The 57,671-nt window shown below is 66.0% G+C and carries 53 protein-coding genes, 1 tRNA gene and 2 pseudogenes (1 of these 56 running past the window's edge); 31 read left to right on the forward strand and 25 right to left on the reverse strand.

Translation table 11 applies throughout. The annotated features are described in order from the left end of the window. Positions 1-31 precede the first annotated feature (31 nt). Complete coding sequence (locus A5673_RS28110) at positions 32-241, forward strand: CoA transferase (protein ID WP_068226913.1); 210 nt, start codon at positions 32-34, stop codon at positions 239-241. Further along, a pseudogene (locus A5673_RS29830) lies at positions 238-558 on the forward strand (VOC family protein); the annotation flags it as partial. The gene A5673_RS28110 and the pseudogene A5673_RS29830, both read left to right, overlap by 4 nt. 93 nt (positions 559-651) lie before the next feature. Here the strand turns inward: A5673_RS29830 and A5673_RS29835 are convergent. Then, positions 652-1,665: pseudogene (locus A5673_RS29835) on the reverse strand (CoA transferase); the annotation flags it as partial. Beyond that, positions 1,641-2,876 (reverse strand): CaiB/BaiF CoA-transferase family protein, encoded by a 1,236-nt coding sequence (locus tag A5673_RS04190; protein ID WP_068227395.1) that lies wholly within the window; start codon positions 2,874-2,876, stop codon positions 1,641-1,643. The gene A5673_RS04190 and the pseudogene A5673_RS29835, both read right to left, overlap by 25 nt. A 111-nt stretch (positions 2,877-2,987) precedes the next feature. Here A5673_RS04190 and A5673_RS04195 point away from each other — a divergent pair, with 111 nt between their 5' ends. From A5673_RS04195 to A5673_RS04210, 4 genes are all read left to right on the forward strand, one after another. Then, positions 2,988-4,190: a cytochrome P450 gene (locus A5673_RS04195; RefSeq protein ID WP_231970875.1), complete on the forward strand. Its 1,203-nt coding sequence runs from the start codon at positions 2,988-2,990 to the stop codon at positions 4,188-4,190. A gap of 11 nt (positions 4,191-4,201) precedes the next feature. Beyond that, entirely contained in the window at positions 4,202-5,422 is a 1,221-nt protein-coding gene (locus A5673_RS04200; RefSeq protein ID WP_068227399.1) for a CaiB/BaiF CoA-transferase family protein, read from the forward strand. A 53-nt stretch (positions 5,423-5,475) separates the two neighbouring features. Further along, positions 5,476-6,333, forward strand: a complete 858-nt coding sequence (locus tag A5673_RS04205) for a mycofactocin-coupled SDR family oxidoreductase (RefSeq protein WP_068227401.1) — start codon at positions 5,476-5,478, stop codon at positions 6,331-6,333. A 64-nt stretch (positions 6,334-6,397) separates the two neighbouring features. Further along, positions 6,398-7,687, forward strand: coding sequence for a phosphotransferase family protein (locus tag A5673_RS04210; RefSeq protein WP_197518283.1), 1,290 nt, complete (start codon positions 6,398-6,400; stop codon positions 7,685-7,687). 18 nt (positions 7,688-7,705) lie between these two features. Here A5673_RS04210 and A5673_RS04215 read toward each other — a convergent pair whose 3' ends face one another. Next, positions 7,706-8,920, reverse strand: a complete 1,215-nt coding sequence (locus tag A5673_RS04215; RefSeq protein ID WP_068227405.1) for a cytochrome P450 — start codon at positions 8,918-8,920, stop codon at positions 7,706-7,708. A gap of 183 nt (positions 8,921-9,103) precedes the next feature. Between A5673_RS04215 and A5673_RS04220 the strand changes: the two genes are divergently transcribed. Next, positions 9,104-9,658: a TetR/AcrR family transcriptional regulator gene (locus A5673_RS04220; RefSeq protein WP_068227407.1), complete on the forward strand. Its 555-nt coding sequence runs from the start codon at positions 9,104-9,106 to the stop codon at positions 9,656-9,658. An 8-nt stretch (positions 9,659-9,666) separates the two neighbouring features. On the opposite strand, the gene A5673_RS04225 is transcribed toward A5673_RS04220, so the two are convergent. Genes A5673_RS04225 through A5673_RS04255 form a run of 7 tightly spaced genes read right to left on the reverse strand, consistent with a single transcriptional unit; the run spans position 9,667 to position 17,186 of the window. Further along, positions 9,667-10,785, reverse strand: a complete 1,119-nt coding sequence (locus A5673_RS04225) for a thiolase family protein (protein ID WP_068227409.1) — start codon at positions 10,783-10,785, stop codon at positions 9,667-9,669. Beyond that, positions 10,785-11,012 carry a hypothetical protein gene (locus tag A5673_RS04230; protein WP_068227411.1) on the reverse strand — a complete coding sequence of 76 codons (228 nt, stop codon included), beginning with the start codon at positions 11,010-11,012 and terminating at the stop codon, positions 10,785-10,787. The genes A5673_RS04225 and A5673_RS04230 overlap by 1 nt, the downstream gene beginning before the upstream one ends. Then, entirely contained in the window at positions 11,002-13,101 is a 2,100-nt protein-coding gene (locus A5673_RS04235) for a CoA transferase (protein ID WP_068227413.1), read from the reverse strand. Before A5673_RS04235 ends, A5673_RS04230 begins: the two co-directional genes overlap by 11 nt. A 32-nt stretch (positions 13,102-13,133) precedes the next feature. After that, on the reverse strand, positions 13,134-14,219 hold the full coding sequence (locus A5673_RS04240) for an acyl-CoA dehydrogenase family protein (protein ID WP_068227414.1): 1,086 nt from the start codon (positions 14,217-14,219) through the stop codon (positions 13,134-13,136). Next, the gene (locus A5673_RS04245) at positions 14,209-15,405 is read right to left on the reverse strand and encodes an acyl-CoA dehydrogenase family protein (RefSeq protein ID WP_068227416.1); all 1,197 of its coding nucleotides are present in this window, start codon (positions 15,403-15,405) and stop codon (positions 14,209-14,211) included. Before A5673_RS04245 ends, A5673_RS04240 begins: the two co-directional genes overlap by 11 nt. After that, positions 15,402-16,721 carry an amidohydrolase family protein gene (locus A5673_RS04250; protein ID WP_082958533.1) on the reverse strand — a complete coding sequence of 440 codons (1,320 nt, stop codon included), beginning with the start codon at positions 16,719-16,721 and terminating at the stop codon, positions 15,402-15,404. Before A5673_RS04250 ends, A5673_RS04245 begins: the two co-directional genes overlap by 4 nt. A 33-nt stretch (positions 16,722-16,754) precedes the next feature. Beyond that, on the reverse strand, positions 16,755-17,186 hold the full coding sequence (locus tag A5673_RS04255; RefSeq protein ID WP_068227418.1) for an SRPBCC family protein: 432 nt from the start codon (positions 17,184-17,186) through the stop codon (positions 16,755-16,757). Positions 17,187-17,262: 76 nt separating this feature from the next. Here A5673_RS04255 and A5673_RS04260 point away from each other — a divergent pair, with 76 nt between their 5' ends. The 13 genes from A5673_RS04260 (at position 17,263) to A5673_RS04320 (ending at position 31,037) form a co-directional block, all read left to right on the forward strand. Further along, entirely contained in the window at positions 17,263-18,159 is an 897-nt protein-coding gene (locus tag A5673_RS04260; protein WP_068227420.1) for an enoyl-CoA hydratase/isomerase family protein, read from the forward strand. A gap of 75 nt (positions 18,160-18,234) precedes the next feature. Then, positions 18,235-19,140, forward strand: a complete 906-nt coding sequence (locus A5673_RS04265; protein ID WP_068227421.1) for an SDR family NAD(P)-dependent oxidoreductase — start codon at positions 18,235-18,237, stop codon at positions 19,138-19,140. A gap of 10 nt (positions 19,141-19,150) precedes the next feature. Continuing rightward, complete coding sequence (locus tag A5673_RS04270; protein ID WP_068227423.1) at positions 19,151-20,536, forward strand: SRPBCC family protein; 1,386 nt, start codon at positions 19,151-19,153, stop codon at positions 20,534-20,536. A gap of 70 nt (positions 20,537-20,606) precedes the next feature. Continuing rightward, positions 20,607-21,446 carry an ABC transporter permease gene (locus A5673_RS04275; protein WP_068227425.1) on the forward strand — a complete coding sequence of 280 codons (840 nt, stop codon included), beginning with the start codon at positions 20,607-20,609 and terminating at the stop codon, positions 21,444-21,446. Between the two features lie 2 nt (positions 21,447-21,448). Further along, entirely contained in the window at positions 21,449-22,312 is an 864-nt protein-coding gene (locus tag A5673_RS04280; RefSeq protein ID WP_067324078.1) for an ABC transporter permease, read from the forward strand. Next, positions 22,312-23,874 carry an MlaD family protein gene (locus A5673_RS04285; RefSeq protein WP_068227426.1) on the forward strand — a complete coding sequence of 521 codons (1,563 nt, stop codon included), beginning with the start codon at positions 22,312-22,314 and terminating at the stop codon, positions 23,872-23,874. The genes A5673_RS04280 and A5673_RS04285 overlap by 1 nt, the downstream gene beginning before the upstream one ends. Then, on the forward strand, positions 23,871-24,926 hold the full coding sequence (locus tag A5673_RS04290; protein WP_068227428.1) for an MCE family protein: 1,056 nt from the start codon (positions 23,871-23,873) through the stop codon (positions 24,924-24,926). Before A5673_RS04285 ends, A5673_RS04290 begins: the two co-directional genes overlap by 4 nt. Next, complete coding sequence (locus tag A5673_RS04295; protein WP_068227430.1) at positions 24,919-25,974, forward strand: MCE family protein; 1,056 nt, start codon at positions 24,919-24,921, stop codon at positions 25,972-25,974. Before A5673_RS04290 ends, A5673_RS04295 begins: the two co-directional genes overlap by 8 nt. A 29-nt stretch (positions 25,975-26,003) precedes the next feature. After that, positions 26,004-27,098, forward strand: coding sequence for an MCE family protein (locus A5673_RS04300; RefSeq protein WP_068227502.1), 1,095 nt, complete (start codon positions 26,004-26,006; stop codon positions 27,096-27,098). Beyond that, entirely contained in the window at positions 27,095-28,309 is a 1,215-nt protein-coding gene (locus tag A5673_RS04305) for an MlaD family protein (RefSeq protein ID WP_068227432.1), read from the forward strand. Before A5673_RS04300 ends, A5673_RS04305 begins: the two co-directional genes overlap by 4 nt. Next, on the forward strand, positions 28,306-29,556 hold the full coding sequence (locus A5673_RS04310; protein ID WP_068227434.1) for an MlaD family protein: 1,251 nt from the start codon (positions 28,306-28,308) through the stop codon (positions 29,554-29,556). Before A5673_RS04305 ends, A5673_RS04310 begins: the two co-directional genes overlap by 4 nt. A gap of 27 nt (positions 29,557-29,583) precedes the next feature. Further along, on the forward strand, positions 29,584-30,273 hold the full coding sequence (locus A5673_RS04315) for a hypothetical protein (RefSeq protein ID WP_068227436.1): 690 nt from the start codon (positions 29,584-29,586) through the stop codon (positions 30,271-30,273). Beyond that, the gene (locus A5673_RS04320) at positions 30,270-31,037 is read left to right on the forward strand and encodes a mannan-binding family protein (protein WP_082958534.1); all 768 of its coding nucleotides are present in this window, start codon (positions 30,270-30,272) and stop codon (positions 31,035-31,037) included. Before A5673_RS04315 ends, A5673_RS04320 begins: the two co-directional genes overlap by 4 nt. Positions 31,038-31,153: 116 nt before the next feature. Here the strand turns inward: A5673_RS04320 and A5673_RS04325 are convergent, their stop codons facing one another. The 4 genes from A5673_RS04325 to A5673_RS04340 are packed head-to-tail and all read right to left on the reverse strand — an operon-like array spanning position 31,154 to position 36,336. Continuing rightward, on the reverse strand, positions 31,154-32,326 hold the full coding sequence (locus A5673_RS04325) for a CaiB/BaiF CoA-transferase family protein (RefSeq protein ID WP_068227438.1): 1,173 nt from the start codon (positions 32,324-32,326) through the stop codon (positions 31,154-31,156). A gap of 17 nt (positions 32,327-32,343) precedes the next feature. Then, positions 32,344-33,867, reverse strand: coding sequence for an aldehyde dehydrogenase family protein (locus tag A5673_RS04330; RefSeq protein WP_068227440.1), 1,524 nt, complete (start codon positions 33,865-33,867; stop codon positions 32,344-32,346). A 23-nt stretch (positions 33,868-33,890) separates the two neighbouring features. Further along, on the reverse strand, positions 33,891-35,096 hold the full coding sequence (locus A5673_RS04335) for an amidohydrolase family protein (RefSeq protein WP_082958535.1): 1,206 nt from the start codon (positions 35,094-35,096) through the stop codon (positions 33,891-33,893). Positions 35,097-35,109: 13 nt separating this feature from the next. Then, on the reverse strand, positions 35,110-36,336 hold the full coding sequence (locus A5673_RS04340) for a cytochrome P450 (RefSeq protein ID WP_197518284.1): 1,227 nt from the start codon (positions 36,334-36,336) through the stop codon (positions 35,110-35,112). A gap of 232 nt (positions 36,337-36,568) precedes the next feature. Between A5673_RS04340 and A5673_RS04345 the strand changes: the two genes are divergently transcribed. The 6 genes from A5673_RS04345 (at position 36,569) to A5673_RS04370 (ending at position 42,223) form a co-directional block, all read left to right on the forward strand. Beyond that, complete coding sequence (locus A5673_RS04345; RefSeq protein WP_068227442.1) at positions 36,569-37,258, forward strand: TetR/AcrR family transcriptional regulator; 690 nt, start codon at positions 36,569-36,571, stop codon at positions 37,256-37,258. A 185-nt stretch (positions 37,259-37,443) separates the two neighbouring features. Next, positions 37,444-39,792, forward strand: coding sequence for a CaiB/BaiF CoA-transferase family protein (locus A5673_RS04350; protein WP_068227444.1), 2,349 nt, complete (start codon positions 37,444-37,446; stop codon positions 39,790-39,792). Positions 39,793-39,795: 3 nt separating this feature from the next. Further along, positions 39,796-39,996 carry a ferredoxin gene (locus A5673_RS04355; RefSeq protein ID WP_068227446.1) on the forward strand — a complete coding sequence of 67 codons (201 nt, stop codon included), beginning with the start codon at positions 39,796-39,798 and terminating at the stop codon, positions 39,994-39,996. Next, positions 39,993-41,108: an NDMA-dependent alcohol dehydrogenase gene (locus A5673_RS04360; RefSeq protein ID WP_068227449.1), complete on the forward strand. Its 1,116-nt coding sequence runs from the start codon at positions 39,993-39,995 to the stop codon at positions 41,106-41,108. Before A5673_RS04355 ends, A5673_RS04360 begins: the two co-directional genes overlap by 4 nt. 76 nt (positions 41,109-41,184) lie before the next feature. After that, a complete protein-coding gene (locus A5673_RS04365; RefSeq protein ID WP_082958536.1) occupies positions 41,185-41,598 on the forward strand; it encodes a limonene-1,2-epoxide hydrolase family protein in 414 nt (137 codons plus the stop codon). Positions 41,599-41,827: 229 nt separating this feature from the next. Next, complete coding sequence (locus A5673_RS04370) at positions 41,828-42,223, forward strand: nitroreductase family deazaflavin-dependent oxidoreductase (RefSeq protein ID WP_068227452.1); 396 nt, start codon at positions 41,828-41,830, stop codon at positions 42,221-42,223. A gap of 21 nt (positions 42,224-42,244) precedes the next feature. Here A5673_RS04370 and A5673_RS04375 read toward each other — a convergent pair whose 3' ends face one another. The 7 genes from A5673_RS04375 to A5673_RS04405 all read right to left on the reverse strand — a co-directional run bounded on the left by A5673_RS04375 (position 42,245) and on the right by A5673_RS04405 (position 48,955). Beyond that, a complete protein-coding gene (locus tag A5673_RS04375) occupies positions 42,245-42,943 on the reverse strand; it encodes a TetR/AcrR family transcriptional regulator (protein ID WP_068227454.1) in 699 nt (232 codons plus the stop codon). Continuing rightward, the gene (locus tag A5673_RS04380; protein WP_068227456.1) at positions 42,936-44,189 is read right to left on the reverse strand and encodes a cytochrome P450; all 1,254 of its coding nucleotides are present in this window, start codon (positions 44,187-44,189) and stop codon (positions 42,936-42,938) included. Before A5673_RS04380 ends, A5673_RS04375 begins: the two co-directional genes overlap by 8 nt. A 364-nt stretch (positions 44,190-44,553) precedes the next feature. Continuing rightward, positions 44,554-44,627, reverse strand: a tRNA-Ile gene (locus A5673_RS04385). 27 nt (positions 44,628-44,654) lie between these two features. Beyond that, a complete protein-coding gene (locus tag A5673_RS04390; protein WP_197518285.1) occupies positions 44,655-45,194 on the reverse strand; it encodes a nitroreductase family deazaflavin-dependent oxidoreductase in 540 nt (179 codons plus the stop codon). A gap of 36 nt (positions 45,195-45,230) precedes the next feature. Continuing rightward, positions 45,231-46,058 (reverse strand): carboxymuconolactone decarboxylase family protein, encoded by an 828-nt coding sequence (locus A5673_RS04395; protein WP_068227457.1) that lies wholly within the window; start codon positions 46,056-46,058, stop codon positions 45,231-45,233. 9 nt (positions 46,059-46,067) lie between these two features. After that, complete coding sequence (locus tag A5673_RS04400; RefSeq protein ID WP_068227459.1) at positions 46,068-47,441, reverse strand: metallopeptidase TldD-related protein; 1,374 nt, start codon at positions 47,439-47,441, stop codon at positions 46,068-46,070. Further along, positions 47,438-48,955 carry a TldD/PmbA family protein gene (locus A5673_RS04405; protein WP_068227462.1) on the reverse strand — a complete coding sequence of 506 codons (1,518 nt, stop codon included), beginning with the start codon at positions 48,953-48,955 and terminating at the stop codon, positions 47,438-47,440. The genes A5673_RS04400 and A5673_RS04405 overlap by 4 nt, the downstream gene beginning before the upstream one ends. Positions 48,956-49,032: 77 nt before the next feature. Here A5673_RS04405 and A5673_RS04410 point away from each other — a divergent pair, with 77 nt between their 5' ends. From A5673_RS04410 to A5673_RS04420, 3 genes are read left to right on the forward strand one after another with little or no spacing between them, the layout of a single operon-like run. Beyond that, a complete protein-coding gene (locus tag A5673_RS04410) occupies positions 49,033-49,899 on the forward strand; it encodes a carbohydrate ABC transporter permease (protein WP_197518286.1) in 867 nt (288 codons plus the stop codon). Next, entirely contained in the window at positions 49,886-50,710 is an 825-nt protein-coding gene (locus A5673_RS04415; protein WP_068227466.1) for a carbohydrate ABC transporter permease, read from the forward strand. The genes A5673_RS04410 and A5673_RS04415 overlap by 14 nt, the downstream gene beginning before the upstream one ends. Next, positions 50,707-52,044, forward strand: a complete 1,338-nt coding sequence (locus tag A5673_RS04420) for a sugar ABC transporter substrate-binding protein (protein ID WP_068227468.1) — start codon at positions 50,707-50,709, stop codon at positions 52,042-52,044. Before A5673_RS04415 ends, A5673_RS04420 begins: the two co-directional genes overlap by 4 nt. A gap of 80 nt (positions 52,045-52,124) precedes the next feature. Here the strand turns inward: A5673_RS04420 and A5673_RS04425 are convergent, their stop codons facing one another. The 4 genes from A5673_RS04425 to ddaH are packed head-to-tail and all read right to left on the reverse strand — an operon-like array spanning position 52,125 to position 56,531. Next, positions 52,125-53,003, reverse strand: a complete 879-nt coding sequence (locus A5673_RS04425) for a universal stress protein (RefSeq protein WP_068227470.1) — start codon at positions 53,001-53,003, stop codon at positions 52,125-52,127. Continuing rightward, positions 53,000-54,436, reverse strand: a complete 1,437-nt coding sequence (locus A5673_RS04430; RefSeq protein ID WP_068227472.1) for an amino acid permease — start codon at positions 54,434-54,436, stop codon at positions 53,000-53,002. The genes A5673_RS04425 and A5673_RS04430 overlap by 4 nt, the downstream gene beginning before the upstream one ends. Positions 54,437-54,465: 29 nt before the next feature. Continuing rightward, positions 54,466-55,689 (reverse strand): ornithine--oxo-acid transaminase, encoded by a 1,224-nt coding sequence (rocD, locus tag A5673_RS04435; RefSeq protein ID WP_068227474.1) that lies wholly within the window; start codon positions 55,687-55,689, stop codon positions 54,466-54,468. Next, on the reverse strand, positions 55,689-56,531 hold the full coding sequence (ddaH, locus tag A5673_RS04440) for a dimethylargininase (protein ID WP_068227475.1): 843 nt from the start codon (positions 56,529-56,531) through the stop codon (positions 55,689-55,691). Before ddaH ends, rocD begins: the two co-directional genes overlap by 1 nt. Positions 56,532-56,644: 113 nt before the next feature. On the opposite strand from ddaH, the gene A5673_RS04445 reads away from it, so the two are divergent. Both A5673_RS04445 and A5673_RS04450 read left to right on the forward strand, forming a co-directional pair. Beyond that, complete coding sequence (locus A5673_RS04445) at positions 56,645-57,100, forward strand: Lrp/AsnC family transcriptional regulator (protein ID WP_068227478.1); 456 nt, start codon at positions 56,645-56,647, stop codon at positions 57,098-57,100. 42 nt (positions 57,101-57,142) lie between these two features. Then, on the forward strand, positions 57,143-57,671 hold the start of the coding sequence (locus tag A5673_RS04450; protein WP_082958539.1) for an alpha/beta fold hydrolase. 623 nt of this gene lie beyond the right edge of the window; 529 of the gene's 1,152 nt are visible here — the first part of the coding sequence; its start codon is at positions 57,143-57,145; its stop codon lies off the right edge, out of view.

Here is a 57,671-nt window from a genome sequence, read left to right on the forward strand (position 1 = left end):
AAGCCAGCGACGCGGATTCCCGGCCGGGGCGGTGCTGTCCCCCGACGAGGCCTTCGAGGACGAACACATCGCCGCCCGAGGCTTCCATGTGCCGGTCCACCACCCCGAACTGGGGGAGACCTTCCGCTATCCGGGCACGCCATACGTGTTCGGCGCCAACGCAGCAAGCGGCCCCGCACGACCACCCCTGCTCGGGGAACACAACGCGCTGCTCGACGAACTCGTCGACGACACCGCATGACCTCCGGTGGCCGCCTCACCCACATCGGGCTGTGCGTCAGGGATCTCGCAAGGTCGGTCCGATTCTATTGCGCGGCTTTGGGATTCGACGAATGTGGTCGTCTGCGGGTCGACGGGCCCGAGACGGCGCGGCTGCTCGGTGTGCCCGGGCTGGTGCTCGACCTCGTCTACCTGCAGCGCGACGGGTTCCGCCTCGAGTTGCTCAGTTATCCGGCGCCGGGGGTTAGCGAGAAGCGCTCGCCCCGGCGGATGAATGCGGTGGGATTCACCCACCTGTCGTTCCGTGTCGATGACCCGGACGCTTTCGTCGCAGGTATCGAGCGCCTGGGTGGTCGGGCTCGGCCGGAACGGACGGTGACATTCGAGGGCGGCGATGTGTTCGTCCTCGAAGGCCTCGTCGGGGGACAGCACCGCCCCGGCCGGGAATCCGCGTCGCTGGCTTTCCAGGAAGTACTCGTTGGCCGGCATGCCCGAAGCGATCAACGTGATCGCGTCGCGGGCCGCCGTCAGTATCGCGGTGGTCTCGTCGTCGGCACCGATCATCGCGATGTCGACCGGATCGTCGCGAGAGGCGGCCATCTCCAAGAACACCGCCTCGGGGAGTTCGTCGGTGAGGCCGAGGTCCGCGAGCCAATTCAGCAGGTTCGCGAATTCCGGCGGCTTGCGCGGCAACACGCCGGTGGTGGCGTAGGCGCCGTCGGCGCATCGGACCTGGGTCGGCTGGCTCGGCGTGAAGTACGCGTGGCGGCCCGTCTGCCGGACGCACGTCTCGTTGTTGACCAGCCAGTGGTAGGTCGTCTGCTCACAGCTGACGTTGCAGGCCGCGTTGACGCTGACGTCGACGAGCTGCCCCTGGCCGGTCTGGTCGCGGTGCGCCAGGGCGACCAGCGCCCCGATGGCGCAATACAGGCCGGCGATGTTGGCCGACTGCTCGCCGGCGCCGCGGATCGGCGGCACGGAGTGGTCGTCGTAGCCGCAGTTCCAGACCGGCCCGCCGCCCGCGAGCATGGTGAGGTCGGTGACCGGTTGGTCGGCACGCACGCTGTCGAGCCCGTAGGGGGTGACAGCCACCCAGATCAGCGAGGGATGCCGGGCATCGCCGACCGGGCCGGCCCCGGAGATGACGATGTCGGCGCCGGCGATCAAGCGCCCCAGTGCGCTGGAGCCCTGCGCGGTGCCGGGATCGACGATCACCGACCGCTTGCCCACGTTGCCGCTCCACCAGCGCAGGCTGGTGTCCGGCCCAATGTTGTCGTGCGCGAAAGGCGGTCGCTTCCGATGTGAGGATCCGGCGGGGGGTTCGACGACGACGACCTCCGCGCCGAGTTCGGCGAGTAGCCGTCCCCCGACGGGGGTGAACTGGCCGCTGATCTCGACGACGCGGATCCCGCTCAGCGCGTTCAGATCACACCCCGCTTCGTCAATTCGTACAGCTCCTGATCATTGCGGCCGAGCAGGCCGCCCAGCACGTCCCGGTTGTGCTCGCCCAGACACGGCGCAGCCCGCGAAATGTTCCACGGCGAGGCCGACATTCGCATGGGAAGCCCTTCGACGCGCACCGCCCCGATTTCGGGGTGCGTCACCGTCGGGAAGAGTCCCCACTCGGCAAGGTCCGAGTCCTCGTCGATCCGCTCCCGGGGCGACTTGACGACGCTCGCCGGAATGCCGGCCGCACTGAGCTCGGCTGCCAGCGAGGAAGCTTCGCGGGTCCGGGTGCAGGCGCTGACGAGTTCGTCGAGTTCGTCGGCGCCGAGCAACCGCTGCTCCAGGGTGGCGAACCGGTCGTCTGTCAGTCGTGGTTCGTCGATGACTTTGGACAGCAGCGCGACGTCCCGGTCATCGCGGCAGGCGATGGCAATCCACCGGTCCTTGCCCAGGCACGGGTAGATCCCGTGCGGGGCCATCTCACCGAAGTCGGCGCGGTTACCGTCCGGGACCCCCGGCCGGCGCGCGGGCCGCTCGTTGACCGTCCAATCCAACACCTCGGTGGGCAGCATCGCGATGCCCGCCGGCACCGTGGCCAAATCGATGTGCTGGCCCTCGCCGGTGCGTTCGCGCTGATGCAGCGCCGCCAGGATCGCGACCGTCATGTAGTAGGCGGCGATGTGATCCATGTACGAGTAGCCCCACCCCGCGGGCTCGTGGTCGGGCAGCCCGGCGGTGAAGGTCAGGCCGCTGAGCGCCTGAACGATCGGACCCCATGTCTTGAAATCGCGGTAGGGGCCGGTGTGTCCGAAGCCGCAGTTGGAGACGTAGATGATGTCCGGCTTGATCCGGCGCAGCTCGTCGTAGCCAAAGCCCATCCTGGCGAGCACGCCGGCCGCGAAATTCTCGCAGACGATGTCGGAGACGGCGATCAGCTCACGCAGCAGCTGCCTGCCCGCCTCGACCCGCAGGTTGATGGTCACCCCGAGCTTGCCCACGTTGTGGTTGTTGAAGCCCGCGCCCATATTGACGCCCCGGCGTTCGTCGACGAAGGGTCCCACGCCGCGCAGCGCGTCCCACATACCGCGGCTGACGGGGTCTTCGACTCGGATGACCTCGGCGCCGAAGGCCGCCAGGATTTTCGTCGCGCCGGCGCCAGCGAGTTGACCGCCCAGGTCGCACACCCGAAGATGGGACAAGCCGACGGTCACTATGCAACAATAGAACATAATTTGTTCTGCTGCCAACGCCGCGCCGGGACTCTGTCGCGGCCCACGGCTACTCGCAGATTGACAGTCGATGTTCTATTGTTCAGTCTTATGGTGACGATCACAGCGGCCCGGTTCGACGAGCCGGCGTTCTATCTGGGCGACCCGAACGCCACGTTCGCGCAGCTGCGCGACCACGACCCCGTGCACTGGTACGACGAGGGCAAGTTCTGGGTCATCACCAAATATGAAGACATCAAGAGCATCTCGGCTCGGCCCGAGAAGTTCAAGTCGGAGCGAATCGGGATCATGATGGATCTGATCGCGCACCGGGAGGGCCGCGACCCTCAGGGATATGGCAACCGCGGCATCATGTTCATGGATCCGCCGGTGCACCGAATGCACCGCAAGGCCGTCGGCGTGCGGTTCACACCGGCCGCGGTCGCCAAGATGGAGACCCGGGTACGCCAGGTCGTCAACGACGTACTCGACGACCTGCCGGACGGTGAATTCGACTGGATTCAGCGCGTCGCCGAGCCCATCCCGGTGTATGTGTTCGCCTACCTGCTGGGTGTGCCCGAAGAGGATTGGCCCAAGGTCGCGGGCTGGGCGACCACTATCGCCAACGTCGGTGGCGGGGCCGCGAGCGACGAAGACTACGCGTTCATCTTCGAACACATCGGTCCGTATTTGATGGGCCTCGTCGCCGAACGCAAGGAGCGTCCGCAGGACGACCTGCTCACGTTGCTCACCGAGGTGACGGTCGACGGGGAGCCCTTCGACGAGATGCAGGTGATGATCTACGCGCTGACCCTGCTCGCCGCCGGTAGCGAGACGACGCAAAGCCTGATCGCGGGGATCGCCGACTGTCTCGACACCCATCCCGACGAATCCGCGGTGTTGTTCGCCGATCCGGGCCTCAGCGGAAACGCGGTCGAGGAGGTCCTGCGCCACTGGACGCCCGTGATGAGCATGGCCCGGCAGGCGGCCCGCGACGTTTGCCTGCGCGGCGCGGACATCAAGGAAGGCGACGGGGTGCTGCTCGCCTACGCCTCCGCGAACCGCGACCAGGAGCACTGGGGCCCGACCGCCGAACAGTTCGATATCCACCGCGAGGACGCCGCCAATCACCTCGGCTTCGGGGTCGGCGAGCACTTCTGCATGGGCGCCGCCCTGGCTCGACGCGAAGCTCGCCTGCTGTTGGAGGAGGTGGCGCGGCGCGCCAAGGGGATTCACGTGGTCGGCGACCGTGTGCCCCGCGTGTCGACGCTGGTGCACACGCACGACCACCTGCCTGTCGCGCTGGACTACCGCTGAGGGGCGTGCCCATGAGCGGACCCATGGCGGGCGTACGCGTCCTCGAGGTTGCCCAGTGGACCTTCGTGCCGGCCGCCGGCGCGGTGCTGGCGGACTGGGGCGCTGACGTACTGAAGATCGAACATCCGCGCACCGGCGATGCCCAGCGGGGCCTACGTCAGCTCGGCAACGTGCAGATCACCGGCGAGCGCAACCCCGTCATGGAGCACGCGAACCGCGGCAAACGATCCATCGCCCTGGATATCTCGACACCGGCCGGCCATGAATTGCTGATGGACATCGCGAGCACGAGCGACGTGTTCCTGACGAACTTCTTGCCCGATGCTCGCGCCAAACTGCGGATCGACGTCGACGACTTGCGAACGGCGAATCCCGACATCATCTATGTGCGAGGCAGCGCATACGGAACCCTCGGCGACGAGGCCGGCATCGGTGGATACGACATGACGGGCTTCTGGAGCCGCGGCGGTAGCGCGGCAAGCGTCACCCCGCCCGATATGGCCGGCGTCGTCGCACAACCCGGACCGGCGTACGGAGATTCGATGGGCGGCATGACGATTGCCGGCGGAATTGCCGCGGCGCTGTTTGCGCGTGAACGGACCGGTGAGACCAAGGTCGTGGACGTGTCGCTGCTCGGAGTGGGAGTGTGGGCGATGGGGGTGGCCGTCAACGCCGCGCTGATCTCCGGGCAGCCGTGGCAGGCAAACCCCGCAGGCGCCAACGTCACAGCGCACAATCCGCTGGTGGGCTTCTACCGCACGGGCGACGGTCGCTATATGGGATTGTCGATGATGCAAGGTTTCCGCTACTGGGCGGACTTCTGTGCGCGGGTCGGGCTCCCCGAGCTCGCCACCGACGAACGCTTCGCAAGTCACCAGCTGCTAACCCGCAATGCGGCGCAGGCAACTGAGATCCTGCGCGAGGTGCTCGGGAGCCAATCACTCGAGCACTGGCGCAATGCGCTGGCCGGTTTCGAAGGGCAGTGGGCGCCCGTACAGAACACGATGGATGTCGCGGCCGACGAGCAGGTCAGGGCGAACGGCGTCATCGTGCCCATCCAAGGCAGCGGCGGTGCCCTCGAATTAGTCTCGAGCCCCGTGCTATTCGATCAGACACCGTTTGCTCTCGGCCCGACGCCGGAGTTCGCGGAACATACCGAAGCGCTGTTACTCGACCTGGGCAAGGACTGGGACGACATCATTGTCCTCAAGGACAGCGGAACCATCGCGTGACCAAGACGACCTTCATGGCCTGACGGCGAAAGAGCCAACAACGGAGGAAGCACATGAATCGAGTCAGCGGCAAAGTAGCGGTCGTCACGGGCGCCGCGCGCGGACAAGGACGCAGTCACGCAGTCCATCTCGCCGACGAGGGCGCCGACATCATCGCCGTTGACATCTGCGACGACATCGCGACCAACGACTACCCGATGGCACGCAAGAGCGACCTCGACGAGACGGCGAAGTTGGTGGAGAAGGCAGGCCGACGTGTCGTCACAGCTATGGCCGATGTGCGGGACCGGGCGGCCCTGAAGAAGGCGATCGATGACGGCGTCGCCCAATTGGGCGGGCTGCATGTCGTCGTCGCGAACGCCGGCATCTGCCCGCATGGAGAACACAAAGGGTATCCGGCGTTCCGCGACGTGCTCGACGTGAACTTTCTCGGCGTTGTCAACACCGTCAACGCCGCGTTTGACCATCTGGACACCGGTGCGTCGATCATCGCCACCGGCTCGATCGCCGGACTGGTCTCCCAACACGATATGTTCAACGGCGGCGGCAACGCGGGCCCGGGCGGGCTCGGCTACGGTCTGGCCAAGAAGTTCGTCCGCGACTGGGTCAAATCGATGGCGATGACGATGGCGGCGCGCCAGATACGCGTCAACGCCGTGCACCCGACGAACGTCAACACCGCGATGATGAACAACCCGATGATGTACAAGACGTTTCGGCCCGACCTGGAGGCTCCGACACACGACGACGCCTTTGTGATCTACCCGATGCTCCAGGCGATGCCGGTGCCATGGGTGCAGCCCGAGGACATCTCGCACGCCGTGGTCTACCTTGCCTCGGACGAATCGCGATACGTCACCGGACTGCAGATGTTCATCGACGCCGGTGCCGCGCTGAAAATGGGTTTGTGACCTCCCCGCTGACATGACACCCGATGAGGCGGTACGAAGCTGGCTCGAGAGTCACCTCGGGCCCGTGCGTGCCTTCGAGCGCCAACCACGTTGGCGTCCGGCCTGGTTCGCCGACGTCGAACGTGACGGCACAATCATGCCGCTGTATGTGCGTGGCGACCGCGTGGGCATGGAGTTCTCGTTGTCCACCTATCGGGAAGCGGAAGTCCTTGAAGCCCTGGAGAAGCAAGGAATTCCAGTTCCGCACATTCACGGTCGGATTGACGCACCACCCGCCATCGTGATGGATCGCCTGCCCGGCGCCACCAATCTGTCAACCTCGCCGAGCGCAACAGAGCGCAACTCGGTCATCGACGAATACATGGAAATCCTTGCGCGGATCCATCGGTTGGATCCAGGTGAATTCTCCGCCGCCGGACTCAAGTTACCCAAAGACCCTCAGCAGCACGCGTTGTCGAGCTTCGAAGAGTCCGTCGCGCGGTATCGGTCTACCAAAATGCGCCCGGAGCCGTTTCTGGAATTCGGCATCGGCTGGATCCGCCGCCACGTTCCCGCGCATCGGTTCGACCCGCGCTTCGTCCTGGGGGATCCCGGGCAGTTCATGTTCGCCGATGGGCGCGTGACCGGACTGCTCGACGTCGAACTGGCCTACCTCGGCGACACCGCGCATGACCTCGCAGGACTGCGTCTGCGCGACATCTCCGAGCCCTTCGGCGACCTCGAGCGCGCGTTTCGGCGTTATGAGGAGGTCTCCGGCGTGGAACTGGACCTGCCGGTGGTCGAGTTCCACACCGCGCAGTTCTCGCTCACCACGCCTCTCTCGTTGGTGATGGTCGTGCACAACCCTTTTCCGATGAGTGACTTGCTGCAATATGAAGAGTGGTTTCAGCAATGCTCGCTCAACGCCGTCGAAGCCATGGCCGCGGTCGAGGGCGTCGCCCTCGACGAGTACCGACTCCCGCAGGCGGCAGATGTCCGCCAGAGCGGCCTTGTCGACGCGTTGGCACCCATCATCGAGGAATTACCCGCCGAGACCGAGATTGAGCGCTTTCGGCGGCGCCAAACCGCGCAAACCGCGCGCTACGTCGCCGACCTCTGCCGGCAAGGTCCCGCAATCGAATCCGAAGACCTCGACGATCTCAAGGGCCTGCTCGGCTCCCGATACCCCGACTGGCGTGCAGGGGATGAGGCGCTGGAGGCATTCGTCTTGCGCGCCCCCGAGAACATGGACGCCGAGCTCATTCGGCTGTTCCACCGCCGCATCATGCGGCAAATGCGTTTGCTGGAGCCGGTTCTCAACCGCGCCGGCGGCGTGTACCCGCTGACACCCCTGGCCCGGTTACTCGGCCGCTGACGCCCGCGTGGAAGGCCGCTACCGGGCGGCCAGCTCCAGACGCTTCCGTCGCCGGACCAGGATGCTGGGCAGCCAGTCTCCGACGTCACACGCGTCGATCCAGGTGGTGCGCTCCAGTAGCATCTTGAACACGATCTGAGCCTCCAACCGGGCCAGGGCCGCCCCGACGCAGAAATGCACGCCCTTGCCGAACGTCACATGCCCCTTCCCGTTGCTGCGGTCGAGAAGGAATTCGTTGGGCGACTCGAAGTGCCCGGGGTCGCGGTTGGCGGCTCCCCATAAAAGAATCAGATGCGCGTTCCCCGGCACCTCCACCCCGCCGAGCGTGGTGTCGCGCCACACATGGCGGTAGTGGCCACGAAACGGCGGCTCGTAGCGCAGTGTCTCTTCGATGAAATTGCCCAGTAATTCCGGGCTTTGGCGAATCCGCTCTTGAACCTCGGGACGGTCAGCGAGAATCCATGCCGCACTGCCCAACAACGAGGCGGTCGACTCGCCGGCGGCACTGAACAGCGTGAGCATGATGCCCATCGCCACGGCCTGGTCCACCTCGCCGGAGGCGTAGCGGGCGGCCATGTCCGGTATCAGTCCGGATTTGTCTGCGGTATCAGCCCTATCGAAATGTTCCATGACATACGCGGACAGTTCGAACGCCGCAACCCCGGCCTCCGCGAGCTGCGCCTCGGTGACAACGCCGTCGAGCAGGGTGGTGGTGGCGTAACCCAGCCGGATCAGCTTGTCGACATCGGCATGGGGCAGGCCGAGCAATTTTGCGACCACCATCATCGGGAGCCGGTTCGCCACCGCGCCCATCCATTCGATACGTCCCTGTTGCAGGTTCTCCTCCCACAGGCGCTCGGCGGTCTCCGCAGCGAATTCCTCGATGATCCGCACCCTGCGCGCGGACAGGTGTGGGAGCAAGATCTTGCGGTGCAGCGCGTGCGCCGGGTCATCGGCCGTGGCCAGGGCGTGGGTGGGGCTTCCCGCCCCCATCATCGGCAACGCCCCGATGCTGCCGTCCTCGCGGAAAATCATGGTTGCCGTGAGATTGGACGAAAAGTCATCGACCCGAGTGACGGCCTCGATCAACGCCTCCCAGCCACACACGGCATAGAAGTCGGAATCGGCGATGCGATGCACCGGAGCCGTCGCGCGCATCCGGTCATACATCGGATACGGATCCTGCAAAGCCTCGGCACCGAGGAAATCGACCGGGTCGCTCAAGACCGCCATAGACCCAGGCTGAAGGTGACCGTCGGCGCGGTCAATAGGGCGAGGAAAGGTTGATAAGCCTCCCGCCGCGCCGTCCGTGCACCCCAAACCCCTTGCGCGGGAGGACCAGCGCGTTAGCCTGAGAATTGTTACCGATAATTCTCAGCCTGAGGGAAGTTTCTCTCGGCTGTTCGGGGAGGGTGCATGGCACAGAACGACTGGCTGGTGGGCCGGGATCGCCGCAGCGCAGCCGCCGAACGGATATATGCGGCCGCCGCCGACCTCATCTCGCACGTCGGATACGACGAGTTCACCATCGAGAGCCTCGCCGAAACGGTCCACTGCTCGCCGGCGACGATCTACCGGCACGCCGGCGGAAAGGCGGCCATCAGGGACGCGGTGGTTGCCCTCCAGGCAAGCCGCATCGTCGATACCGTGCGCGAGGCCATCAAAGACCTGACCGGCCGCGAACGAGTGGTGACGGCCACCATCCTGGCTTTGCAGCGCCTGCGCTCCGATCCGTTGGCCCAGCTCATGCAGACCGCACCGACGGTGCCGCGCAGCGAGTGGCTCACGAACTCCCCCGCTGTCACCGCACTCGCCTATGACATGCTCGGATCCGACAATGCGGATCCACTTGCCGCCCAATGGCTTATCCGGGTGTTCCTGGCGTTGTGGTGGTGGCCGGTGAGGGAACCCTCCGACGAACGCGCCCTCGTCGAACGCTTTCTCGGCCGGTCTTACGAAGACCCCGGCTGAGGGCCGAATCACCGACCCAGTACGGCCACCACACAGGACCCGCCGCCGCCCATTGCCTGCGCCAGCCCGACGCGGGGATCGGCGACCTGCCGCGAATCCGCCTCTCCGCGAAGCTGACTCACCACCTCGGCGACCTGGGCCAGCCCCGTCGCACCGAACGCGTGCCCGCGGGCCAGGCAGCCGCCGTCGGTGTTGGTCGGCAGCCTGCCTTTGGATCCCAACCCGCCCGACTGGACGAGTTCGGCGACGTCCTTGACGTCGACGAGTCCGAGCGCGATCAGCGCGGTGATCTCCTCGCTGGCGCACATGTCGTGCAGGGAGACCACACCCACTTCCTTCGGCGCCACCTGTGCCGCTTCGAAGGCACGCCGAGCGGTCAGCGTGATCTGTGACGGTGGGCCGACACAGGGACCGGCCAACGGCCAGCCCGCGTCTTCGGGCCAGCTGGTCTGCTCGATGGCGTTGATCGCAACGGACCGAGGGAGGCGTTCGGACGTCACGACGACCGCCGCGCCGCCATCGACGGACGCGTGACACATCATTTTTGTGAGCGGCTCGGCCACCATCCGCGCCGCCATCACCTGCTCGACGGTGACCTCGTCGTCGTTGCGCCGCGCCGCCAGCGGATTGAGCCGCGCCTGGTTGTACGACTTCGCCGCGACCGCACCGAACACCTCCGGCCCGCATTGCGCGTCGTACAGCCACCGATTGGCCTCGATCGCATAGTGGATCTGCGGCGGGAACCGGTCCCAGAAGTTGACCGCCGCCGGCACCACGCCCCCGGGCTCCAGCGCCGTCGTCTTCTCGTAGCCGATCGCCAACGCGGTGTCGCACCGACCGGAGGCCACCGCCCACACGGCGTGCCGCAAGGCGACCATGCCGCCCGCTGAGGCGCTCTCGATGGCGGTCACCGGAACCCCGGTGCGGCCCAAGCGAAGTGCCACCTTGAGGCCGGTCTGGGGCGGCGCCATAGAGGAAGACGTGAACACCTCGCCCACAGCCTCATAGCCGACACCTGCATCGGCCAGCGCCGCCTCGGCGGCCGCGACGCCGAGCGCGGCCAGCGCGGTGTCAGCATGCCTACCGAATGGTGTGACGCCGATACCGGTGACGTGCGTGCCCGTCATTACGATTGCGCCTCGAACAAAACGATGATGTTGTCCTCCAACATCTTCTCGACGACTCGGCCGACGGTGCCGGGTGCCGGACGAGGCCCGGAAACCAACACTTGCAGCCGCCCGTCGGAGGTGTCGACCCAGGCGACGCTGTAGCCGTCCTGACCGTACCCGGGGATCGGCGACTTCCCGGGAACGAAGGTCGACGCCCACACGGTCGCGGGGCGATCAGCGGACATTAGTCATGCCTCCTTCGTGCGCGTTCGCGTTGCCCAGGGCCGGCGGCGGCATGAGCGGAACGGGGCCTTGGCCGACGAACCGCCATGGCAATCCAACGAGGCGGGCGGTACAGATATCCGGGTCTGGGTGAGCGATCTCGGGGAAGAATCCGCGGATCGCCAGATGCGGATCCGAAATCAGGTCCTCGGCCCGTTGCACCGGTGCGGCGCGCAAACCCGACGCCCTCAGACGGGCGGAGACATCGTCGGCCGACGCGGCGGCAACCAGGCCCGCCAGCTTCTCGAGCACCGTGGGATGCCGCGAATCATCGGATACCGCAGTGATTTCTGCCAGGCATGTCCACTCATCGGGCTCTGCGATTTCAACGGCGATCCAGCGGCCGTCGGCGGCGCGATAGACGCCGCGATGCGCGGAATCGCCGACGTCGGAACTACCCGGAGCGGCGGCCGCGGTGACGAACTCCGCCACGGTCGACGCGACGACCTCGGCCATCGAGAGATCGATGACGGCGCCGGTATCGCGGGCGGGCCCGACGGCCCACGCGGCGATCACCACGGCGGCCACCACCGAGGACAGCGGGTCGGCTATCACGGTGCCGAGCCGCGCCGGTGTTCCATCCGGCCCGACCGTCAGTCCGGCCAGTCCGGCATATGCCTGAACATTGTTGGCGTAGACGCGATATCCGGCCATGGGCCCTTCTGATCCGAACCCGGAGACCCGGACGGCGAGCCTGCCCGACTCGGCAACGGCGGCCGGGTCCACGTTGAGCCTTGCGAGTCGTGCGCCGCCAACGTTTTCGATGAGTACGTCAACGTCGGATAACGCCGCGGCGATGTCGTCCACCGCGCGGGCCGGGTCGATCAACAGGCTCTGCTTGGAATGATTGGCCACTGCGAAATATGCGCCGCGTTCGACGCCGGGCCTACCCTCCGCGAAGGGCCCCGTACGTCGATAGATGTCGAGGCGCTCAGGGTCTTCGAGCCGAAACACCCGCGCGCCGATCGCGCCGAGCAGCGCCCCGATGATCGGCCCGGCCAGGACGTGGGTCAGTTCCGCGACCCGCAGGTCGCTCAGGCGGCCCGTGCGCCGACGATCCGCCCCTCGCCCGACGTGGGTGATCCACGGCGAGTCGAGTACGGACAAGTCCACACCGCCGAGCTGCGGCGTCGACACAGCGCCACGGAAGGCAAACTGCGGTGACGTCAGAATCTCTTCGGCCGTATTCACCGGTGTCGACGGCACGCCGTTGGCTTGAAGCAGTGCCGCGCAGCCTTCCTTGTCGTGCGTCGCCGCCCATGCCGTGACATGCCGGTTGATCAGATCGGCGTGGTCGATGCGGGCCTGACGTTCGTCGAGACCGGTGGCCCAGGCCGGATGATCAAGCGCCGCAAGCAGACCCCGCCATTGGTGGTTCTCGACCGCGGTGATGCGGACCATACCGTCGCGACACGGAAACAGTCCCGACGGCGCGAGGTACCGCCCGCTGCCCGCCCGTCCGGGACACGCGTATAACACGTGGGCGCATTCCGGGAGGGCAGCGGTGAACGCGACCGCCTCCTGCACCGACACGTCGACGCTCACCGCCTCGTTACCGTCGTTGCGCCGATCGAGGCCATGCAGTGCCGCCAGTGCGGCGACGGCACCCGCCGCCTTCAGCGCGACATAGCCCGGCGCCGGTACCGGCGCCCCGTCGGAGCCCTCGATCGTGGCGAGCAGTCCACCGGCCGCCTGGGCGACCAGCTCCCCGCCGGGCTGCGACGACCGCGGCCCGTCGAGGCCGAATGGGCTGACTGTAACGACAACCGCGTTCTCGACCATGGGCGGCGTCAGGACACGGCCGTGATCGACGATCACGATGTCGTGTTCGCCGATCAATGTCGACAGATCCGTGGGCGGTGGGACGATCCGCTTACCTCGATCAAGCGTGAGGTCCACGGCAGCGACCGGTCCGGCCGGGGTGGTGATCACCGGTCCCACCCGACGGGATGCACCGGCGTCAGCCACCTTTGTGGCCTCCGCGCCGAGGCTGGCGAGCAACGCCGCAGCCGCCGAACCGGCGATCCCGTCGCCAAGCTGGAGCACGCGCACGCCAGACAGGAAAGACATGTCGCCCCTTGGGTTCACGTCGCGCTCTCCCCGGTCTCGGTCGCCGGATAACGGGCGGTAAGCCAGCGCGTGACTATCCCGCGGTGATGTGCGCGCGTGCCGAGGTTGGCCGCGACGCTCGCCGCGCGCCGGAGGTGTACGTGCGCGTCGTGCTCCCACGTGTAGGCGATTCCGCCGAATACCTGTGTGGCGCCCTCCGGCACGGCCCGCAGCGCGTCGATGCCCCAGAAGGCGGCGAGCGATACCAGCGCCGATGCATCGGGATGCCCTTGTTGGCAGGCGTCGGCGGCACGGTTGACGAGCGCACGCCCGACTTCGATTGCGCACCGCTGGTTGACCAGGCGGTGTTTGATCGCCTGGAAGGTGCCGATTGGGCGGCCGAATGCGACGCGCAGCTTCGCGTACTCGATTGCGGCCTCGTTGGCGGCCGACGCGATGCCGACCAGTTCGGCCACCTGCGCTACCTGTCCACGCAGCGCGGCCGCACGGTGGCGACGTCCGGCGCACTCACCCCTCGCCAGGATCTGAATGGGTGCACCGTCCATAGTGATTCGTGCCGCCGGATTATGGTCCAGCGGGATCAACGGCTCACGCTCTACGGCCGCTCCGGCCGGATCGACCACGCCCAGCACGGTGCCGTCTCCCTCGCCCGCAACAATCAGGAGCCCGGTGGCGACCGCACCGAATGGCACGAGCGGCCAGACCCCCGAGACGCCCGCCGCGGTGTGTTGACCGCGTTCGGGCAGCAGCAGGCTGACGCCGTCGGCGCAGCGGTCCTCGCACCATGCTGCCGCCGCGGCCGCGGCGAGCGGGACGGGCGCCGAGGCTGCGCCGGCGGCCTCGGCGAGCACGCACAGTTCGCGGACGCCGCCGCCTCCCCCGCCGGCGGTCTCGTTCACCAAGACGTCGGTCCACCCGGCCTCGGTGACGGTCTGCCACAGCTTCGGGTCGAACACGGCACCCGGGCCGTCGAGCAAAGCCCGAAACGCCTGAGGCGACCACGCCTTTCGGAGGATGCCCTCGGCTGCTGCGCGCAGGCGGGCGAGTTCTTCCGGGCTCGGGGCGGTTTCGCTCGACGGCAACGGGCTGTCAGGGGTCACGGGGCAACCCCAACAGCTTCTCGGCGATCACGTTGCGCTGGATCTCCGACGTGCCCGCCCCAAACGTTGCCGCCCGCATCAGCAGGTAACTCTTCGCGACGTTGCCGTTCTTCGCCGCCCCCGGCGACCCGCGCTCCAACGTCCCGGCCGGTCCGGCCAAGTCCAGGCCGAAGTTCGCCATCGCCTGGTCCACCTCCGAGGTCAGCAGTTTGGCCACCGACGCTTCGGGGCCGGGGCTGAGACCGCGGACGCCGGCGGCGGTTGCCTGCGCCGAAATCTGACGTAATGCCTCCACCTGCGCGGCGAACCCGACGATCCGATCGGCGACATAACCGTCAACGTCGCTGCCATCGCGGCCAACTGCCCCCCGCTCCTGCGCCATCCTGACGAGGATCGCCAGCCTCCGTTCGATGCGGTGGGTGCGGCTCTGTCCGACCCGCTCGTAGCCCAGCGTGGATTTGGCGACCTTCCAACCGTCGTGCAGGGGCCCGACCACATTGCCACGGGGCACCCGAACCGAATCGAAAAACACCTCGTTGAACTCGGCCTGACCGGTGATCTGCCGGATCGGGCGAACCTCGATCCCGCTCGTCCTCAGGGGCACGAGGATGTAACTGATCCCTTGATGCTTCTCAGCTGCCGGATCGGTGCGCGCCAGGATGTAGATCCAGTCGGCGTACTGAGCCTTGGAGGTCCAGACCTTCTGCCCGTTGATCACCAACTCGTCGTCGTGGATCTCGGCTGTGGTCTTCAGGGCGGCGAGATCACTGCCGGCCCCGGGCTCGCTGAAGCCCTGGCACCACACCTCTTCTCCGGAAAGGATTTTTGGCAGATAGCGTTGGCGTTGCTCGTCGGAACCCCACTGAATGATGGTCGGGCCAAGCTGATTGACGGCGCTGCGATTGATCGGCTCCGGCGCGTGCGCGACCGCCATCTCGGCGTTGAAGATGAGCTGCTGCACGGGAGTCGCGCCGCGACCACCGAATTGAACTGGCCAGGAAATCGCGGCCAGACCGGCGTCGTGAAGCCGGCCCTGCCACAGCCGCATTCGATCAAGTCGGTCAGAATCGTCGCGCCCGGAACCACGGACGTCGTCCGTCAGTGCGGTTGCCAGGAAGGCGCGAACCTCGTCGCGGAACCGCTGATCGGCCTCTGTGAGGACGACCCCGTAATCCGGTTCGGTCACGCCCCACCGCGAAGGATCGACGCCATCCGTATCTTCATGTCGCCGTAGGTGATCGCGGTGGCGCCCGCCCTGGGCGCGCGGCCGGCGTCGACCTTCGGCGCCGACAAATCCAGGCCGGAGATCCTCCCCCGCAGCGCGGCAACGGTGCAGTTTTCTCTGCCCCGTCGCTCGACGCCGGTGTAGCCGAAGACACGGGCAGCATTACGCCAGGTGATGGCCTCGACCTCGTCGGGTGTACACCCCTCCAACTGGGCGGCCAGCTGCTCGGGCGCGTCGGGCCAGCTGCTGTCCGAATGTGGGTAGTCCATCTCCCAGCAGATGGTCTCCACCCCGATGCGGTCCCGCATCTCGATGCCGACCCGGTCGCGGATGAAGCACGACATGAAGTTGCGGCGATACACGTCGCTGGGGCTCAGTCCGTCACCGAGGTCGTCCCCCGTCCAGGCCCGCTGGCGCGAGTAGATGTCCTCGAAGCGCTCCAGCAGGAACGGGATCCAGCCGATGCCGCCCTCCGACAACGAAAACTTGATGGACGGGAATTTCCGGACGATCGGTGAGAACAACAGGTCGGCCACGAAGCGCTGGGTGTCGATCGGCAGCATCGAGTTGTAGGCCAGATAGGTGGTCAGGTCGGACGGCACGGGCAACCCGCCGCCCGTGCCGATGTGGATGTTCACCACCGTGTTCTCTTCGCAGATCGCCTCCCACAGTGGATCCCAATGCGGATCCTGCCAAGGCGGCTGCCCGTAGCTTCCGATGTGCTGCGGGGCCGTCACCGCGCGACAGCCCCGCCCGGCCAGGCGCCGCACTTCGGCCGCGGCCAGCGCCGGGTCCCACAACGGCAAGATCCCCATCGGGATGAACCGGTCGGGATGCCGACCGCACCAGTCCTCGATGTGCCAGTCGTTGTAGGCGCGGACCATCACCTCGGACACCTCCCGGTCTCCGCGGTAGGTGAACAGCGCGCCCGAGATGGTGGGGAACGACGGGAAGCACAGTGACGCAAGCACACCGGAGGCATCCAGGTCGTTCACGCGTGCGTCGACGTCGTAGCATCCCGCCCGCATGTCGGTGAATCGGGACGGCTCGAATCCCCATTCATCGTTGGGCCGGCCCGCGACCGCGTTGAGCCCGATGTTCGGTAGCTGAAGACCGTCGTACACCCAGAAACACACGCCGTCGGCGTCTTCGACGATGCGCGGGGCGTCGTCGGCGAAGCGGCTGGGCACCCGGCCGACGAACATGTCGGGTGGTTCCACGGTGTGGTCGTCGACGCTGATCAGTACCAGATCGAGAGGATCAATCACTTGAAGCATCTTAGACTAATAGACACTTTCTGTCTAAGTGTTCTATTTCGGGCTGCGCGCCCGGGCGAAGTCCTGCACCCAGCCCGCCATCAAGCCGTAGACGGACTCCATGGCATCGCGTGCGGCGGCATCATCGCCGATCGGCTCATAGTCGATGTCCCAGACGACGGTTGATTCTCCGGGGGCGTCCGCGCTGTCGGTGACGGTGTTCACCGCCACGAAGCGGCTGACCGGCATCGGATTGTTGGCGATCTCATACGACAGCGCGCGCTCGTCGGGCTTGATCCAGATGAGGGTCTCGATGACCGGCTTCTCAGTGCTCGCGGCGATGAACCGTCGCATGCCGGGCCCTGCGCCCTCAACCCTGACATCGCTGGGTCCGGGGATCCAGTCGACGTTGCCGAAGTCGGCGAGAACGGCCCACACCGCGTCCGGTGGCGCTGCAAGCCGTTTGGTGACCGTGAATGTTGGCATTCGCTGACCGTATCACCGGATGTAACAGTTGATCGACTAGTGTACTTATGTACCGCCGACTTGCGAAGGAGGGCGTATGGGCGCCGACGCCGCCGCTGAAGGCGAATTCGAGGTCGATGGGGACTGGGTCCGCTACGAGGTCGTCGAACCGCACATCGCGCAGATCACCATCAACCGGCCGGACCGGCGCAACGCCATCCTCTCGCCCGGGATGCATGACCTGTTCAAGGAGCGATTGGACCGCGCGGAAGACGACGACGAGGTAAAAGTCGTCATGTTGCTTGCGGAGGGGAAGGACTTCAGCAGCGGCGACGACGTGCGCCGGCTCCCCGTCGAACAGGCGGGGCTGCGCAAGGGCGTGCGATTGCCGCAGACCGCTCGCCTGGGCAACGCCCGGCGCCTGCACCGGCACCTGACGAACTGGTTGGAGTTTCCGAAGACGGTGATCGCCGGCTGCCAGGGAGCGACGCTGGGCGCCGGCATGAATCTCGCCCTGGCCGCCGACATTCTGGTCGTCTCAGATGACATGTACCTTGCCCGGCCGCAGGCCCGCATCGGGTTCGCCGGGTTCTCCACGGCCATGCCGCTCGCGCTGCTCAAAATGGGCCCCAACCGCGGCTATGAGGCGATGATCACCGGCCGCAAGGTGACTGCGGACGAACTTCGCGATTGGGGGGTGGCCTCGTCGGTGGTGCCGCCCGAGTCCCTCCGCGACGAGGCCCTGCGGTACGCCCGCGCGATCGCTCACCACTCGGCCGACGGCCTGATGGTGGGAAAGCACGCACTGATCGCGTTCTGGCATGCCGTCGGGATGGCGCAGTTCGGCGATTGGGTTCCCATGGGCCACACGGTGTTCAGCAATCTGTCTTGGCGTGACGATGAGTTCAATTTCATGAAGGAGCGGAGCGCGCGCGGCGGCCGAGAGGCCATGGCCGAGCTAGAGCGGCGATATTCGGAGTGGGGATTCGAATAACCTACGGTAAACACCTATACAGATTCTGTATCGATGTTCTGTATGCTAGCCAGACGGGATGGGAGCTGACTGACGATGGGTGTGCTTGACGGACGTACCGCGCTGGTCACCGGCGCCGGGCGGGGTATCGGCGCGGCGGTCGCCGAGGGCCTGGCAGCCGAGGGCGCGACGGTTCTGGTGTCAGACGCCGGTGTCAGTGTCGACGGAACAGGCTCTGACGCAGGCCCGGCCGAAAGTGTGGTCGCGACGATCACGAGCCAGGGCGGTAAGGCGTTCGCCGATACCACCGACATCACCGACTTCGCGGCTTGCGCGGACCTCATCAACCGCGCGGCCGAAACGCTCGGCGGCCTCGACGTCGTGGTAAACGCTGCGGGGATCCTGCGCGACGCCATGGTGTTCAAGATGAGCGAGCAGGACTGGGACGCGGTCATCTCGGTCCACCTCAAAGGCACGTTCAACGTCACGCGTCACGCGGCCGCCTGGTGGCGAGAAAACCGTGGCGGACAGTACCGACTGATCACCTTCACCTCGATGTCGGGGCTGCAGGGCGCGCCGAGTCAGCCCAATTACGCCGCGGCCAAGATGGGTATCGTCGGCCTGACGTTCTCGTGCGCCAACGCATTACGCAACTACGGGGTGCGCTCGAACGCCATCGCGCCGATCGCCGGCACCCGCATGACGCAGGGCATCAAGGGCGGCGGCAGCATGGACTACTCGGACTCCAACGTTCGCCTGTCGCCCAAGAATTGCGTGCCGCCGGTCGTGTATCTGGCCAGCGTGCAATCCGATTGGCTCAATCGGCGCGTCATCTTCGCCGGCAACGGCCGGATCAGCCTGATGTCCAACCCAGTCGTCGAACGCGAAATCGTGTCGGCGTCGGGAACTTGGGATATCCCGACCGCATTCGCCGAGATCGAAACGTCGTTCAAGGAAGCCGTGCTCTACCCCAACATTTTCGACAAACCACCCGCAGGCTGAAGGGGGTGCCATGACCGAGCTTGCGACCAAACGGGTACCCGAAAAGTTCGCCTGCGGTGAGACGTTCGTGCCGAAGAGCCGCTACATCGACCCCGAATATCTGCAACTCGAGTTGAGCCGGTTGTTTACTCAGGTTTGGCAGCCGGCGTGCCGTGAAGAGGAAATCCCTGACCCCGGTTGCTATTACGAGTACACGATCGGTCGGCAGTCCATAGTCGTGGTGCGCCAGAAGGACGGCGGCATCAAGGCATTTCACAATACGTGTGCCCACCGCGGGATGAAGATCGTCTCCGGCAGCGGGTGCTCGCCGAACAAGGAATTTCGCTGTGGGTTCCACGGCTGGCGTTACGGGTTGGATGGGCGGTCTTCGTTCGTTCCGTGCCGTGACGAGTTCGCCGCTCGCCCACGCGATCAGTGGGGTCTTCGTCCAGTTGCCGTCGGCACGTGGGGCGGCTGGGTGTTCGTCAGCATGGCGGATGACCCGCCGGATCTGATCGATTGGCTAGATCCGCTGCCGACCGCGCTCGCGCCATTCCGGCTGCAGGACATGCGCTACCGCTGGCGCAAGCGAACCTTCCTGCCGGCGAATTGGAAGACCGTGATCGACGCATTCATCGAGGGTTACCACACCCCCGGTACTCATCCGCAGACGATGCGGTCCGCAGAAGGCCCACGCCCGTCTGCGGAACCCGCAGCGCCGCAAGAGTACGCCTACGCCCCGTACACCCCGACCATCACGTACAAGAACCACTCGAGATTCGTCTACACGCAGCGTCCCGAACACGCCGCCCGCGACAGCGGTCGTCAGGAACTGGCGGCGCGACCAGAGGTGTTCGCGAATTCGATGCAATACCAGTACCTTGAGGTCGGCTCGCTGGTCACAGAACGCGACTACCGCGCCGCGCAAAAGCTGGCTACGATGGAGCCCAGCGAGGTTCCACCCTTTGTCCTCTATCACCAGATGTGCGAGGACCTCGCGCGCTCCGAAGGCGTTGACTTTCCGCGCATGTCGATGGAGCAGTACTTCGCGGGAAACGGCGACTGGCACGTGTTCCCCACCATGGTCATCCTGGTCGAGAAGTCGTGCCTACTCGGCTACCGCATGCTGCCCGACGCCGAGGACCCGAATCGATGCACCTTCGAGATGTTCTCGTTGGAGCATTTCGCGCCCGGGGAGGTACCCGAGGCACAGTGGCAGGTCTTTGACCGGTGGCAGGACCACGACGGCTGGGGCGAATTGCCGTCACAGGACCTGAAGAACATCGGCGCGATTCACGCCGGCATGCACTCGGCCGGGTTTGACGGACTCTGGCTCAACACCGCGCAGGAGATGTCAATTCGGAACGAGCATGCGATCGCGGACAGATACCTGTTCACGGACGATCACAGGGTGTAGAAGTGTAGCTGGTGAAACGATAATGAGCCGGGGGGCGAGCCGGGGGGCAACGCTCGAAAATCACGCTGCGATGACGCCACAACACGATGGCGTCGTCGCGATACAAGACTGGTCCGTCGGGTACGTCAAGCGTCATCCACTCGCCTCGCTCACGACGGTCGGTGAACAGTTCGTCCTCGGCGTGCGCACCGTTCAGTACTTCTTCTTGGACCTGGTCACCGGGCGGTTCCAATGGCAGGAGTTCGTCCGGCAGGGCGCATTCATGGCGGGCACAGCGGTGTTGCCGACGATCCTGGTGTCCCTGCCGATCAGCGTCACATTGTCGATTCAGTTCGCGCTGCTGGCCGGTCAAGTCGGCGCCACCTCATTGGCCGGCGCGGCCAGCGGACTCGCGGTCATTCGTCAGGGCGCGTCGTTGGTGGCTGCGGTTCTGATGGCGTCGGCCGTCGGGTCGGCGATCACCGCCGACCTGGGCTCGCGAACCATGCGCGAAGAGACCGACGCGATGGAGGTGATGGGCGTCTCGGTCATCCGTCGCTTGGTGGTGCCGCGTTTTGCCGCCGCGATCATGATCGGCGTCGCGCTCACCGGAGTCGTATGCTTCGTCGGTTTCTTTGCGAGTTACATGTTCAACGTCTACTTCCAAAACGGCGCGCCGGGCAGCTTCGTCGCGACGTTCGCATCGTTCGCGACAACCGACGACATGATCCTGGCGCTGGGCAAGGCGATCACCTTCGGCGCCATTGTCGCGGTCGTATCAGCCCAAAAAGGGTTGTCCACCAAGGGCGGACCGACGGGCGTGGCGAACTCCGTGAACGCGGCCGTCGTGGAAGCGATTCTGATTCTGATGATCGTCAACGTCGTCATCAGCCAGCTCTACATCATGTTGGTGCCCAGGACGGGGCTGTGACGATGACCGCCTCTCGTTATCTACCACTGGCTCCGATCACCACCCCGTTGGCTCGGCTCTATCTCAGAACAACCAAGCCGATCATTCGACTCGGCCACATGCTTGTCTTTTTCGTCCGGGCGCTCGCCGGGGTGCCGATCGCGTTGCGCCAATACAACGGCGAATTTCTGCGACTGTTGTCGAACATCACCTGGGGCAACGGCTCGATCGTGGTGGGCGGCGGCACCGCCGGGGTGGCCGTGGTCCTGGGCATGACCGTCGGCGCTCTGGTCGGCATCGAGGGATACAACTTCCTGGACCTGCTGGGCCTGGGTCCCGCAACTGGCTTCATCTCGTCGCTGGTCAACACCCGCGAGTTGGCACCGCTGATGGCCTCGCTGGCGTTTGCGATGCAGGGCGGCTGCCGGTTTACCGCACAGTTGGGTTCGATGCGGATCGCCGAGGAGATCGACGCAATGGAATCGATTGCGATTCGCCCGATTCCGTACCTGGTGACTACCCGGTTGATTGCCTCGGTAGTCGCGACCGTACCGCTCTACGCCGCCTGCCTGGCGATCGGCTACCTGACCACCCAGGTGGTGGTGGCGATCAGCAGCGGTGGCTCCACCGGGTCCTATCTGCACTACTTCACGCTCATGCTGGCCGGCAAGGACATCGTCTATTCGTTGATCAAGGCCGTCATCTTCGTGTGGATCGCCTCCACCATCCAGTGTTACTACGGCTATTACGCCAGCGGGGGCCCTGAGGGCGTCGGAGTGGCCGCGGGACACGGCATGCGCGCCAGCATCACCGTCGTGATCATGGTCAACATGCTGCTCACCATGGCGCTGTGGGGAGTCGACGCCGGCGCAAGGTTCGGTGGTTGATGCCGAATTCTTTTGAGCTGGACGGACGTGGCCCTTCGGTCCGACAGATGCTCGGCTGCGGAGTCGCCGTTCTGGTCGTGGCGGCCCTGCTCACCGCGGGGATGCTGGCCAAGTCCACGGGCCGGCTGAATCACTACGTGCGCGTGGTCGCCGACTTGGTCAACGTGGGCGACGGGCTTCCCGAGAAATCCGACGTCAAATACCACGGGGTGCTCGTCGGAATGGTCAACGGCGTCGTTCCCGCGGCCAACGGAAAACCCAACTACGTTCACATCGACCTCAAACCCGAATACGCCAACTCGATTCCGGCTGCGGTGACCGCGCGCGTGGTGCCCAGTAACGTGTTCGCGGTCTCGTCGGTCCAACTGGTGGGTGAGGGTCCCGGAGCGGCTATCCATGCCGGCGCACACATTCCCGAAGACACCCGGCTGCCGACCGTGTTGTTTCAAACCACCGTCAGCAAGCTGCGCGACCTGCTCGTCGCAGCCGGGCGCGGCAGAGACGACAGGACGGTGGGCATCCTGGCCGCGCTCGGGGCGGCCACCGACCATCGCCGCGTCACCCTGCTGAACGCGGGGGCGCAGCTGAATCACCTTCTCGATCAGCTTAATTCGATTGTGAGCACCGATGCCGGTCCCTCAACGGTATCGGCGCTCGTCGCGGCGACCCAGGGGCTTGCGTCCACAGCCCCCGATCTTCTCGACGCCCTGCATCGAGCCGTCGCGCCGATGCAGACCTTCGCCGAGACCCGAGGACAACTGGCCACACTGCTGTCCGGGGCCGATCACACCGTGGGCACCACCGACCAGTCGCTCAACAACCACATTGACCAGCTCATCAAGATCACGACCGATTTCACCCCCGTCCTGGGTGTGCTGGCGCAAAAGTCCAACAACTTTGTGCCCGCAGTTACCAAACTGGACAACCTGGCCGACAAATTCATGGAAGAGGTCTGGAACCCGCGGCAAAACCTCGGCAACATGCGCGCGATGCTGACGTTCACCCCGAGTTCCACCTATACGCGTGCGGACTGTCCCCACTACGGTGACCTGAAGGGGCCCAGTTGCTTCACCGCACCACTGGTTCCGGTGCGGCCGGATCTGCCCGACGTGCTTCTGCCGCAGAACTATCAGCCGCCCAAGGATCTGGCGCCCCCGCCCGGCACCGTGATCGGTCCGGACGGAAACCTCGTAGCCGTCGGTCCCCCGCTGGTCAACGGGCCGCCCAACTTGACCGACCCCAATCCGCCTCTACCCGCGTGGCTTCCGCCGTCGCCGCCCGTGCCGGGCAGCGCGAATCCCGATAATCCGAACCCGGGGGCGCCCGCGACACCGCAACCGCATGAACCGTGGGTCGCACCGGTGGCGCCGAAGGCGCCGTGGATTCCGCAAGCGTCGTTCGGCGGCAACGTCGGGCCCATCGGCAGCCAATACGAACGCAACGTGCTGTCCGTGATCACCGGGCAGGTCGTCACCCCCGCCACCGAGCTGCTGCTGGGCCCGGTCGCGCGAGGCACAACCGTGTCGGTGAAGCACTCACCTTCGAAGGAGGGGCCCAAATGAGGTTTCGCGGCCCGCTCGTCGGCCTCACTTTGTTCATGGTCGTCGCGTTGATCCTGACGTGGCTGGTATACGTCAGCTTGCGGCGTGACGTGGCCGGCAAGACGGCGCCGTATTCCGCGCTGTTCACCGATGTGTACGGGCTTCGGGAGGGCGATGACGTGCGCATGGCCGGCGTGCGGGTCGGCCGGGTCGAAAAGATCGAACTCGACGGAAAACTGGCGAAAGTCTCGTTCGTGGTGCAGCAGGAGCAGCGTTTATACGGGAACACACTCGCCTCCGTGACGTACCAAAATATCGTTGGGCAGCGTTACCTCGGATTGTCTTTGGGCAACGACGGCACTCGGGATCAGCTTCCGGCCGGAAGTGTCATCCCGCTTGAACGCACCGACCCGTCGTTCGATGTCACCGCGCTTCTCAACGGCTATGAACCGCTGTTCAGCCTGTTGAACCCGCGCGACGCCGACAACCTCACCAAGGGCATCATCCAGTCACTGCAAGGCGATACATCATCGCTTGCGACGCTGGTCAGCCAGACATCCACGCTGACAGAGACATTCGCGGGACGAGACCAGGCGCTCGGCGACGTGATCACCAATCTCAACAAGGTGGTGGGCAACCTCGCAGCACAAAACGACAACCTCGACGCCGTCATCACCCAGGCCCGTGACGTGGTAGCCACACTCGATCAGCGTCGCCCGCAGTTGCAGTCCTCGGTGGGTGAGCTGGCGCGGGTGCTGGGCCGGCTTTCGGCCTCCGCCCAAGACGTGTACCCGGCACTTCGTGAATTCATAGACCGCAGGCCGGGTGTCGCGAGGCACCTGATGGACGTCGAACCGCAGGTGGCGTTCTTCGGCGACAACATCCCGCTGCTGCTCAAGGGCCTCACTCGGGTCGGCAACCAGGGCGCGTACGGCAACGCCTACGTCTGCGACGTGAACTTCATGGGGTTCTTCCCCGGCCTGAACGACGTCGTGCCGATCATCATCGCCGCCGCCACGCCCGGAAACACAGCATGGCACTCCCCAAGATGTAGGAGCACCGCCGATGGCTGACACAGCGACATCGCAGCGCCTCGCGCGTCTGAAGAGGCGTCCGCTGGAGAGTTACAACAAGACATGGCTCGGGTTTATCGCCGCCGCGGTCGTGGCAGTTGTGATCGGGACGATGCTCGCGGTCCACGCGGCCGGCGTCGGCTACCGGCACTACACCGCCGAGTTTCTGCAGGCGGCCTCGCTGCGCCCCGGAAACCCGATCGCGGTTGCGGGTATCCCGGTGGGCAACGTGACCAGCATGAAACTCGTCGGCGACCACGTCGAAGCGGGCCTGAAGATCCGCAACAGTGTCGTACTGGGCAAAGACTCCAAGGCTTCGATCAAGGTCACCACCATCCTGGGCTCGCGTTACCTTGCGCTGCAGCCCGACGGCCCGGCGTCGCTGCCCAACAACACCTTCGATCTGTCGCACACCGAGGTTCCCTACGACCTACAGGCCGCATTACAGGACGCCACAACGACTTTCGCGCAAGTCGATTCTGACAGATTTGCGCAATCTCTTGCCGTGCTCGGCAAGCAACTGCAGGGGTTGCCCTCAATCGTGCCGCAGGCGATGAACAACATCAATTCGTTGTCGTCGATCATCGCTGTACGGCGCGACCAATTGGGCTCCCTCCTGAAAAGCACGCAGCAGGTCACCAACACCCTGCGCCGCCAGCAAGCGAACGTCGGCAACCTGATCAACCAGGCGCAGGATCTGCTGGGCCAATTTGTCGCGCGGCGCGCCATTTTCCACGCGATGATGCGATCCCTGACGAGTCTCGTCGACACCATGAGCCAGCTCGTGGTCAACGACCGCTCCGGCCTGGACACGCTGATCAACGACATGCGTGACTTCACGGGCCTGATGGCCGAACACGACGACCTACTGGCCAGCATGCTGCAGATCTCACCGATCTTCTTCCGCGAGGCAGCCAACCTCACGGGTGACGGCAACGCGATCAACTTCAACGCCCCCAACGTCCCGGCCATCGACTCGTGGATGTGCGCAATCAGCGGGCGCGCCAAGCAGTTCGGCATGATCCAGTACTTCAAGGACTGCAAGTGAAAGCCGTCGGCGGCAAGTTCGGCGCTCGGATGGTGGTTATCGTCGCCATCGTGGCGTTGGTGGTTGCGGCCGTCGGGGTTGGGTGGTGGTACCTGGGCTCTGACGAAGACGCGATCACTGTGACAGCCCAATTCGACAGCGCCTCAGGCCTGTACGAGGGCAACGTGGTGGCAGTTCTGGGAATGCCGGTCGGCAAGATTACCAAGATCACTGCGAAGGGCGGCTATGTCGAAGTTCAGTTCACCATCGCACGCGATGTCAAAGTTCCCGCGGACGCCGACGCCGTCACGATATCGACATCCATCCTCACCGACCGCCAGATCGAACTCACCCCGCCCTACCGCGGCGGTCCGGTCATGGAAGACCACGACACCATCGGCTTAACCCGAACCAAAACGCCCGTCGAATTCAGCCGCGTGCTGGCCGTTCTCGATAAGGTGACCAAGTCGCTCGAAGGCGACGGTCACGGCGGCGGTCCCGTCGCCGACGTCCTCAATAACGGGACCGACGTGGTGGACGGCAACGGCGGAAGAATCAAGGGCGCGCTCAACGAGCTGTCGAAGGCGCTGCGCCTGAGTAGTGACGGCGGCGCAGCGACCCGTGAGCAGATCACCACGATCGTCAAGAACATCAGCACCCTGTTCGACGCCGCGGCCGCCAATGACGCCAAACTGCGCGAGTTTGCCTCCACCATCCACCAAGTCAGTGAGATCATGGCCGACGAGGACATCGGTAGCGGGAACACAGGCCGCAAACTCGACCAGCTGGTCCAACGGGCCGGCGACCTGCTCGACACCAACCGCGAAGCAATCAAAGATGCCTTGCTCAAAGGCAATACCACGCTGAAAACGGTCACCGACAAGCGGCGCGACCTCGCTGAACTTCTGGACGTAGCTCCGCTGGTGGCCGACAACGCCTACAACATGATCGACCGGGCAAACGGCAGCGTGCGCGCGCGCTTCCTGACGGATCGATTGCTTTTCGACAGCCAATACACCAAAGAGATCTGCAACCTGATGGGCCTTCGACAACTCGGCTGCAGCACCGGGACCATCCAGGATTTCGGACCGGATTTCGGATTGACATATGTGCTGGACGGCCTGGCGGCGATGGGGCAGAAATGATCGCCGGACGCTCGAAAGCAGCCGCCGCGATCGTCGCCGCGGCGATCGTCAGCGGCGGATGCGCCACGAACGGCCTCGCCAGCCTCCCGCTCCCGGCGCCCGGGTTGGGGTCGGGGGGATACACCTTGAACGCGGTGTTCTCCAACGCACTTAACCTTCCGATGAACGCGAAGGTGAAACTGGCCGGAGCCGACGTCGGCCAGGTCGAATCGATGGTCGCGCGCAACTACACCGCGGTGACCACGCTGCGGATCAGGAACGGCGTCCTGCTGCCGCGGGGTAGCACCGCCGAGTTGCGCACCGCGACACCGCTGGGCGATGTGTTCGTTTCGGTCAAGCCGCCCGCCGATCCCGATGCGACCATAGCGATGTTGAAGGACGGCGACACCATCGGCTTGGATTCGACGGCTGCGGCCGCGACGGTCGAGTCGGTGCTCAGCTCGGCGGCGATCCTGGTGAACGGCGGCGCAGTGCGCAACCTCACCCACCTCATCAACGGTTTCGGCAAGGCGACCGGCGATCAGGGCCAAGCATTCGGCGACCTCATCCGCAAGTCGAACCAACTCGTCGGTACCCTCGACTCGCGATCGGACCAGATCTCGAGCGCGCTGACCGAATTGTCCCGTCTCGCAGATCGACTGGACGAAAAGAACCGCAGCATCACCGAACTGATGGCGGCCGCGAACCCTGCCACCTCGGCGCTGGCGGATAACACACGACAGCTTTCAGAGCTGGTCACACAAGTCGGCGACACCACCCGGCTGTTGGCGAGGTTCCCGTCGCTCGGGGGAACCGACACCAGTGGCAGAAGCATCATCCGCGACCTCAACGCGGTCGCCGGGGCGGCCAATGACGTTGCGGTGAGCCCGGATACCAGCTGGCTGGCCTTGAACCGGCTCATTCCCCCGTTGGTCAAATCCACAGCGGGAAACTCGATCTCGGTGAACGTGAGCGTCGATAAGATCATGCTCGGATCGCTCCCCGACATCGGGTTCCCCGGTGACATCGGTCTGCACGGACCGCACCACTACAACGTGAACCTGCTCGTCGGCACCCTCAAGTACACTTTGTGGCGCCTGCAGGAACGCGTCGTCGGCAGGGGCCCGAACTCTCCGCAGGTGCCCGTCATCCCGGACCCGAGCATCCCGGGCCAAATCGATGTCGCGCCCGGGCCGCCGCCAGGCCCACAACCACCGGGAACTCCGCCGTGATCGCCGCGATAGCGAACTTCGTCGTCCGTGCGGTGCGGACAGGTCATAGACAACAGGTGTGGCTGTCGGTGGCGGGTTTGGTGCTCACCCTGGTTGTGGCCACCGCCTATCTGTTGGTCGGAGCGCTGCGGGTGACGCCGTTCGCATCCTCGTACGAGGTCACCGTTCAATTGCCGGAATCTGGTGGCCTGCTGCCCAACCAAGACGTCGCGTTGCGCGGGGTGCGGATCGGACGGGTCAAGTCGCTGCAGATCACCAACCGGGGTGTGAATGCCGTCGCCAGCATCTCGTCGAAGGTGAGAATCCCAGCGAGCGCGGTCGTACATGTGTCGGCGCTCTCGCCGGCAGGCGAGCAATACATCAACTTCGAAGCCGAATCCAACGCCGGACCTTACTTGCACGAAGGCAGTCTCATCGGCCTGGACCGGACCACGGTCCCGGTCAGTTTGGCGCAGTTGCTCGGCGACGCCGACGGACTGCTGGCGCAGGTCGACCCACGCAAGATCGAGTTGATCAAGAAGGAACTGAGCCTGAGCAAAGAGGGCCCGGCGAAGCTGGCGGCCATCGTCGACGGCGGCACGTTCCTGCTCTCGACGCTCGACTCGGTGCTGCCCCAAACCACCAGCATCATCAAGACCAGCCGGGTGGTGCTCACGCTCGCGGCCGACAAGAACACCGGTTTGGCCGCCACCACCAAAGAACTCGATCGGACGCTGGCCGGGGTGGCCCGGATGGAGGGCGGCTACCGCAGCTTGACAGCCGAGACGCCGCACACGCTTTCGGCCGTCGACAACTTGTTCGCCGACAACTCCGACACCATGGTGCAGCTGCTAGGCAGCATGGCCACCGTTTCCCAGCTCATGTACCTGCGGGTGCCGGCGCTCAACGCGCTGTTCCCCGACTACCGCGGTTCGGTGTTGGATGCGGTGGCCAGCGCCTTCCACGACCACGGCGTCTGGGCCACAGCCGATCTTTACCCCCGCTACGTCTGCGACTACGGGACACCGGCGCATGCGTCATCGGCGGCCGACTACTACGAGCCGTTCATGTACACCTACTGCCGCGACGACGACCCCGCCGTCTCGATCCGGGGGGCCAAGAATGCGCCGCGGCCCGGAGGCGACGACACGGCAGGCCCGCCCCCGGGTGCGGACCTGGGGCGCAGGACCGACCCAATACCACGGGGTCGCTACACAATTCCCACTCCGTACGGTGGGCCGGCGCTGCCGATCGAACCGCCGCATTAAGACCTCAACACATCCACCCCGAGGGAGATGATCATGGCCGTAACAACTGACAAAAAACTCGCCACTGAGGTCGAGGAGGTCGAAGAACCCGACGTTGCCGGCGTAGAAACCGGCGCCGAAGACGAAGCCTCCGCAGAGACTGAGGCCGTCGATGGGGGTGAGGAAGACGAAGAAGACGACGACCTGCGGTTGACGGGGAAGGGCGGCAAGACCGACCGAGTCAAGCTCCGTCACCGACCGTGGAGGCGGTCTCTGCGCCGCGGCATCATGCCGTTGTTGCTTGTTGCATCACTTACTGTTTCGGGCTTTCTCGGTTGGAGGCAGTGGCAAGAGCATCAGGTAACGCTCGCGGGCCAGCAGGCCCAGCAAGCGGCCATCGCCTACGCCCAGGTGCTGACCAGTATCGACTCCAACAACGTCGACCAGAACTTCCGGCAGGTACTCGACGGAGCGACCGGTGAGTTCAAGGACATGTACACCCAGTCCAGCGTGCAGCTTCGACAACTGCTGATCGATAACAAGGCCACCGCACACGGGGTGGTAGTGGACTCCGCGATTCAAACGGCGTCCACCAACAAGGTTGTCGTGCTGGTGTTTATCGACCAGACTGTCACCAACACTGCAGCACCTGATCCGCGCATCGACCGCAGCAGGATCAAGATCACCATGGAAAAGGTCGACGGTCGCTGGCGTGCCAGCAAGGTGCAGTTGCTGTGATGCGGCGGCTCTTGGCAACGGTGATCTTGGTTGCGACTACGGGGATCCCGGGGACGGCGACCGCGCGAGCGTCGGCGCCGTCGTTCTGCGGCGAGCTGGGCGGCGACTGGGACGGGCAATACTGCCATACTACGGTGACCTCGGAGCGCAACGCTGTGCGCAACATCAAAGTCGCCGTGCCCGGGGACCTCGTAGACAACCCGACGACACGTGGGGTGGTGCGCGACTACCTGCGCACCCTAGTCAGCAATTGGCGAAACGCCAACGCGCACATGGCCGCCGACAGCTACGGCGAGGAGAACTACGAAATCTTCTCGCACGGCAACCTGCTCAGCGCGGTCTTCCACGAGGATTACCACGCCGACGGACCAAAGCCCAACAACGCCTACCGCACCTTCACGTTCGACATGACGAGCGGCAGGCGACTGCAGCTGGCGGATCTGACGACATCAACTCCGTTGACTGCCATTCCCCCGTTGGCTCAGCCCTTCATCGAAACTGCGCTCAATCAAGCGCCGCCACCACACGACCCGGGAACCTACCCGTTCGTCATCGACCGCTGGACTCCCGACAAGGTCTACTCCGGCGCATACAAGGCATGGGCGCTAACTCCTGACGAACTGATTCTTTACATGCCGGACTACCCCGTCGGTCACGACGAGCCGATCAACTTCACGCCAGGAACGATGCAGTGGTACATGGACGGGGGGACCGTCCAAGTTCATATCCCTCTGTCGGCCCTGGGTTCAGTGCTGCGCATCTAATTCGCCGTCGCTTAACCCAGCGAGCGAAATCGATAATTCGCCGCTGATCACCGGCAACACGACCCGATATCGCCGCTCGGCCACGGTTAACTAGCATCGGATGAGCGCGAACATGTTCAGATCGCGCCAGTCGAACGGAGCCGCTCAATTCCGGCCGCGTCGTAGCCCGCCAGGCGGGTGAGCACCTCTTCCGTATGCTGCCCGACGTGCGGCGCTCCCGGCGGTGCGAATCCGTCGTCGGGTTTGGTCTTGATGCACGTGCCGACCATTCTCTTCGAGGTCCCGTCAGGCTGTGCTTGCTCATAGACAAGTCGGCGAGCCTTCGTGTGGTCGTCGTCGAACAGATCGGCGCCCAAAAACGCTGGCGCACCCGCGATATCGGTCGCGATAAAGAAGTCGGTCCATTCCCTGCGAGTGCGGGCCTTGAAGATCGCCGTCAACTCGTTGCGCAGCCGAGCCTCTGCCTCAACATCCTCTCCCGGCTTCTGGCGCCCCGGTTCGTAGAGATCCATCCTGTCGAGTGACTCGCAGAATCTGAGCCAGAACTTGTCCTCCAGGGCGTTGAACACCACGTAGTTGCCGTCGCTCGTTTCGTAGTACTGGTAGCGAAGCGAGGCGCGGATTCCCTCCCCGTAGGACGGTTGACCGTTCGCCAACGCCGTGAGGTGCTGAAAGTTCCAGTTGATCGCCGCATCGACCTGCGCCACTTCGATGTACTGCGGCTGGCGGTCGCGCTCGGCGGCGTGCAGCGCGGCGAGTACACCCACCGCTGCGTACAGCGGTCCCGACAGCACCCCGGTCGTTCCTGTCGCCGCACCCGAAAGGCGTGGCGTTCCATCCGCTTCGATGATCGGCGGACTCAAGCCGGCGAAACAGTCGAAGGACAGCCCGTGTGTGGGTAATCGGGTGTAGGGCCCGTAGCTGCCCATGCCATTGAGCACGCAGTAGACAACCGTCGGGTTGGCGGCGACGATGTCGTCGTAGCCGAACCCGAGCCGGTGCGCCGCTCCGTAACGCAGGCCGTCGATCACCACTGCCGATGTCGCGGCCAGGCGGCGAAACGCTTCTTGCCCCTCAGCCGTTTTCAAGTTGATCGCCACGCTCTTCTTGCCGCGGTTCCAGTGCCAGTCCTGCAGCTCGCCGCCCGAAACCGCCGAACCGCGAAACCCACCGCCGCCAGGCGGCTCCACCTTGATGACCTCTGCGCCGAGGTCGGCCAGGTGCCCGCCCAGTGCGTCCGTGGAGAAGAGTGACACCTCGAGGACTCGAACGTCCTTGAGAAGTTCCATCACGCGACCTTTCGCCGCTACATCATGGTGATCGATTTGAGCTCGGTGTATTCCTCGAAGCCCCAGCGCCCCTGCTCACGGCCAAGTCCACTTTGCTTGAAGCCGCCGAACGGCCCCCCGCCGTTGAACATCCCGCGCGCAGGCAGAGACCAGCCGGGACCCTGCCCGTCACCTCGGTTGGCTCCGAGGTCGGCCCCGGGTGCGACAGTCTGCACCATGACGGTGCCGGTTCGGATCTGCCTGGCGACGTTGAATCCCCTCGCGGGGTTGCGGGTCATCACCAGACCCGCCAGACCGTAGATGGAGTCGTTCGCGATGCGGATCGCTTCGTCTTCGGAGCGATAGGTGATCACCGCCAGCACGGGCCCGAACACCTCCTCCTGACATAGGCGCATGTCGTTGCGGCAGTCGACAAACGCCGTCGGTTCGTAGTAGAAGCCGCGTGCGAGATGTTCGGGGCGTTTGCCGCCGGCCACCAACCGCGCGCCTTCTTGCAGACCCGACTGAACGAACGACTCAACTCGCTGTCGCTGCTGATCCCTGATCAGCGGCCCGACGACCGTGGTGGGATCACGCGGGTCCCCGACCGTGATCATGGGAACCATGGCTTTGAGGCCCTCGACATACGCGTCGAGCAGACGCTCGGGCAACAGAAGTCGCGACGTGACGGTGCATGCTTGTCCGGCATGCATCAGCACTTGCCCGAATCCTATTCCGGCGACGTCACTTTCGGTGACATCGTCCAGCACGATGTGCGCGCTCTTGCCGCCTAGTTCCAGCTGTGCGCGTTTCATGGTGGCCGCCGATAGTTCGCGGATGCGTCGACCGGTCGCCGTCGAACCGGTGAACCCGATCATGTCGACGCCCCGGTGGGTAGACAGCTCCTCCCCCACGTCGGCACCGCCCGCGACCACGTTGAACACTCCCGGCGGGAGGCCCGCTTCCTCACCGACCTTGGCCAGCTCCAAGGCGTTCATGGGGGTCCACGGGTGGGGCTTGAGCACCACGCTGCAGCCGACCGCCAAAGCGGCCAGGCACTTCTGAATGTTGATCGAGAAAGGAAAGTTGAACGGGGTGATGATTCCGACCACCCCGACCGGTTCCCGGACGACGGTGACGCCGCCCAGGCCGGTCGGTGAAACCATGGGCCCGCCCGGCGTTTCCACCCACGTCACATCGTGTTCGACGAACTCGCCGTAATAGTGCGCGGCCTCGATGGCACCGCCAACCTGAATCAGGTCGGTGATGAAGCCGGTCGAGCCGATCTCGGCGACGACGAGCTCACGCAGTTCCGCTTTGCGCTCGTCGAGGATCTTGGCGAACCGCTTGATGATCTTTGCCCGTTCCCGGACGGACATCCACGGCCACGGCCCGTCGTCGAAAGCCCGTCGAGCGGCGGCGATCGCCATGGCCGCCTGCTTCGGTCCCCCGTCGACGACTCGGCCGATCAACTCCTCATTGGACGGGTCGATGACATCGATGGTGCCGACGGCGTTGTCGCTCAACCACTGACCGTCGATGAAGCTCTGGTACTCCCGCATCAAACGTATCCGTCGGCCGTGGATTACGTCAGCGTCGGATACGGGGCGGGCTCGAAGTCGAAGACCCGGCGGGCGTTGCCCTGCAGCACTTTGTACTTGTCGAGGTCGGACCGGCCGTCGAGTGCCTTGTGAGCGGCCTGAAGCGAGTTGGGCCAGAGGCTGTCGGTGTGCGGATAATCCGTTTCGATCATCACATTTTCGACGCCGATGAAGTCGAGGTTCGCCGCCCCGAAGTCGTCCTCGATGAAGCAGCCGTACATGTGGTCGCGGAAGAGCTGGCGTGGAGACTCCGGGAAGATCTCGGGGTCGGTGGGCACGGGGGTCAAGCGCATCGTGGCCGGGTCAACCGCCCAGTTATTGGCGCGCAGGTATTGGTAGTCGGCGGCGACATGTTCGGCGCGCTCGATGAGGTAGGGAATCCAGCCGATGCCGCCCTCGGCCAGCACGATCTTCAGATCGGGATACTTCTGCAGCTTGCCCGAGAACAGCCAGTCGGTAGTCGAATTCGCCAGATTGAGGTTGATGTTGACCGCCTGAACCCCGAAAGGTGCGTCGGGTGATGTGGTCGGGCTGACGGACGACGAACCGATATGTGTGCACAGCGGCATCTTCGTCTCGTTCGCGACCGCGAAGAAATCGTCCCACGCTCCCGAATGGATCGACGGAAATCCCAGCGGGTGCATGTTTTCGGAGAAGGCAATGGCTTTGGCGCCCTTGCCGGCGCAGCGTAGCGTCTCCTCGACGGCCAGTCGGGTATCCCACAGCGGAACGATGACCATCGGGATGTAGCGACCGGGCGCCGCCGCGCACCACTCGTCGATGACGAAGTCGTTGTAGGCGCGCACGCACTTGATTGCCAGGTCGCGGTCACCGAGGTGGGCGAACATCTGACCGCAGAACCGGGGGAAGAACGGAAAGTTCAATCCGGCGATCACGTGATCCTCGTCCATGTCGGGGATGCGGGCCACCGGGTCGAAGTATGCGCGGGGCATCTCGTCGTAATTCACTGGCAGCGGGGAATACTCGGCCGGCCTTTGGTGCGCCGCGACCAGGATGCCCATCACCGACGCGCGCGCTTGGTCGTAGATCCACGTGTCGACACCGTCGATGCGCTCGACGTGTGGCACCCGATCGCGGTCGGCGGCCGATGCGCGGTCGACCCACAGGTTGGGCGGCTCGATGATGTGGTCATCGACGGAGATCATCCATTGCAGATCTTGCTTGTCCACGACTTCCTCCCATTTACTGCGCGATTCGGGCACCCGGCGTGAAGACGACCGGCAGGGCCCGATAGCCCCGGGTGACCGAATTCCCATGGAAATCCACTTTCGCCCCCGGCGGGATGGCATAGTCGGGTATCCGCGTCAGGGTCTGCTCGACGCCCACCCGAAACTCGAGGCGGGCGAGATTGGAGCCCAGACAGCGATGGACGCCGGCGCCAAACCCGAGGTGGCGGTTGGTCTGTCGGTCGAGGATGCACTTGTTCGGCTCGTCGAACTCGCGCGCGTCACGGTTGGCGGCTGCATAGTTCACGACGACCGTCTCACCGGGACAGAACTGCTGGCCGCTTAGTTCGACCTCTTCCGCGACCGAGCGGTGCAGTCCGTGCACCGAACCGGCGAACCGGATGAACTCCTCTATCGCCGAGGGCATCAACTCGGCGTCGCGTACGAGTCGGTCGCGCTCCGAAGCATGGGTGCCCAGATAGAAGAAGGCGAACGACATTGCACTTGAGGTTGTTTCGAGCCCGGCCTGAACCAGCAGCATCACATTCGCGACAACGTCGTCGAAGCTCAATTTCTCGCCGTCGATCTCGGCGGCGAGCAAGACATCGATCAGGTCGTCACGCGGTGGTTCGCCGCGACGGTTGTCGATCTCCTCGCGCACGCGCAGGTACAGGTTCGTCATCGAACCGTTCCGGATCTCTTCGCTCTCTCCATTGATCGCGAGGTCGGCAGTCTCGATGTAGAGCGGCACGTCCTCAACGGGCATGCCAAGCAGATACCGGAAGAACACGATCCCGGGTTGCTGCCACGCGACGTCCGCGAGATCGCCGCGGCCCAATTCGATGAAGTTGTCGATCAACCCATCGGTAACCGCACGCACCTGGGGCTCCAAGTCCTTCATGCGACCGGGAGAGAAATACGGGTTGAGAACCTTGCGAAGCTGTTGCTGCCGTGGCGGATCCAAGGTGATCACGATGTCGCCGAAAGACATCGGGTTGCCCTCGAGCCCCATGGGCTTGCTGGAGAAGCTGCGCCAATCACGCAAGATCTCATAGCACTCGTCGTAGCGGGTGGCGACCCACGCGCCCCCCGGCGTCGGGCCCAGGAACGGGACATCCTGGTGGCTGAACGGACCGTTCTCCCGCATCACCGCGTAGACCTCGTAGAGGAATTCTTGATCGTTGAAGTCTTCGTGCCGAAGATCGAGGTTCCGGGCGTGTTCCTCCGGCGATTTGCTCACCATGGGCAGTCCTTTCCGCCCCGGACGCGGGCATGCCAACCTCGGGACAACACCAGCGGTCAGCCCCAAAAGACAGCCCCGACGAGGGGCTGCCCACATTGCTTTGGCAGCACAGTAAATCGCCCGTCGCGCGGAGTCAAGTCGCACTCGATAACTATCCGAGGGCTGGGTGGCGTCGGGGCGGCACGCGCGCGAGCTTCCCCCCAGTCCAGGGGTGCTCGCTACAGTATGTGTGATGACGACAGGCGCGCGGCGGCGAGTTCGCGACAAGGACGGCAAACAACGTGCCCTCCTTGAAGCGGCCGCTGAGGTCTTTGCCGAAGCGGGATACGCGGCCGCGGCGACAAAGGAGATCGCCCGTCGCGCCGACTGCTCGGAGGCAATGCTGTTCCACTACTTCGGGGACAAGCGAGGCATCTTCGAGCAAGTCGTTTCTCGACAGATCGCGGACCTCGTCAGCGAGGCCGAGGAGCAAGTCGTCGCGGACCTGCCTGCACGCTTCGAGGACTATGTCGAGCAGCTTTTCTTCGCGCGACTACGGATCGACGACCGGGACAGCGGTGTCCCCGGCTGGGACATTTCCGGTCGGGCGTTATCAGATCCGGACTTCTCGCTGCGGGTGCTGCAACCCAATCACGCACGCCGTACGGCCGTTATCGCCGAGGGCGTTCGCCACTACCAAGCCGAGGGGCAGATCAGGGCCGACGTCGACGCCGATCTGTTCGCCGAGCTGCTGGCTAACTTCATCATCTTCACAACGAGCCTGGGACCACGCTGGTTTGGGACGGGCGAGTCAGATATCCGCGCGCAGATCGAACTGGGTTCGCAGATCCTCGCCAAGGGCGTAACCACATCGGCTGGGGCGCCGCCCGCCAAGCGAGGCGGGCGGGTCCGACGGGCCCCGAGGGTACGCGCGGCCGACTAAAAGATCTGCCGAACGCAACCGCGGCCATCGTTATCGAGTGGCACTTGACACGCGAGCTTTTGCGTCGCTAGCGTCGTTGCCAGCCAGGCGATCGGCACGAGCGCGAGGACAGGAAGTGGCGTGTGTGCACTCATCGGTGCGAGTAATTCACTTCCGCAGGCGCTGACGTGGAAAGTCGCGGTCCGATGACCGCTCTGCGGGGGGTTCGTGTCGTCGAGTGGGCGACGGAAATCGCCGGCCCGTATTGCACGAAGTTGTTCGCCGACCTCGGAGCAGAGGTCATCAAGATCGAACCGCCAGAAGGGGATCCGTTCCGCCGCAGAACATCTGGCGATCGAGGCGACGTCGGCGCGCTGTTCAAATTCTTGAACGCCGGCAAGCGTTCAGTCGTTGGCACTTCGTTGCCCGACCTGGAGCCGCTGATCGCTTCCGCCGATGTGTTCGTCGATTCTCTCGGCCCGGGGGCACTCGACCGAGACGCGCTGTTACGCCGCGCGCCGCACCTGGTGATCGTGGCGTTGTCTCCGTACGGGTTGACCGGGCCGTACCGGGAGCGACCCTCAACGGAGTTCACGATCCAGGCCGAGAGCGGAACGCTGGCGTTGCGAGGTCGTCCGGACCAACCGCCCATTCAAGCGGGGGGTCGGGTCTTCGAATGGGTCATGGCCAGTTATGCCGCCGTCGGGGCGCTCGCCGCATTGCGGCGGGTTCAGGTCGGCGGAGCGGGTGAGATCGTCGACTGCTCGTTGTTGGAGAGTTGTCACCTCAGTGCCAGCGGATTCGCGGACCTCTACCACGAGCTGGCCGGTCGTCCTCCTTTGACCGTGCCGGGCCGACAGGTCGAAATCCCGTCCATCGAACCGACCGCGGACGGATGGGTGGGCTTCAACACCAACACCCGCCAACAATTCGAGTCGTTCCTGGCGATGATCGGCCGACTGGACCTGCTCGACGATGACCCGGCGTGGGCCCTCGCCACGACGCGCTGGGAACGCCGGCAGGAGTGGAATCAGATTGTGCGGGAATGGACGACGCAACATTGCACGGACGAGATCGTCGCGTTGGCCTCCGATCTGCGAATCCCGGTGTCACCGGTCAACAATGGCCACACCGTGCTGGACCACCCGCAGTTCACGGCGCGGGGCATGTGGCGCACGTACGCCGACGGCGGCTTCACCCACCCGCTGGCGCCCTACCGGATCAACGGCCGGCGACCCGCCCCGATCGCCGGCGCTCCCCCGCTCGGCGAGATGGCAAAAGTGCCCGCCCACAGCAGGATTGCGCCCGCCGCCGACCGCGCACCGGGACTCCCGCTGGACGGCGTGCGCATTCTCGACGCGACAGCGTGGTGGGCCGGCCCATCCTCCACGCATATTCTCGCCGCGCTGGGCGCCGAGGTCATTCACCTGGAATCGATTCGCCACCCCGACGGCGCGCGGATGGCGGCCGCGGCGTTCGTCGGTCAGCCTGACTGGTGGGAGCGGTCCGGGATGTTCCTGGCGACCAACGCCAACAAGCGCGGGCTCACCCTCGACCTCTCCTCCCCCCAAGGGCGGGAGTTGTTGTACGGCCTCGTCAAATGCTCGGACATTCTGGTCGAGAACTTCTCGCCCCGCGTCTTCGACAACTTTGGCATCACGTGGGACACCGTCCGTGAGCTCAACCCTCGACTGGTCATGGTTCGAATGCCCGCGTTCGGGCTCGACGGGCCATGGCGCAACAACGTGGGCTTCGCGCAGACGATGGAACAGATGACCGGGATGGCGTGGGTGACCGGCCACGAATACGACCAGCCACGGATCCCCCGCGGCCCCTGTGACCCGCTGGCGGGCATGCATTCCGCATTCGCCATGCTCGCCGGCCTCCGGCAACGGGATCAAACGGGCCGCGGGTCGTTCATCGAAGTCTCGATGGTTGAGGCCGCACTCAACGCGGCCGCCGAGCAGGTCGTCGAGTTCACCGCCCACGGGAACCTGATATCGCGACTGGGAAACCGCAGCCGCGACGCCGCCCCCCAAGGGCTCTATCAATGCGCGGGGGCCGAGCGGTGGCTGGCCATTTCGGTCGCCACCGACGAGCAGTGGCAACATTTGAAGTCGGCCCTGGGCCAACCGGATTGGGCGGATGACCCCGCCTTGGACACCCACGAAGGGCGTATGGGGTCACATGATCTGATCGATAAACACGTGGAGCAATGGGCTCGACAACACGACTCCTCTTCTGCCGCGCAGTTGCTCGTCGACCACGGCGTCCCCGCCGCGGACTTGGCCGACGCCAGGGTCGGGTCGATGCATCCCCAGCTGGCTGCCCGAGGCTTCTTCGAAGGCCTCGACCACCCCGTCGTCGGGAGACATCACGTGCCGGCGCTTCCCTTCAAGTACCGCAGCGTTGAAAAGTGGTATCGGTCAGCGGCGCCGACCTTGGGACAGCACAACGAGACCGTCCTCGGGGAGCTCCTCGGCCTCGACGCCTCGTCGATCGCGGCGCTGACAGAGCAGGGCGTCATCGGGACCGGACTGGGCGGATTGGACTGACCGGTGCAGCTTCGTGTCGACGCAGAGATGTGCCAGGGCCACAGCCGTTGCTACGCAGCATATCCGGAGATGTTCGATATCGACGACGACGGGATCGCCTTCGTCACCATCGAAAGCATTCCTCCCGGATGGGAGGACGGGGCGCACCACGCAATCGCGAACTGTCCCGAGCGCGCCATACATATCGTGAAGGAGTCGCCGTGAGGACCAAGGGAGCAGTTCTGTGGGGGCTGAACGAGAAGTGGTCGGTGGAAGAGATCGAACTCGATCCCCCGCAATCCGGGGAACTCCTGGTTGAATTCGAAGCCACCGGATTGTGCCACTCCGATCACCACATCCGCACCGGCGACATGTTCGGGGTGAGCTTTCCGTTGATCGGTGGGCACGAAGGCGCCGGCATCGTTCGAGAGGTCGGTCCGGAAGTGCGCGATCTGGCGGTGGGAGACCACGTAGTGACGTCATTCCTGCCGGCCTGCGGTCGCTGCCGATGGTGCGCCACGGGTCGGCAGAACCTCTGTGATTACGGGGCGATCATCCTCGCGGGAGTCCAGGCCGACGGCACCTTCCGGCGGCGAGCCCGCGGACAGGGCATCGGAGCCCTGTCCGGCGTCGGCAGTTTCGCGCAATGGGGCGTGTTGTCGGAAGCCTCGGTGGTCAAGATCGACAACGATGTGCCGTTGTCGCGCGCATGTCTTCTCGGCTGCGGCGTCACCACCGGCTGGGGTTCGGCCGTCAATACCGCCAACGTCAGTCCCGGCGACGTGGTCGTTGTCGTCGGCTGCGGCGGGATCGGCAGCGGCGCCATTCAGGGCGCGCGCCTGGCAGGGGCGGAGCAAATCGTGGTGGTCGATATTGAGCCGAGCAAGCGCGACAAGGCTTTTCAGTTCGGCGCCACCCACTTTGTCACCTCGATAGAGGAGGCAACTCAGTTAGTGGGCGAGATTACGCGAGGAGTGATGGCCGACTCGGCCATCCTCACGCCAGGCGTGCTCGAGGGCGCGATGATCAACGACGCGCTCAATGCGGTGCGAAAGGGCGGTGCCGTGGTGGCCACCGCCCTGGCGTCGATGTCCGACGTGACGCCGACGCTGCCGCTGACGTTGTTCACGCTGTTCCAAAAACGCCTCCTGGGCAGCCTGTACGGCGAAGCCAACCCACGCGCCGACATCCCTCGCCTCATCAGCCTCTATCGCAGCGGCAAGCTGCTGCTCGACGAAACCGTCACCACCGAGTACAAGCTCAACGACATCAACGAGGCGTACGACGACATGCTCGCCGGCCGCAACATCCGCGGGGTGATAGTCCACGAGCACTGAGTCTTTGGGAAAAGCGGTCCGCGTCGTATCCAGCCCGCACAGTCGATTTCACCCACTCGTCGAAGGGATTCCACTCGTGTCCTCGCCAGCCGATATCGTCCGCCACTTCTGCGCCTTGATGGAACAGCGGGACGCCGAAGCGTTGCGTCCCCTGCTCGCCGAAGGGGCCGTCTATCAGAACGTGGGAATGCCCGCCTTCACTGGGCCGGACGCCATCGTGGAGAACATGGCCGCCCAGTTCGCGATGTTCCCCGACGCCTACGCCTTCGAAATCATCAACCTCGCCAGCGAGGGTTCCGTGGTGCTCACCGAACGCCTGGACTACATCCAGGCGCCGAACGGAAGCAGGCCGGCCATCCCGGTAATGGGGACCTTCGTCGTCGATGACGATGGAAGAATCACCCGCTGGACCGACTATTTCGACCTGAATCTGACGATCAAGCTCCTTCAAGGCGAGGACATCAGCGCCCTGGTGCCCGCGACCGCATGAGTTGGGACATCACCACCGATCTGGGATCAACGGCGCTTACTGTCGCTGCCCAACGGGCGGCAGAAACAACACAAGGCGATCCGCTGATCCACGAGTTCCCGGCGGCCAATCCCACCGGACGTCCGCGACATGGCGCCAGCTAGCACCCTGGTAACGGCGATCCGCTACGGGCCGTAGCCTTCCAACGGATACTGGTCATTTCGAGCTTGGTGGTGAACGAGGGGGGTCCATGCGGGTGCCAAGAGCCGTCGCAAACTTCAATCGTCGAGTCACCAATCCAGCGGCTCGGTCGATCACACCGTGGCTTCCGGGCCAAGGGACACTCGAACATGTCGGACGCAAATCAGGCAAGCGTTATCGAACACCGCTGTTGGTTTTTCCCACCCGCGACGGCTTCGTCGTTCTCATCGGGTACGGGCCGGAATCGGACTGGTTGAAGAATGTCATCGCCGGCGGACAGGCGGTGCTGCACAAGCGCGGCAAGAGTATCACGCTAGCCCATCCCCGCCTCCTGAGTAAGGCTGAGACCGCAACGCTCGTTACAGGGCCATCTGGTGTGTTCTTCCGGCTGTTTCCGTACAACGAAGCGGCGCTGGTGTTGACCAAAGTCAATTCCACGCAATGACTTTGGCGGGTACGCGAAGCATCAACCAACTTGAGGACCATTCTGCGACAGCGAGGTGCATCCTTCTGCTTCGATGTGCCGGTCCGATGATGCGTGTCGTTCGTGGATCGATAGCGACGCCATCCGTGGATAGAGAATTGTTGGTCCGAGCCATCGAGTAATGAACCGGCGTAGTTCGATTCCCTCGCGGGGTGGCTGTACGGGATCGGTCAGGATGGACTGCACTGTGCGCAGGGTCATTTCGGCGAGTTCACGGAGCGCGGCGCCGTCGTAACCGTGAAGCCTCCAATCCACATCGAACCGGTGAAAGACCGACAAACAGATTGTGATGGCCGTGTCGGACGTCAGCGAGGTGGCGGCTTCGCCCTCATGCCGCCGGGTCAGCAGATTTTCCAGCTGGGGATCGCCGGCGAGATTGTCGATTCCAAACGACACGCTTTCCACGATCGCCGTGACCGGGTCGTTGAGCCCGCGGACGTGTTCTGCGACCTGGTCGATGAAACCGTCGACCGCACGCATTGCGCTGGCGATGAGCAGCGCGTCGGCATTGGGAAAGTAGCGGTACACCGTCTGGCGAGTGACCCCGAGTTTTCGGGCGACATCGGCCAGGCGTATCGCTGGGCCGTGTTCGGCGACCACTTCGCCTACCGCATTCAGAATGCGGTCGATTGCCTCATCGTCCGAGGCGGGCGTAGATCCCGCCCAGCCGCGACTACGCATCCGCTGCCACAAGCATTTCGGCCTCGAACTCGATCTCGAGTGTTGTCGGGCCGCTCATTCCCAGCAGGGATTTCCACGGGGCCGAACCGACCCGATGGGGCGCATGGAGACGTCGGGTGAGGATTGTCAGTGCTTCTGCCAGTTCCCGGCGTGCGAGGTTCGCCCCCAGGCAGTAGTGGGCACCACCGCCGAAGGTCAGAATTGCGGGCAAGTCCTTGCGCGCGATGTCGAAGCGATCTGCATCGTCGTAGATCGCTGGATCACGGTTGGCTGCAAAGGTATTGACAACCACGAAAGTCCCTGCCGGGAACATGTAGCCACCGAACTCGGCATCCTCGGTGGCGGCGCGCGGCGCGATACAGACGGCCGGTGAGTGCCGCATGCTCTCCTCGACCGCCTGCATCGCAAGCTCTGGTTGATCGCCCAGCCTCGCCCACTGATCCGGATGCTCGCAGAGCACCTGCACCGACGCGGCCAGCTGGTTTCGCGTCGTATCCGTTCCCGCCATCAAGAAGCCGGCCACCAACATCCGCAATTCGTCGAGATCCAGCCGGTCCCCGTCGCTCTCGGCGCGGATGAGCTCGGAGAGCAGGTCATCGGTCAGGTTGTTTCGGCGGGCGGCGACCATGTCATCGACGTACGCGTCGAGTTCACCCCAGGCGCGCATGATCTCGGCTTCATCGAAGGTGACGTCGGTCTGCAAACTGAAGGCCCTGAAGATGTGGTCAGTCCATTGTGCGAACAGGTGCCAGTCCTCCCGAGGCGCACCGATGAGCGCGCACATGATCGGGGTGGGGTAAGGCCGCGCGATATCGGTCACGACGTCGCACCGTCCGGCGTCTACTACCCGATCGATCAGGCCATTCACCACATCGTGGATCGTGTCTTGAAGACCGGCTGTGGCGCGGGGAGTGAACGCTCTCGACACCAGCTTGCGTAAGCGAGTATGAGGGGCGACCTCGAGTCCCAGGAGGCTGCTCATCATCTTGTCGTACAACGGACCTGAGGTGATGCCCTGTGCTGCCAGCGTGATGCCGGGCGGCATGCGGAACCTGTTGTCGCGCAAAATATCTCGCGCCAACTCGTAGGACAGGATTTCCGGGCCGAGGGGCCCGATGGCGATCGGTGCGCAGGATTGCGCCCTTCGGACATCTTCGAGGATGTCGTGCGGAGTGGCGGTCAGGCCGTAATTAATCGCGGGGAGGCCAGCGTCGAGGACGTTGGGGGCGGTGCTGTGCGCGTTCATCGATTTCTCAACTTCCGCTGGAACCCGACAGGCGTCGGTTATGGACATATATATCTCTAGTGTATGACCAGCGTCCTAAGCCGGTCAATGAAAAGCGGTAAATAGCCTGTTCAAGAGACGGATTGCCTGCGGCGATCATACGTCCTGGTGTACTGACGTCCGTTCTGTGTTCAGCAGGACCTAATCTCATGTAGCGCCCAGCAGGCAGCGTAGGAGCGGAGTCGGGTGATTGACGACCCACGGCCTATGACCCCGGTGTGTGGACGTGATGTGGACGTAGGGCCTTTTCGGGCCATCGCAGGTGATTGACGGGGAATCACCTATAAGGCGGTCTAGCTGCGAAAACGCACAGTGGGGCGCGCAGTGGGGCGGGCGGGGCTCGAACCCGCGACCAACGGATTATGAGTCCGCGGCTCTAACCAACTGAGCTACCGCCCCCGGCGGTTGACGGCTTCGACCTTAGCGTCAGCTTCCACCGTCGGCGTGGCCGTGGTCTCCGGCGACCGGGCGAAATCGAAAGATCCGGATCTGCCGGGGCGCGCACTTGCGGCGATAACTCTCGTATCCGGCGTAGACGTCGACGGCCGTCGCCCAGGCTGCGGAACGCTCGTCGCCATCCAGTAGTTCGGCTCGGTACGGCGCGGGCGGACCGTTGAGCTCGATGGTGCATTCGGGGTGCGCAAGCAGGTTGGCGCTCCACCCCGGGTGCTTTTCGCGGCCGTAATTCGAGCCGATCGCGAGCAGCCCGTCGCCGTCGTCGATCAGCGCCAGCGGCTGCGGACGGGGCCGCCCCGACTTGGCGCCGATGGTCGTGACGATCCCGACCTTGTCGACGCCCATGGTGCTGAGGTGGCCGTTTGTCCGAGGTATCAACACCTTGTCGACGCGCGGCGCCAAAAACTTCCCCAGGACGGAGCCGACGCGGGTCATCGCCATCCGCTCGAAGACGGCCTCGTCCCACCGCAGACGCCGACCGCGATACGGGCTGAACCGTCGCAACGACATGGCTAGAGCGTAGTCAGTTGGTGGGCGACGCCGCCGTCAGCTGAAAACCGTCTGACCCTCGGCGTCGAGCAGGTACCGCTCGGTGCCCTCCTCGACCCGCGGGGCGTCGGCGCCCAGCGACACGGCGACCTTGTTGCTGGCGTTGCGCATGACGTCGAAGGTGAGCTCGACGGCCTCTGCCTCGGAAAACCCGGAGCGCACCTCGGCGGCAACGTCGGCGACGAGGTGCGCAGGCGTCCAAATTAACCCATCGGTGTAGCGCAGCGCTGCTTTAGCGCGGCGGGTTAACCGACTTGAGTCCTCGTAGCGCTCGATGTCGCCGTACAGCGACTCGGATCCCCCGGCGTCCAGCGCGGTGGTCTCGCGCAGCGATTTGCACAGCCGGCAGTTGTGCTGCGCGGCGCCGCGCAGCCGGACCAGCTCGGCGGTGACGGGGTCCAGCGCCCGCATTCGGGCCACCGCGGGCAGGAAGTCGTTGAACACCACGTCCGAGGGCTCGGTGGTGTGGTCCCAGGCGATCGGTCCATCGACCCAGTCGAGATACTCCGCGCCGACGCCGAGCGCCTCCAGCCCGGCCCGCACGCGCGGCACGAAGTCGGCGATGTACATCTGCGTCACGACACTAAAGGTGCTGTCGCCCAATGCCTTCCATAACCGCTTCCGCTGTTCGCCGGTGATCGCGGAGACATCGACGCTGAACTGCTCGGCGAACTCGGCGACGACGGCCTCGGCCTCCGACTCGGGTCCAACAACCTCGACGCACGACGGCAACGGCGGCAGCGACAACGTCTGCGCGCACACGCGCCGGACCAGGCCGGCAAGGCGCCCGTCGCCCGGGGACAGGGCCACCAACTGGGTCAGCATTCCCACACGCTACTGCGCTTGGCTCACCGACGACATGTAGAAGTCGGGGATCCGCAGCGACGGCATGGCCGCCCGGGTGGCCCAGTCGCCCCACTCGCGCGGCAGCGTCTTCTCGCTGGCCCCGGCCTCGGTGGCCCGCCGCAGCAGGTCCAGCGGGCTCTCGTTGAACCGGAAGTTGTTGACCGCCGCGGTCACCTCACCATGTTCGATGAGGTAGACCCCGTCGCGGGTCAGGCCGGTGAGCAGGAGCGTGGTGGGGTCGACCTCGCGGATGTACCACAGCGTGGTCAGCAGCAGGCCGCGCTCGGTGCCGGCGATCATGTCGGCCAGCTCGGCCGACCCGCCCGTCATCACCAGGTTGTCGGCGGCCACCGCGACGTCGGCGCCGAATTTGTGGGCCGTGGCCCGCGGGTAGGCCAGCGCGTTGATCACCCCGTTGCGGATCCAGTCCACCTGGGAAATCTCCATGCCGTTGTCGAACACCGACACCGTCTCCGAGGAGTTGCTGACCGCGACGAACGGCGTGGACGCCAGCCCGGGCGCCATCGGGTCGGAGAACATCGTCAGCGGCAGATCGGTGAGCCGCTCCCCCACCCGCGTCCCGCCGCCGGGCGCCGACAGCGCGGTGCGGCCCTCCTCGGCGCCGCGGCCGGCCATCGACCAGGCCAGGTAGATCATCATGTCGGCCACCGTCGACGGCGGCATGATCGTCTCGTAGCGACCCGCGGGCAGCGCGACGCTGCGCTTGGCCCAGCCCAGCCGCATCGACAGCTGCTCGAGCAGCGAATCGGTCGGCACATCAACGAAATCGGCGGTGCCGATGCCCGCCCAGGCGCTGGCGTCGCCGCGCTTGGCGTTGACCTCCACCGCGCCGGTGGGCTGGGTGAAGCGCCGCCGCAGCCCGGTCGACGACGCGAGGAACGTCGTCGAAACGCTGTGGTGCGCAAAGCCGTACAGCCGGTCGGCGCCGCGGAAGCCGCGGCTCAACGAGTCGGCGACGTCCGAGAACACCAACGGCCCGGTGCCGGGCACCGGTGCACTCCAATCGGCGGGCTCGCCTGCATCGGACAGCAGCGGCGCGGCATCACCGGCCTCCGGTGCCGAGCGAGCCGCCTGCTGGGAGGCGGCCACCAGACCGGGAATCACCCGCGGATCCACCTCGGCGGACACCATGGTCCCGATGTGGGCGCTATCCCCCTGCCGCACCACGGAAATCACCGTGATGCTGCGGTTGACCGAAACCCCGTTGGTGGTCATCGAATTGCCCGCCCACCGCAGCGTCGCCTCGACCTTGTCGGTGACCAGCACCATGGTCTCGCTGGCGCCGCCGAGCTTGGCCGCCTCTTCCAGGACGAGGTTGACGACGTGCTGTGGCCTGATCATCGGCCGCCCTCGCTGACCGTGTTGAGCACGTTGACACCCCGGAACAACGCCGACGGGCAGCCGTGGCTGACCGGGGCGACCTGCCCGGGCTGGGCCTTGCCGCAGTTGAACGCCCCACCCAGCCGCCAGGTCGACGGGCCACCCACGGCCTCCATCGAATTCCAGAAGTCGGTGGTGGTGGCCTGGTAGGCGACGTCGCGCAGCTGACCGTCCAGGCGGCCGTCGCGGATGCGGAAGAACCGCTGGCCGGTGAACTGAAAGTTGTAGCGCTGCATGTCGATTGACCAGGATTTGTCGCCGACGATGTAGATGCCATCCTCGACGCGGCCGATCAACTCGGCGGTGCTGACGTCCTCGGCCGCGGGCCGCAGCGACACGTTGGCCATCCGCTGGATCGGCACGTGGTGCGGCGAGTCGGCGTAGGAGCACCCGTTGGAGCGCGCCTGTCCCAGCCGCGGCGCGAACACCCGGTCGAGCTGGTAGCCGACGAAGATCCCGTCGCGCACCAGATCCCAGCTCTGGGCGGCCACCCCCTCGTCGTCGTATCCGACGCTGGCCAAACCGTGTTCGACGGTGCGGTCGGCGGTCACGTTCATCACCGGCGAGCCGTAGCGCATGGTGCCGAGCTTGTCCGGGGTGGCGAACGACGTTCCGGCGTAGGCGGCCTCGTAGCCGATCGCGCGGTCGTATTCGGTTGCGTGCCCGATGGATTCGTGGATGGTCAGCCACAGGTTGGTCGGGTCGATCACCAGGTCCGTGGGCCCGGCCACCACGCTGGGCGCCTTGACCTTCTCGGCCAGCAGCGCCGGCAGCTGCGCGAGCTCGTCAGTCCAGTTGAACACCTCGTCGCCGGCCAGCGCCTCCCAGCCGCGCCCCATCGGCGGGGCCAGCGTGCGCATCGAATCGAAGCTGCCCGCCGCGGCGTCCACGGTCACCGCCTCCATGGTCGGCAACACCCGCACCCGCTGCTGGGTGATCGACGACCCGAAGGTGTCGGCGTAGAACGTCTGCTCCTTGACGGCGGTCAGGCCCGCCGACACGTGGTCGATGCCGTCGGCGCCCAGCAGCCGCCCGGAGTACTCCTCCAGCACCGCGATCTTCTCGGGCGCGGGGACCTCGAACGGGTCGATCCGGTAGTTCGACACCCAGCTGGCGTCGGTGTAGACGGGCTCGTCGGCGAGCTCGACGCGCTCGGTGTTGAGCATCGCCAGCGTGGTGGCCACGTGCACGGCGCGGCGCGCGGTCTCGGCCGCGACGGCCGGCGCGAGCTCCGCGTGCGAGGCGAATCCCCAGGTGCCGTTGACGATCACCCGCACCGCCAGGCCGACCTCGCGGCTGACGACGGAGGTCTCCAGCTCGCCGTCGCGCAGCTGGATGATCTCGGTGCTCAGGCGGTGAAGCCGCAGGTCGGCGTAGCTGGCCCCGGCCGCCGTGGCCGCCGACAGCGCGGCCTCGGCGAGCTGGTGGCGGGGCAGGTCGATGAAGTCGGCATCGATCCCCCGGTTCGGTGTCACGGCTCCACGGTAATGGCCGCTTCCCACCGCGCGCGGCGCCGCCCGCTTAAATTAGCTCCATGGCCAGCGCCGCGCCGATGAGGCAGCCGCGATCCACCGCGCTGGGCTACGCCCTGCTGGCGCCCAGCCTGTTCGGTGTGCTCGCCTTTCTGCTGCTGCCGATCCTCGTGGTGACCTGGCTCAGCCTGTACCGCTGGGACTTGTTGGGCCCGCTGCGCTACGTCGGCCTGGCCAACTGGCGGTCGGTGCTGGCCGACGGCGGCTTCGGCAACTCGCTGATGGTCACGGCCGTCTTCGTGGCGATCGTGGTTCCCGCGCAGACGGTCCTGGGGCTGGTGGCCGCGTCGATGCTGGCCCGCAACCTGCCCGGCACCGGCCTGTTCCGCACGGTGTACGTGCTGCCGTGGATCTGCGCCCCGCTGGCGATCGCTGTGCTGTGGCGCTGGATCCTGGCCCCGACCGACGGTGCCGTCAGCACCGTCCTCGGGCACAGCATCGGCTGGCTGTCGGACCCCAGCTTCGCGCTGCCGCTGGTGTCGGCGGTCGTGGTGTGGACCAACGTCGGCTACGTCTCGCTGTCGTTTTTGGCCGGCCTGCTCGCCATTCCCGACGACATCCACCGGGCCGCGCGCACCGACGGGGCCACCGCGTGGCAACGGTTCTGGCGGATCACCCTGCCGCTGCTGCGCCCGACGATGTTCTTCGTCCTGGTGACCGGGATCGTCAGCACCGCACAGGTTTTCGACATGGTGTACGCGCTGACCGGCGGCGGCCCGGCCGGCCGCACCGACCTGGTGGCCCACCGCATCTACGCGGAGGCGTTTGGCTCCGCGGCCATCGGGCGGGCCTCGGTCATGGCGGTGGTGCTGTTCGTGATCCTGATCGGGGTCACCGTCGTGCAGCATCTGTACTTCCGGCGGCGGATCAGCTATGACCTCGTCTAGCCGTCTCGCCAACGCGATCGTCTACGCCGGGCTGGCGCTGGGCGCGCTGATCACGTTGGCGCCGTTCGGCCTTGGCCTGCTCACGTCGTTCACGTCCGCGCACCAGTTCGTCACGGGCACGCCGCTGCAGTGGCCGCGGCCGCCCACGCTGGCCAACTACGCCGACCTGGGCGGGGCCGGGTTCGGCCGCGCGGCGGCGGTGACCGCGCTGATGACCGCGGTGATCCTGGTGGGTCAGCTCACCTTCTCGGTGTTGGCCGCATTCGCGTTCGCGCGCTTGCACTTTCCGGGGCGCGACGCGCTGTTCTGGGTCTACATCGCGACCCTGATGGTGCCCGCGACAGTCACGGTGGTGCCGATGTATCTGATGATGGCCCAGCTGGGCCTGCGCAACACGTTCTGGGCGTTGGTGTTGCCGTTCATGTTCGGCTCGCCGTACGCCATCTTCTTGCTGCGCGAGCACTTTCGCCTCATCCCCAACGACCTGATCAACGCTGCGCGCCTCGACGGCGCCAACACCCTGGACGTGATCGTGCACGTGGTGATCCCGTCCAGCCGGCCGGTCCTGGCCGCCCTGGCGCTGATCACCGTGGTGTCGCAGTGGAACAACTTCATGTGGCCGCTGGTGATCACCAGCGGCCATAAGTGGCGGGTGCTCACCGTGGCGACCGCGGACCTGCAGTCGCGGTTCAATTCCCAGTGGACGCTGGTGATGGCGGCGACGACGCTCGCGATCGTTCCGCTGATCACGCTGTTCGTCGGCTTTCAGCGCCACATCGTCGCCTCGATCGTGGTCTCGGGGCTGAAGTGACCCGGCCCCGTTCGTCCACGCTGGTCGCCGGGGCGCTGGTGCTCGTCGCGCTGCTGTTGGCCGCCATGGCGGCTCTGCTGGACTACTCCGGCGAACCGCACGGCGGCAAGGTCGTCATCAAGGTGCGGCTGTGGGCCGACCAGATCGCCGCGGCCTACCAGCGGTCATTCGAGGCGTTCAACCGCGCGCATCCCGACATCGAGGTGCGCCCCAACATCGTGGCGTATTCGACCTACTTCGACACGCTGCGCACCGACATGGCCGGCGGCAGCGTCGACGACATCTTCTGGCTGTCCAACGCCTACCTCGCCGCCTACGCCGACAGCGGCCGGCTGCTGGACATCGGCAAGACGCTGGGCCCGGGCGCCGCCGTCGACTGGGATCCGGCGGTGGTGGACCAGTTCACCCGCGGCGGCGTGCTGTGGGGGGTGCCGCAGCTGACCGACGCGGGGATCGCGCTGTTCTACAACGCCGACCTGCTCGCGGCGGCCGGGATCGACCCCGCGCGGCTGGGCGACCTGCGGTGGAGCCCCGACGGCGGCGACACCCTGCGCCCGCTGCTGGCCCGGCTGACCGTCGATGCCGACGGAAACGCCGCGGGCACACCGCGTTTCGACCCCGGGCGGGTCCGCCAGTGGGGGTACAACGCGGGCAACGACCCGCAGGGCATCTACCTGAACTACATCGGGTCGGCGGGCGGGGTGTTCCAGCGCGCCGACGAGTTCGCCTTCGACAATCCCGCCGCGGTGGCGGCCTTCCGCTACCTGGTGGGCCTGATCAACGCCGACCACGTCGCGCCGCCCGCCGCCGACACCAACGACAACGGCGACTTCTCCCGCAATCAGTTTCTCGCCGGCCGGATGGCGCTGTTCCAGTCCGGCACCTACAACCTGGAGCCGGTGGCCCGCGACGCGCGGTTCCGCTGGGGCGTCGCGATGATGCCCGCCGGGCCCGTCGGCCGGGTGAGCGTCACCAATGGCATTGCCGCGGCTGGTAATTCGGCGACCAGGCATCCGGAGGCGGTGCGCCAGGTGCTGGCCTGGATGGGCAGCCGCGAGGGCAACGAATACCTGGGCCGCAACGGCGCGGCGATCCCCGCGGTGCTGTCGGCCCAGCGGGTCTACTTCGACCACTGGGCCGCCGAGGGCATCGACGTCACGCCGTTCTTCGCCGTGCTGGACGGCCCGCGCATCCCCGCGCCCACCGGCGCCGGCTTCCCCGCGGGCTACGCCGCCATGCAGAGCTATTTCGACGAAATGTTCCTGGGCCGCGGCGATGTCGGCGCGATGCTGAGCCAGGCTCAGGCGGCGGCCAACGCCGCCGCCCGCCGTTAGCTCGCGCCGCGAACGTCACGCTAGCGTGACACTCGGCGACCAGCGCCACGCTGGCGTGACACTCGGGGAAGGGGGCAAGGTTAGCCGGGCAGCACCAGCACCGGCACCGGGCTCTCGCGAATGATCTTGGCGCTGCGTGAACCGAGGAACACCCGGCGGATCTCGTCGTGCGGCCGGGTGCCCATCGCCAGCATCTCGCCGTCCTGCCAGTTGACCTTGCGCAGCGCGCCCGACCAGTCGTGGCCGGTGACCACGTCCAGCGCGACGTCGTCGCCGACCACCCCGTCGGTCTTCAAGCCCGCCAAGATCTCTCGCGCCTGCGCGGCCCACGCCTCGAGAATCTGGTCCTCGGCGTCCAGTCCGACCTCGGGCGGGTACATCGTCTTGCCCCGCACGGCGAAGGTGAGCACCCGCAGCGGCACCCCGAACCGCTGCGCGGCCTCGCAGCATCGGCGCACCACCTCGACCGAGTCCGGCGTGGCCGCGTAGGCGCAGGTGAGGCGCGTCAATCCGCCTGCGTGCGCGCGGTATCCGGGTGGGCTGATGGCGACCGGCACGGGCGAGGCGTGCAACAGCCAGTCGGCGGTGGTGCCGATCACCACCGGGCCCGGTCCGCCGCTGGGCAACGACCCCAGCACCACCATCTCGCCGCCGACTTCCCCGACGACCTCGATCAGTCCACCCGACACCGACCGGTGCGCGCGATGCAGGTAGGCGACGTCGATGCCGTCGGCCACGTCGCCGAGAAGACGCGCGGCCTCGGTCGCCGAGTCCGCGGCGAGGTGGTCCGCCCACTGCTCGTACTCGGCGTCCACCCGCGCGAACGACGGTGTCAGCCAGGGCTGCGGCACGATGGTCGCCACGACGAGCGACGCGCGCAGCGACCGCGCGGCGCGCACGGCCAGGTGCAACCCCGACAGGCCGACCTCGCCGGCCCGGTACCCGACGACCACGCTCACGGCGTTTCCCGCGGGGCGTTGAGCGCGCTGTGGTGGCGGCCCCAGGCGAAGTAGAAGATCAGCGCGACGCAGATCCACGCGGCGAACGCGATCCACGTGTACCAGTGCAGGCTGATCAGGATGTAGCCGCACGCGAGCACCGAAAGGGCCGGCGTGACAGGGTAACCCGGCACCTTGAACGCGCGCGGCAGGTCGGGTTCGCGCACCCGCAGGATGATCACCCCGACGGAGACGACGATGAACGCCGTCAGGGTGCCGATGGACACCATGTCCGCCAGCTTGTCGAGCGGCACGAAGGCGGCCAGGCTTCCTGCGGCCACCGCGACGATCACGGTGTTGCTCACCGGGGTCATGGTGCGCGCGTTCACCGTGGCGAATCGCGACGGCAGCAGCCCGTCGCGGCCCATGGCGAACAGGATCCGCGTCATGCCGTACATGGTGACCAGCGTGACGGAGAAGATCGAGATGACCGCGCCGGCGGCCAAAATCGTGCTGGCCCACCTGCCGTGGGTGACGTTGTCGAGGATGGTGGCCAGCCCCGCCTCCTGCTGCGCGGCGAAGTCGCGCCACGGCTGGGTGCCCAGCGCGGCCAGCGCGACGAGGACGTAGACGGTGGTGACCGTCGCCAGCGCCGCGATGATCGCGCGCGGCATGGTCTTCTGCGGATCCTTGACCTCGTCGCCCGCCGTCGACACCGCGTCGAGGCCGATGTAGGAGAAGAAGATGGTGCCGGCCGCCGACCCGACGCCCGCGACGCCGAAGGGGGCGAAGTCCCTTAGCTGGCCTGCGTCGAAGGCCGTGAACGCGAGGACGACGAACATGATCAGCACGCCGAGCTTGGTCAGCACCAGGACAGTGTTGACCTTCGCCGACTCGCTGGCGCCGCGGATCAGCAGCAGCGCGCACAGCACGATCAGGACGATCGCCGGCAGGTTCACCAAGCCCGGATCGGCGTCCCACGGCGCGGCCGACAGGGCATGCGGCAGTTGGACTCCGAAAACGTTGCTCGCCAGCTTGTTGAGGTAGCCGCTCCAGGCGACCGACACCGCGGCCGTCGACACCCCGTACTCCAGCAGCAGGCACGCCGCAACGCCCATCCCGACGGCCTCGCCCAGCGTGGTGTACGCGTAGGAGTACGACGAGCCCGAAACCGGCACCGCGGAGGCCAATTCGGCGTAGCAGATCGCCGCCAGCCCGGCCGCGATGCCGGCGATGAGGAACGAGACGATGACCGCGGGCCCGGCCTCGGGCACCGCCTGGGACATCACGAAGAAGATCCCGGTGCCGATGGTCGAGCCGACGCCGAACATCGTCAGCTGGAACGTGCCGATGCTGCGCTTGAGGTGGTCGGCGGCCCCGCGTGCGGCGTGCGCGCCGACGACGGGACGACGCCGCAGCATCTGCTCCGTCAGGCTGATCGAGCTGGCTGGCAAGTGCGCCCCCTGTCGCTTGGATCAGCTGATTATGCGCATGCCTCCCGCAACGCCGCAGCGAACTGGTCAATCGCCCAGTCGATCTCCTGCTCGGTGACCACCAGCGGCGGCGCGAACCGCAGGGTCGACCCGTGGGTGTCCTTGACCAGTACCCCGCGGCGGGCCAGCCGCAGGCTGAGGTCCTTACCGCTGCCCAGCGCGGGATCGACGTCGACCCCCGCCCACAAGCCGAGGCCGCGCACCGCCACCACGCCCTCCCCGATCAGCCCCCGCAGGCGGCGGTGCAGGTGCGCCCCCAATTCGGCCGACCGGGCCTGGAATTCGCCGCGCTCCAGCATGGCGATGACGGTGGTGCCGATCGCGGCCGCCAGCGGGTTGCCGCCGAACGTTGAGCCGTGCTCCCCGGGATGCAGGACGCCCAGGATCTCGCGGTCCGCGACCACCGCCGACAGCGGGATCACGCCGCCGCCCAGCGCCTTGCCGAGCAGGTAGACGTCCGGCACCACGCCCCAGCGGTCGCAGGCGAAGGTGTGGCCGGTGCGCGCCAGCCCCGACTGGATCTCGTCGGCGATCAGCAGCACGTTGTGCTCGCTGCACAGCGCGCGGACGGTGGGCAGGTAGTTGTCGGGCGGGACGACGATGCCGGCCTCGCCCTGGATCGGCTCCAGCAGCACCGCCACCGTGTTCTCGTCGATCGCCCGGGCCAGCGCCGCGGCGTGGCCGAACGGCACCGAGCGGAAGCCGGGGGTGAACGGACCGAACCCCTCGCGCGCCGTCGCGTCCGACGAGAAGCTGACGATGCTGATCGTGCGGCCGTGAAAGTTGTTGTCCGCCACGATGATGTTCGCCTGCCCCGACGGGACGCCCTTGACGTCGGCGCCCCACTTCCGGGCCACCTTCAGGGCGCTCTCCACGGCCTCGGCGCCCGAGTTCATCGGCAGCACCATGTCTTTGCCGCACAACCGGGCGAGCGCCGCGCAGAACGGCCCCAGGTTGTCGGAATAAAAGGCGCGGCTGACCAGCGTGAGGGTGTCGAGTTGCGCGTGGGCCGTCGCGGTGATCTCGGGATTGCGGTGGCCGAAGTTGACCGCCGAGTAGGCGGCCAGGCAATCCAGGTAGCGGCGGCCGTCGACGTCGGTGATCCAGGCACCCTCGGCGCTGGCCGCGACCACGGGCAGCGGCGAATAGTTGTGCGCCGCATGCCTTTCGACCAGGGCGATCGCCGTGTCGGCTTCGGTGTCGAGGATCGTCATCAGAACACCTCCAATGTGCAGCACTTGACCGAACCGCCGCCCTTGAGCAACTCGGAAAGATCCACGCCCACCGGCTCGAACCCGGCCGCGCGCAGCTGCGCGGCGAAACCCGTTGCCGCCGAAGGCAGCACGACGTGCCGGCCGTCCGAGACGACGTTGAGCCCCAGCACGTACGCGTCGGCGCTGCCGACCACGATCGCGTCGGGAAACAGCGCCCGCAGCTGGCGACGCGCGGACGCGCTGAACGCCGGCGGATAGAACGCGATCGTGCGATCGTCGAGGACGGCCAGCGCGGTGTCGAGGTGATAGAAGCGCGGATCGACCAGCTCCAGCGAGACGACCGGCATGCCCAGTGCCGCGGAGATTTCCGCGTGCGCGCGCCGGTCGGTGCGAAAGCCAAAGCCCGCCAACACGGTGTCGCCGACCAGCAGCAGGTCGCCCTGCCCCTCGTTGACGTGACGGGTCGACGCGGGCCGGTAGCCCAGCGATGCCATCCATGCGGCGTAGGCGGCGGCCTCGCCGGCCCGCTCGGCGAACCGGAAGCGGGCGACGAGGGCGATGTCGCGGGCGATGAACCCGCCGTTGGCGGCGTAGACCATGTCGGGGAGCCCGGGCACGGGATCGATCACGTCCACGCGGTGGCCCAGCCCTAAATAGGTCCGGCGCAAGGCGTCCCACTGCGCCCGCGCGACGCGAGCGTCGACGGGCGTGTCGACGTCCATCCAGGGGTTGATCGCGTACTCGACGGCGAAATGCGTCGGCGGGGTCATCGCGTAGCGGCGCGCCCGGGCCCGGCGGATGGGCGGGGCCGGCGCGGGTGCCGCGACAAACGAGTCCGTCATAAATCAACGGTATTTGCCCTGCCTGAAACAGGCAAACGACGTTTCTTGCGTGTCTATGGCCGATTTATTGCGCTAGGATCGCTGTCACGGTGATTTGTTAAAGGAGACACCGCATGGACCGACTGGACGAGACCGACGAGCGCATCCTCGCCGAGCTGACGCTGAACGCGCGGGCCACCTTCGCGGAAATCGGCCAGACGGTGAACCTTTCGGCGCCCGCGGTCAAGCGTCGCGTCGACCGGATGCTCGACGACGGCGCGATCAAGGGCTTCACGACGGTCGTGGACCCCAACGCGCTCGGCTGGAAGACGGAGGCCTACGTGCAGGTGTTCTGCCACGGCACGATCGCGCCCGATCGGCTGCGGGCGGCGTGGGTGGACATGCCCGAGGTGGTCAGCGCGGCGACGGTCACCGGCACCTCGGATGCGATCCTGCACGTGCTGGCCCGCGACATGCGTCACCTGGAGGCGGCCCTCGAACGCATCCGCTCGAGCGCCGACATCGAACGCAGCGAAAGCATCGTCGTGCTCTCGAACCTCATCGACCGCATGCGTCCGTCGAACGCGTAGCCGCCCGTTTGACGGCCGACGGGCCGGGAATCCGGTGTGGCGATGCCGGGGACATCACAAAGCCGTATCCGCCTCAGCCATCACACCGTGGAACTCGATGACGGGCGCCGGATCGGCATGTCGGTCGGCGGCCGCGGGGTGCCGTTGCTGTTCATGCACGGGCTGCTGCTGAGCCGTCGGGCCTATCTCCGCATGCTGAGCCGGATCGCCGGGATGGGCTTTTTGGTCGTCGCCGTCGACGCCGCGGGCCACGGCGACACCGGGCGGCTGCCCAGTGACGCCTGCAGTTTCAGCGATCGCGCCGATTCGGTGTTGCGCACGCTGGACGCGCTGGGCATCGGGCAGGCGTTGTTCGTCGGGCATTCGATGGGCGGCCGAATGACCATCCAGCTGGCCGCCCGCGCACCGGAGCGGGTGCTTGCCGCGGTGCTGTTCGACCCGGCGGCCGGGGCCCGCTTCGACACCTCGATTCCCAACCTGGTGAAGTCCCCCACGAAGGCGCTGGGCGCCGCGTACACGGCGGTCCGCGACACGCTGGGCGACCCGACGCAGCTTTCCCCCGCGGAGCAAC

The sequence above is a fragment of the Mycobacterium sp. E3198 genome (genome assembly GCF_001667015.1).
Taxonomy (GTDB): domain Bacteria; phylum Actinomycetota; class Actinomycetes; order Mycobacteriales; family Mycobacteriaceae; genus Mycobacterium.

Bases quoted from the DNA above. Each gene is read 5' to 3' on its own strand.
- A5673_RS04200 (WP_068227399.1), top strand. From the start codon at position 4,202: ATGAGCGGACCCATGGCGGGCGTACGCGTCCTCGAGGTTGCCCAGTGG.
- A5673_RS04205 (WP_068227401.1), top strand. From the start codon at position 5,476: ATGAATCGAGTCAGCGGCAAAGTAGCGGTCGTCACGGGCGCCGCGCGC.
- A5673_RS04215 (WP_068227405.1), bottom strand. From the start codon at position 8,920: ATGGCGGTCTTGAGCGACCCGGTCGATTTCCTCGGTGCCGAGGCTTTG.
- A5673_RS04220 (WP_068227407.1), top strand. From the start codon at position 9,104: ATGGCACAGAACGACTGGCTGGTGGGCCGGGATCGCCGCAGCGCAGCC.
- A5673_RS04225 (WP_068227409.1), bottom strand. From the start codon at position 10,785: ATGACGGGCACGCACGTCACCGGTATCGGCGTCACACCATTCGGTAGG.
- A5673_RS04230 (WP_068227411.1), bottom strand. From the start codon at position 11,012: ATGTCCGCTGATCGCCCCGCGACCGTGTGGGCGTCGACCTTCGTTCCC.
- A5673_RS04250 (WP_082958533.1), bottom strand. From the start codon at position 16,721: ATGCTTCAAGTGATTGATCCTCTCGATCTGGTACTGATCAGCGTCGAC.
- A5673_RS04255 (WP_068227418.1), bottom strand. From the start codon at position 17,186: ATGCCAACATTCACGGTCACCAAACGGCTTGCAGCGCCACCGGACGCG.
- A5673_RS04260 (WP_068227420.1), top strand. From the start codon at position 17,263: ATGGGCGCCGACGCCGCCGCTGAAGGCGAATTCGAGGTCGATGGGGAC.
- A5673_RS04265 (WP_068227421.1), top strand. From the start codon at position 18,235: ATGGGTGTGCTTGACGGACGTACCGCGCTGGTCACCGGCGCCGGGCGG.
- A5673_RS04270 (WP_068227423.1), top strand. From the start codon at position 19,151: ATGACCGAGCTTGCGACCAAACGGGTACCCGAAAAGTTCGCCTGCGGT.
- A5673_RS04275 (WP_068227425.1), top strand. From the start codon at position 20,607: ATGACGCCACAACACGATGGCGTCGTCGCGATACAAGACTGGTCCGTC.
- A5673_RS04280 (WP_067324078.1), top strand. From the start codon at position 21,449: ATGACCGCCTCTCGTTATCTACCACTGGCTCCGATCACCACCCCGTTG.
- A5673_RS04285 (WP_068227426.1), top strand. From the start codon at position 22,312: ATGCCGAATTCTTTTGAGCTGGACGGACGTGGCCCTTCGGTCCGACAG.
- A5673_RS04290 (WP_068227428.1), top strand. From the start codon at position 23,871: ATGAGGTTTCGCGGCCCGCTCGTCGGCCTCACTTTGTTCATGGTCGTC.
- A5673_RS04295 (WP_068227430.1), top strand. From the start codon at position 24,919: ATGGCTGACACAGCGACATCGCAGCGCCTCGCGCGTCTGAAGAGGCGT.
- A5673_RS04300 (WP_068227502.1), top strand. From the start codon at position 26,004: ATGGTGGTTATCGTCGCCATCGTGGCGTTGGTGGTTGCGGCCGTCGGG.
- A5673_RS04305 (WP_068227432.1), top strand. From the start codon at position 27,095: ATGATCGCCGGACGCTCGAAAGCAGCCGCCGCGATCGTCGCCGCGGCG.
- A5673_RS04315 (WP_068227436.1), top strand. From the start codon at position 29,584: ATGATCATGGCCGTAACAACTGACAAAAAACTCGCCACTGAGGTCGAG.
- A5673_RS04325 (WP_068227438.1), bottom strand. From the start codon at position 32,326: ATGGAACTTCTCAAGGACGTTCGAGTCCTCGAGGTGTCACTCTTCTCC.
- A5673_RS04330 (WP_068227440.1), bottom strand. From the start codon at position 33,867: ATGCGGGAGTACCAGAGCTTCATCGACGGTCAGTGGTTGAGCGACAAC.
- A5673_RS04340 (WP_197518284.1), bottom strand. From the start codon at position 36,336: ATGGTGAGCAAATCGCCGGAGGAACACGCCCGGAACCTCGATCTTCGG.
- A5673_RS04345 (WP_068227442.1), top strand. From the start codon at position 36,569: ATGACGACAGGCGCGCGGCGGCGAGTTCGCGACAAGGACGGCAAACAA.
- A5673_RS04350 (WP_068227444.1), top strand. From the start codon at position 37,444: ATGACCGCTCTGCGGGGGGTTCGTGTCGTCGAGTGGGCGACGGAAATC.
- A5673_RS04370 (WP_068227452.1), top strand. From the start codon at position 41,828: ATGCGGGTGCCAAGAGCCGTCGCAAACTTCAATCGTCGAGTCACCAAT.
- A5673_RS04375 (WP_068227454.1), bottom strand. From the start codon at position 42,943: ATGCGTAGTCGCGGCTGGGCGGGATCTACGCCCGCCTCGGACGATGAG.
- A5673_RS04380 (WP_068227456.1), bottom strand. From the start codon at position 44,189: ATGAACGCGCACAGCACCGCCCCCAACGTCCTCGACGCTGGCCTCCCC.
- A5673_RS04390 (WP_197518285.1), bottom strand. From the start codon at position 45,194: ATGTCGTTGCGACGGTTCAGCCCGTATCGCGGTCGGCGTCTGCGGTGG.
- A5673_RS04395 (WP_068227457.1), bottom strand. From the start codon at position 46,058: ATGCTGACCCAGTTGGTGGCCCTGTCCCCGGGCGACGGGCGCCTTGCC.
- A5673_RS04400 (WP_068227459.1), bottom strand. From the start codon at position 47,441: ATGATCAGGCCACAGCACGTCGTCAACCTCGTCCTGGAAGAGGCGGCC.
- A5673_RS04410 (WP_197518286.1), top strand. From the start codon at position 49,033: ATGAGGCAGCCGCGATCCACCGCGCTGGGCTACGCCCTGCTGGCGCCC.
- A5673_RS04415 (WP_068227466.1), top strand. From the start codon at position 49,886: ATGACCTCGTCTAGCCGTCTCGCCAACGCGATCGTCTACGCCGGGCTG.
- rocD (WP_068227474.1), bottom strand. From the start codon at position 55,689: ATGACGATCCTCGACACCGAAGCCGACACGGCGATCGCCCTGGTCGAA.
- ddaH (WP_068227475.1), bottom strand. From the start codon at position 56,531: ATGACGGACTCGTTTGTCGCGGCACCCGCGCCGGCCCCGCCCATCCGC.
- A5673_RS04445 (WP_068227478.1), top strand. From the start codon at position 56,645: ATGGACCGACTGGACGAGACCGACGAGCGCATCCTCGCCGAGCTGACG.